Annotated in this window: 49 protein-coding genes and 1 pseudogene; 26 read left to right on the forward strand and 24 right to left on the reverse strand. The window is 74.7% G+C overall.

The features are described 5' to 3' along the window. Positions 1–345 precede the first annotated feature (345 nt). Positions 346–1,020: a DedA family protein gene (locus IF01_RS0128825; protein WP_037781538.1), complete on the forward strand. Its 675-nt coding sequence runs from the start codon at positions 346–348 to the stop codon at positions 1,018–1,020. 174 nt (positions 1,021–1,194) lie between these two features. Further along, complete coding sequence (locus tag IF01_RS0128830; protein WP_030396501.1) at positions 1,195–2,094, forward strand: Gfo/Idh/MocA family protein; 900 nt, start codon at positions 1,195–1,197, stop codon at positions 2,092–2,094. Between the two features lie 52 nt (positions 2,095–2,146). On the opposite strand, the gene IF01_RS0128835 is transcribed toward IF01_RS0128830, so the two are convergent. Further along, a complete protein-coding gene (locus IF01_RS0128835) occupies positions 2,147–2,683 on the reverse strand; it encodes a DUF2199 domain-containing protein (protein ID WP_051756454.1) in 537 nt (178 codons plus the stop codon). A 61-nt stretch (positions 2,684–2,744) separates the two neighbouring features. Here IF01_RS0128835 and IF01_RS0128840 point away from each other — a divergent pair, with 61 nt between their 5' ends. After that, positions 2,745–3,164 (forward strand): helix-turn-helix transcriptional regulator, encoded by a 420-nt coding sequence (locus IF01_RS0128840; protein WP_030396503.1) that lies wholly within the window; start codon positions 2,745–2,747, stop codon positions 3,162–3,164. A 10-nt stretch (positions 3,165–3,174) separates the two neighbouring features. Next, complete coding sequence (locus tag IF01_RS0128845; protein WP_030396504.1) at positions 3,175–3,591, forward strand: VOC family protein; 417 nt, start codon at positions 3,175–3,177, stop codon at positions 3,589–3,591. Between the two features lie 105 nt (positions 3,592–3,696). Here the strand turns inward: IF01_RS0128845 and IF01_RS0128850 are convergent, their stop codons facing one another. Further along, positions 3,697–4,794: a hypothetical protein gene (locus IF01_RS0128850; RefSeq protein WP_030396505.1), complete on the reverse strand. Its 1,098-nt coding sequence runs from the start codon at positions 4,792–4,794 to the stop codon at positions 3,697–3,699. A 298-nt stretch (positions 4,795–5,092) separates the two neighbouring features. Between IF01_RS0128850 and IF01_RS0128855 the strand changes: the two genes are divergently transcribed. The 3 genes from IF01_RS0128855 to IF01_RS0128865 all read left to right on the forward strand — a co-directional run bounded on the left by IF01_RS0128855 (position 5,093) and on the right by IF01_RS0128865 (position 8,816). Next, positions 5,093–6,073 (forward strand): phosphotransferase family protein, encoded by a 981-nt coding sequence (locus IF01_RS0128855; protein WP_078880394.1) that lies wholly within the window; start codon positions 5,093–5,095, stop codon positions 6,071–6,073. Positions 6,074–6,076: 3 nt separating this feature from the next. Beyond that, positions 6,077–7,288 carry an acyl-CoA dehydrogenase family protein gene (locus IF01_RS0128860; protein ID WP_030396507.1) on the forward strand — a complete coding sequence of 404 codons (1,212 nt, stop codon included), beginning with the start codon at positions 6,077–6,079 and terminating at the stop codon, positions 7,286–7,288. 214 nt (positions 7,289–7,502) lie between these two features. Further along, the gene (locus IF01_RS0128865; protein WP_208624369.1) at positions 7,503–8,816 is read left to right on the forward strand and encodes an alpha/beta hydrolase family protein; all 1,314 of its coding nucleotides are present in this window, start codon (positions 7,503–7,505) and stop codon (positions 8,814–8,816) included. A gap of 38 nt (positions 8,817–8,854) precedes the next feature. Here the strand turns inward: IF01_RS0128865 and IF01_RS0128870 are convergent, their stop codons facing one another. Continuing rightward, entirely contained in the window at positions 8,855–9,280 is a 426-nt protein-coding gene (locus IF01_RS0128870; protein ID WP_030396509.1) for a winged helix-turn-helix transcriptional regulator, read from the reverse strand. 87 nt (positions 9,281–9,367) lie between these two features. Here IF01_RS0128870 and IF01_RS0128875 point away from each other — a divergent pair, with 87 nt between their 5' ends. After that, positions 9,368–10,234, forward strand: coding sequence for an NAD(P)H-binding protein (locus IF01_RS0128875; RefSeq protein ID WP_030396510.1), 867 nt, complete (start codon positions 9,368–9,370; stop codon positions 10,232–10,234). Between the two features lie 119 nt (positions 10,235–10,353). Here the strand turns inward: IF01_RS0128875 and IF01_RS0128880 are convergent, their stop codons facing one another. The 4 genes from IF01_RS0128880 to IF01_RS0128895 all read right to left on the reverse strand — a co-directional run bounded on the left by IF01_RS0128880 (position 10,354) and on the right by IF01_RS0128895 (position 13,628). Continuing rightward, positions 10,354–10,815: a hypothetical protein gene (locus tag IF01_RS0128880; protein ID WP_030396511.1), complete on the reverse strand. Its 462-nt coding sequence runs from the start codon at positions 10,813–10,815 to the stop codon at positions 10,354–10,356. A 190-nt stretch (positions 10,816–11,005) separates the two neighbouring features. Next, positions 11,006–12,016 carry an NADPH:quinone oxidoreductase family protein gene (locus IF01_RS0128885; RefSeq protein WP_030396512.1) on the reverse strand — a complete coding sequence of 337 codons (1,011 nt, stop codon included), beginning with the start codon at positions 12,014–12,016 and terminating at the stop codon, positions 11,006–11,008. After that, entirely contained in the window at positions 12,013–12,756 is a 744-nt protein-coding gene (locus IF01_RS0128890) for an SDR family oxidoreductase (RefSeq protein WP_051742526.1), read from the reverse strand. Before IF01_RS0128890 ends, IF01_RS0128885 begins: the two co-directional genes overlap by 4 nt. 113 nt (positions 12,757–12,869) lie before the next feature. Beyond that, positions 12,870–13,628, reverse strand: coding sequence for an SDR family oxidoreductase (locus IF01_RS0128895; RefSeq protein WP_037781493.1), 759 nt, complete (start codon positions 13,626–13,628; stop codon positions 12,870–12,872). Positions 13,629–13,879: 251 nt separating this feature from the next. Here IF01_RS0128895 and IF01_RS0128900 point away from each other — a divergent pair, with 251 nt between their 5' ends. Then, positions 13,880–14,509: a TetR/AcrR family transcriptional regulator gene (locus IF01_RS0128900; protein ID WP_030396515.1), complete on the forward strand. Its 630-nt coding sequence runs from the start codon at positions 13,880–13,882 to the stop codon at positions 14,507–14,509. 30 nt (positions 14,510–14,539) lie between these two features. On the opposite strand, the gene IF01_RS0128905 is transcribed toward IF01_RS0128900, so the two are convergent. Both IF01_RS0128905 and IF01_RS0128910 read right to left on the reverse strand, forming a co-directional pair. Next, positions 14,540–15,409: a class I SAM-dependent methyltransferase gene (locus IF01_RS0128905; protein ID WP_051756434.1), complete on the reverse strand. Its 870-nt coding sequence runs from the start codon at positions 15,407–15,409 to the stop codon at positions 14,540–14,542. Between the two features lie 151 nt (positions 15,410–15,560). Further along, a complete protein-coding gene (locus IF01_RS0128910; RefSeq protein ID WP_051756437.1) occupies positions 15,561–15,938 on the reverse strand; it encodes an ArsR/SmtB family transcription factor in 378 nt (125 codons plus the stop codon). Between the two features lie 155 nt (positions 15,939–16,093). Here IF01_RS0128910 and IF01_RS0128915 point away from each other — a divergent pair, with 155 nt between their 5' ends. Beyond that, positions 16,094–17,302, forward strand: a complete 1,209-nt coding sequence (locus IF01_RS0128915) for an MFS transporter (RefSeq protein ID WP_037781495.1) — start codon at positions 16,094–16,096, stop codon at positions 17,300–17,302. On the opposite strand, the gene IF01_RS46005 is transcribed toward IF01_RS0128915, so the two are convergent. Then, positions 17,273–18,037: a ScbR family autoregulator-binding transcription factor gene (locus tag IF01_RS46005; RefSeq protein ID WP_244215661.1), complete on the reverse strand. Its 765-nt coding sequence runs from the start codon at positions 18,035–18,037 to the stop codon at positions 17,273–17,275. The genes IF01_RS0128915 and IF01_RS46005 overlap by 30 nt on opposite strands. A 318-nt stretch (positions 18,038–18,355) precedes the next feature. Here IF01_RS46005 and IF01_RS44390 point away from each other — a divergent pair, with 318 nt between their 5' ends. After that, positions 18,356–18,955, forward strand: coding sequence for a TetR family transcriptional regulator (locus IF01_RS44390; protein ID WP_051742490.1), 600 nt, complete (start codon positions 18,356–18,358; stop codon positions 18,953–18,955). Between the two features lie 59 nt (positions 18,956–19,014). Here IF01_RS44390 and IF01_RS0128930 read toward each other — a convergent pair whose 3' ends face one another. The 6 genes from IF01_RS0128930 to IF01_RS0128955 all read right to left on the reverse strand — a co-directional run bounded on the left by IF01_RS0128930 (position 19,015) and on the right by IF01_RS0128955 (position 25,384). Further along, positions 19,015–19,896: a lysozyme gene (locus IF01_RS0128930; protein ID WP_051756439.1), complete on the reverse strand. Its 882-nt coding sequence runs from the start codon at positions 19,894–19,896 to the stop codon at positions 19,015–19,017. A 441-nt stretch (positions 19,897–20,337) separates the two neighbouring features. Beyond that, positions 20,338–20,688: a hypothetical protein gene (locus IF01_RS0128935; RefSeq protein WP_030396522.1), complete on the reverse strand. Its 351-nt coding sequence runs from the start codon at positions 20,686–20,688 to the stop codon at positions 20,338–20,340. 275 nt (positions 20,689–20,963) lie between these two features. Continuing rightward, on the reverse strand, positions 20,964–22,052 hold the full coding sequence (locus IF01_RS0128940) for a glycerate kinase (RefSeq protein ID WP_030396523.1): 1,089 nt from the start codon (positions 22,050–22,052) through the stop codon (positions 20,964–20,966). Further along, positions 22,049–22,888: a sugar phosphate isomerase/epimerase family protein gene (locus IF01_RS0128945; protein ID WP_208624370.1), complete on the reverse strand. Its 840-nt coding sequence runs from the start codon at positions 22,886–22,888 to the stop codon at positions 22,049–22,051. Before IF01_RS0128945 ends, IF01_RS0128940 begins: the two co-directional genes overlap by 4 nt. Positions 22,889–23,009: 121 nt before the next feature. Then, the gene (locus IF01_RS0128950; protein ID WP_030396525.1) at positions 23,010–24,158 is read right to left on the reverse strand and encodes a dihydrodipicolinate synthase family protein; all 1,149 of its coding nucleotides are present in this window, start codon (positions 24,156–24,158) and stop codon (positions 23,010–23,012) included. Between the two features lie 74 nt (positions 24,159–24,232). Next, positions 24,233–25,384 (reverse strand): Gfo/Idh/MocA family protein, encoded by a 1,152-nt coding sequence (locus IF01_RS0128955; RefSeq protein WP_030396526.1) that lies wholly within the window; start codon positions 25,382–25,384, stop codon positions 24,233–24,235. Between the two features lie 82 nt (positions 25,385–25,466). Between IF01_RS0128955 and IF01_RS0128960 the strand changes: the two genes are divergently transcribed. The 3 genes and pseudogenes from IF01_RS0128960 to IF01_RS0128975 all read left to right on the forward strand — a co-directional run bounded on the left by IF01_RS0128960 (position 25,467) and on the right by IF01_RS0128975 (position 30,142). Beyond that, on the forward strand, positions 25,467–26,525 hold the full coding sequence (locus IF01_RS0128960) for a LacI family DNA-binding transcriptional regulator (RefSeq protein ID WP_051742487.1): 1,059 nt from the start codon (positions 25,467–25,469) through the stop codon (positions 26,523–26,525). A 371-nt stretch (positions 26,526–26,896) separates the two neighbouring features. After that, a pseudogene (locus tag IF01_RS42430) lies at positions 26,897–29,187 on the forward strand (immune inhibitor A domain-containing protein). Positions 29,188–29,356: 169 nt separating this feature from the next. Next, positions 29,357–30,142: a bestrophin-like domain gene (locus tag IF01_RS0128975; RefSeq protein ID WP_030396528.1), complete on the forward strand. Its 786-nt coding sequence runs from the start codon at positions 29,357–29,359 to the stop codon at positions 30,140–30,142. Positions 30,143–30,251: 109 nt separating this feature from the next. Here IF01_RS0128975 and aroA read toward each other — a convergent pair whose 3' ends face one another. Then, positions 30,252–31,496, reverse strand: a complete 1,245-nt coding sequence (aroA, locus tag IF01_RS0128980) for a 3-phosphoshikimate 1-carboxyvinyltransferase (protein ID WP_030396529.1) — start codon at positions 31,494–31,496, stop codon at positions 30,252–30,254. A gap of 288 nt (positions 31,497–31,784) precedes the next feature. On the opposite strand from aroA, the gene IF01_RS0128985 reads away from it, so the two are divergent. The 3 genes from IF01_RS0128985 to IF01_RS0128995 all read left to right on the forward strand — a co-directional run bounded on the left by IF01_RS0128985 (position 31,785) and on the right by IF01_RS0128995 (position 36,673). Then, on the forward strand, positions 31,785–32,360 hold the full coding sequence (locus IF01_RS0128985; RefSeq protein ID WP_030396530.1) for a GNAT family N-acetyltransferase: 576 nt from the start codon (positions 31,785–31,787) through the stop codon (positions 32,358–32,360). Positions 32,361–32,523: 163 nt separating this feature from the next. After that, the gene (locus IF01_RS0128990) at positions 32,524–34,359 is read left to right on the forward strand and encodes a glycosyltransferase family 2 protein (protein WP_208624371.1); all 1,836 of its coding nucleotides are present in this window, start codon (positions 32,524–32,526) and stop codon (positions 34,357–34,359) included. Positions 34,360–34,504: 145 nt separating this feature from the next. Next, on the forward strand, positions 34,505–36,673 hold the full coding sequence (locus tag IF01_RS0128995; RefSeq protein ID WP_208624372.1) for an acyltransferase family protein: 2,169 nt from the start codon (positions 34,505–34,507) through the stop codon (positions 36,671–36,673). A gap of 449 nt (positions 36,674–37,122) precedes the next feature. Here the strand turns inward: IF01_RS0128995 and IF01_RS44395 are convergent, their stop codons facing one another. Further along, a complete protein-coding gene (locus IF01_RS44395; protein ID WP_157855378.1) occupies positions 37,123–37,815 on the reverse strand; it encodes a hypothetical protein in 693 nt (230 codons plus the stop codon). A gap of 473 nt (positions 37,816–38,288) precedes the next feature. Between IF01_RS44395 and IF01_RS0129005 the strand changes: the two genes are divergently transcribed. Continuing rightward, positions 38,289–38,540, forward strand: a complete 252-nt coding sequence (locus IF01_RS0129005) for a hypothetical protein (RefSeq protein WP_051756458.1) — start codon at positions 38,289–38,291, stop codon at positions 38,538–38,540. 145 nt (positions 38,541–38,685) lie between these two features. Further along, positions 38,686–39,054: a hypothetical protein gene (locus tag IF01_RS0129010; protein WP_030396535.1), complete on the forward strand. Its 369-nt coding sequence runs from the start codon at positions 38,686–38,688 to the stop codon at positions 39,052–39,054. A gap of 59 nt (positions 39,055–39,113) precedes the next feature. Here the strand turns inward: IF01_RS0129010 and IF01_RS0129015 are convergent, their stop codons facing one another. Continuing rightward, positions 39,114–40,040 carry an alpha/beta fold hydrolase gene (locus IF01_RS0129015; protein WP_106981245.1) on the reverse strand — a complete coding sequence of 309 codons (927 nt, stop codon included), beginning with the start codon at positions 40,038–40,040 and terminating at the stop codon, positions 39,114–39,116. A 144-nt stretch (positions 40,041–40,184) separates the two neighbouring features. Here IF01_RS0129015 and IF01_RS0129020 point away from each other — a divergent pair, with 144 nt between their 5' ends. From IF01_RS0129020 to IF01_RS0129040, 5 genes are all read left to right on the forward strand, one after another. Then, the gene (locus IF01_RS0129020) at positions 40,185–40,649 is read left to right on the forward strand and encodes a MarR family transcriptional regulator (protein ID WP_030396537.1); all 465 of its coding nucleotides are present in this window, start codon (positions 40,185–40,187) and stop codon (positions 40,647–40,649) included. Between the two features lie 87 nt (positions 40,650–40,736). Further along, complete coding sequence (locus IF01_RS0129025) at positions 40,737–42,275, forward strand: glycerophosphodiester phosphodiesterase (RefSeq protein ID WP_078880398.1); 1,539 nt, start codon at positions 40,737–40,739, stop codon at positions 42,273–42,275. Between the two features lie 326 nt (positions 42,276–42,601). After that, the gene (locus IF01_RS0129030) at positions 42,602–43,030 is read left to right on the forward strand and encodes a hypothetical protein (protein WP_051756441.1); all 429 of its coding nucleotides are present in this window, start codon (positions 42,602–42,604) and stop codon (positions 43,028–43,030) included. A 698-nt stretch (positions 43,031–43,728) separates the two neighbouring features. Further along, on the forward strand, positions 43,729–44,031 hold the full coding sequence (locus IF01_RS0129035) for a Pepco domain-containing protein (RefSeq protein ID WP_149030562.1): 303 nt from the start codon (positions 43,729–43,731) through the stop codon (positions 44,029–44,031). A 9-nt stretch (positions 44,032–44,040) separates the two neighbouring features. Next, positions 44,041–48,543, forward strand: coding sequence for a caspase family protein (locus IF01_RS0129040; protein WP_030396541.1), 4,503 nt, complete (start codon positions 44,041–44,043; stop codon positions 48,541–48,543). Positions 48,544–48,641: 98 nt separating this feature from the next. On the opposite strand, the gene IF01_RS0129045 is transcribed toward IF01_RS0129040, so the two are convergent. The 4 genes from IF01_RS0129045 to IF01_RS0129060 all read right to left on the reverse strand — a co-directional run bounded on the left by IF01_RS0129045 (position 48,642) and on the right by IF01_RS0129060 (position 51,743). Further along, the gene (locus IF01_RS0129045; RefSeq protein ID WP_030396542.1) at positions 48,642–48,851 is read right to left on the reverse strand and encodes a hypothetical protein; all 210 of its coding nucleotides are present in this window, start codon (positions 48,849–48,851) and stop codon (positions 48,642–48,644) included. Beyond that, positions 48,848–49,312, reverse strand: a complete 465-nt coding sequence (locus tag IF01_RS0129050; protein WP_037781499.1) for a hypothetical protein — start codon at positions 49,310–49,312, stop codon at positions 48,848–48,850. The genes IF01_RS0129045 and IF01_RS0129050 overlap by 4 nt, the downstream gene beginning before the upstream one ends. 113 nt (positions 49,313–49,425) lie before the next feature. After that, on the reverse strand, positions 49,426–50,976 hold the full coding sequence (locus IF01_RS0129055; RefSeq protein ID WP_030396544.1) for a sensor histidine kinase: 1,551 nt from the start codon (positions 50,974–50,976) through the stop codon (positions 49,426–49,428). Beyond that, positions 50,973–51,743, reverse strand: a complete 771-nt coding sequence (locus IF01_RS0129060) for a response regulator transcription factor (RefSeq protein WP_051756443.1) — start codon at positions 51,741–51,743, stop codon at positions 50,973–50,975. The genes IF01_RS0129055 and IF01_RS0129060 overlap by 4 nt, the downstream gene beginning before the upstream one ends. A gap of 138 nt (positions 51,744–51,881) precedes the next feature. Here IF01_RS0129060 and IF01_RS0129065 point away from each other — a divergent pair, with 138 nt between their 5' ends. Then, positions 51,882–52,844 carry a D-2-hydroxyacid dehydrogenase family protein gene (locus IF01_RS0129065; RefSeq protein ID WP_030396546.1) on the forward strand — a complete coding sequence of 321 codons (963 nt, stop codon included), beginning with the start codon at positions 51,882–51,884 and terminating at the stop codon, positions 52,842–52,844. 126 nt (positions 52,845–52,970) lie between these two features. On the opposite strand, the gene IF01_RS0129070 is transcribed toward IF01_RS0129065, so the two are convergent. Next, the gene (locus IF01_RS0129070) at positions 52,971–54,563 is read right to left on the reverse strand and encodes a M4 family metallopeptidase (protein ID WP_030396547.1); all 1,593 of its coding nucleotides are present in this window, start codon (positions 54,561–54,563) and stop codon (positions 52,971–52,973) included. A gap of 226 nt (positions 54,564–54,789) precedes the next feature. Here IF01_RS0129070 and IF01_RS0129075 point away from each other — a divergent pair, with 226 nt between their 5' ends. Beyond that, complete coding sequence (locus IF01_RS0129075) at positions 54,790–56,199, forward strand: hypothetical protein (RefSeq protein WP_157855379.1); 1,410 nt, start codon at positions 54,790–54,792, stop codon at positions 56,197–56,199. The last annotated feature ends 40 nt before the right edge of the window (positions 56,200–56,239 follow it).

Consider the following 56,239-nt stretch of genomic DNA (forward strand, 5'->3'; position numbering starts at 1 on the left):
ACCAATCCGATTCGGTGGCGTGCGCGAGCACGTCAAGCATGGTCGGCGCGCGCCCGACCGCACGACCGCCGGTCGCTCCGGCGCACGCCCCCGCGCACCGCCCGGCGGAGACCGGGTCCCGCCGACGCCCCGGGGTGCGGAACCGCCGGGCCGTCCCGCACGTCGTACGCAGGGGTGATCGGCCGAGGGGACGGGCCGCCCGGCACGTTAGGCTGCCCTCTCGGGGAGCGGCCTGGTGCCGCCATTCGGACGACTGTCGAGACCGGCGCGCGAGCCGCGGGGACCTGAACGGGACCCGGGCGGGCCTGCCGCGGGTCTCGTCCTGCCACGGAGGTACTGGCCTTGCTGCACATCGACGCCTGGATCGAAGGCGTACCACCGGGCGCGGTGTACGCCCTCGTTGCGCTGATCATCGGACTGGAGTCGCTGGGCATCCCGCTCCCCGGGGAGATCGCCCTGGTCTCCGCCTCCCTGCTGGCCTCGCGCGGCGTGGTCAGCCCGGTCTGGGTGGCGGTCTGCGCGATCGCCGGCGCGATCATCGGCGACTCGATCGGCTACTCGATCGGCCGCAAGGGCGGCAAGCCGCTGTTCGAGAAGCTCGGCCGCAAGTTCCCCAAGCACTTCGGACCCGGCCACCTGGCCAGCGCCGAGCGCTCCTTCCAGAAGTGGGGCATGTGGGCGGTCTTCTTCGGCCGCTTCATCGCCCTGCTGCGCATCTTCGCCGGCCCGCTGGCGGGCGCCCTGAAGATGCCGTACTGGAAGTTCCTGATCGCCAACGTCCTCGGCGGCGTGGTCTGGGCCGGCGGTACGACGTGGCTGGTCTACCAGGTCGGCAAGGTCGCCGAGCAGTGGCTGTCGAAGTTCTCCTGGATCGGCCTGCTCCTCGCCGTCGCCATCGGGGCGTTCTCGGCCTGGTTCATGAAGCGCCGCGCCGCGAAGGCCGCGCACGCCCTCGAGGCCGAGGACGCGGCGAAGGGCGTGGACGCGGCCCCGACGGTCACCGCGCCCGCCGCCGACTGACGGCCCCGGTTCCGTCCGGAACCGACCCGCGCGAGCCGCTGCCCGGAGCACCCGCTCCGGGCAGCGGCGTCCGCGGCGGCACCGGACCGCACGACCACTTCACAGCACGTTCGACACCCGAACGGCACCCGAACAGCACGCGAAGAGACACGCGAACAGAGAAGTAGGAGCACCATGCGGATCGGACTCCTGGGCACCGGCACCTGGGCGGAGCGGGTGCACGCGCCCGCCCTCGCGGAGCACCCCGGCGTCGAGTTCGCGGGCGTCTGGGGCCGTCGCCCCGAGGCGGCCGCCGCGCTCGGCGAGAAGTACGGCGTCCCCGGCCACGCCGACCTCGACCGGCTGCTCGCCGAGGTCGACGCCGTCTCGATCGCCCTGCCACCGACCGTGCAGGCGGACCTCGCGGTGCGTGCCGCCGAGGCCGGCTGCCACCTGCTGCTCGACAAGCCCGTCGCGCTCACCGTCCCCGACGCCCGCCGGGTGGCCGAGGCGGCCGAGGCGCACCGGGTGGCCTCCGTGGTGTTCTTCACCGTCCGCTTCGGCGGCGAGCAGCTGCCGTGGATCGAGGAGCAGGCCGCCGTCGGCGGCTGGTTCACCGGCCGCTCGGACTGGCTCGGTTCGGTCTTCGCCCCCGACTCCACCAGCCCGTACGCGGACTCGCAGTGGCGCAAGGACAAGGGCGCGCTCTGGGACGTCGGCCCGCACGCGCTCTCGGTGCTGCTGCCCGTGCTCGGCGACGCGACCGCCGTCACCGCCGTGCCCGGCCCGCTGGACACCGTGCACCTGGTGCTGCGCCACGTCGGCGGCGCCTCCAGCACCCTCGCGCTGAGCCTGACCGCGCCGTTCGCCGGCGGCGGCACCGCGATGGAGCTGCGCGGCGAGGCCGGCACCGTCCGGCTGCCGGAGCGCGGGGAGGGCCCGCACGCGGCGTTCCACCGCGCGTTGGATGCGCTCGCGACCGCCGCCCGCACCGGCGAGGCCCACCCCTGCTCGGCCGCGTTCGGCCTGCGCACCGTGGAGATCCTCGCCGCCGCGGAGCGTTCGCTCGCGGCGGGCACCACCGTCGAGGTCTGAGGCGGCGGCCGAGGCGCCGCCCGGCGCCTCGGCCGCTCAGCACCCCGACCGCTCAGCCGCCCAGCAGCTGGTCCGCGAACGCGCGCACCCGCTCCGCCGTGATGCCCTCGCGCTGCTCCACCGCCAGCGGGTGGTCGGTCGGCTCCAGCTCGATCAGCGGGCGCAGATCGACGGCGCGGGTGATCACATGCGTCTTGAGCAGCAGCGTGGACTGCGGGTAGACCGGCAGCTCGGTGACCAGCCAGCCGAAGTACGGGGGCTCCTGCTCCCGGGCCGGGTCCTCCCACAGGTCGTGGGCCCGGGCGAAGTTCGGTTCGCTCAGCGACACCCAGACGCCCCAGGAGAAGGTCTCGCCGGTGTCCCGCACCGGGATCTCGATCAGACCGTGGACGTAGAACTCCCGGCCCTTGATCACGCACTGGTCGGAGGTGAGCTCACTGTCCCTGCGCCGGGCGTAGCGCGGCTTCCAGCCCGTCGGGGCCGGTGAGCCGTAGGAGAGCGGCGGGCCGTCGTGCCGTTCGGCGCAGCAGGCGCAGGTGTGACCGTCGGCGGTGGCGTCATGGTGGGCGGGGGTGTGCGCGGGGGACATGGCGCAGAGCATAAACGACCTGGTCGGAGCGGTTGTCGTCGCCCTGTGCGAGGGTGGAGGGGTGACCCTGGAGGACCTCGTCCGGCTGCGCCGGGCCCGCGACGCGATGGACCGCGACTACGCGCTGCCGTTGGACGTGCCGGCGCTGGCGCGGGTGGCGCTGATGTCGCCGGGCCACTTCTCGCGCAGCTTCCGGGCCGCCTTCGGGGAGACCCCGTACAGCTATCTCATGACCCGGCGGATCGAGCGCGCCAAGGCGCTGCTGCGGCGCGGGGACCTCTCGGTGACGGAGGTGTGCTTCGCGGTGGGCTGCACCTCGCTGGGGTCGTTCAGTTCGCGCTTCACCGAGCTGGTCGGGGAGAGCCCCAGCGCCTACCGGGCCCGGGGCCACGAGGACGGCGCCGCGATCCCGGCCTGCTACGCGAAGCTGTACACCAGACCGGTCAGGAACGGAGAAGCGCATCGTCCGCCCCGCCCGTAGCGTGAGGCGCATGGACATCAAGCTTTCACAGTGCTTCATCGCCGTCGACGACCACGACAAGGCGCTCGCCTTCTACCGCGACGTCCTCGGCCTCGAGGTGCGCAACGACGTCGGGTTCGAGAACATGCGCTGGGTGACGGTCGGCGCGCCCTCGCAGCCCGAGGTGGACATCGTGCTCGAACCGCCGCTGGCGGACCCGAACGCCTCGGCCGCCGACCGGCAGGCCATGGCGGAGCTGCTGGCCAAGGGGCTGCTGCGGGCGGTCATCTTCGCCACCGAGGACTGCGACGCGACCTTCGAGCGGATCCGTGCGGCGGGCGGCGAGGTGCTCCAGGAGCCGATCGACCAGCCGTACGGCGTGCGGGACTGCGCGTTCCGCGACCCGGCCGGGAACATGCTGCGGTTCACCCAGCGCAAGTCGAAGTAGGGTGCGGCCCCGTTCGCCCGGCGGGCGAACGGGGCCGTGGCGTCGCTGCGCGGCGGCGGTGGTGCCTCGTTCGGCGTGCGCCTCTTACGGCGGCGCGCCCGTGGGTCAGCCCGCGTGGCCGCCCGGCGGTCGGCGGTCGGCGGGGCGGGCCGGGGGGATGACCGGGGCCCGGAAGTCGCGCGGGCCGCTCCACAGCGCCGGGACGGCGTCGCTGCGGCGGGCCAGCTCGTAGGCCAGCGGCTCGTAGTTCACCCGCCACCCCTGGAAGTGCGGCCAGGCCTCGTGGGCCGGCCGTTCGTGCGGGAACCCGGCGGCGGCGATCAGGGCGACGGCCGCGTCGAACTCGGTGTAGCTGAGGCGGATCGCGGCGTCCGGGGCCGGGTCGGGGTCGAAGTCGACCCGCATCGAGCGCCCGATGTCGCGCAGCGCGGTGAACCCGGCCCGGAGCACCAACCGGGCCTCGGGCGGGGCGGTGCGCGGGCAGATCGCCAGGTGGACGGCGGCGGCGTCCATGACGGCGATCAGTCCGACCACCCAGCTGCGGTTGGGCTGCGGGGAGCGGAAGGAGATCAGCACCGGGTAGTTGGAGTGGCTCTCGCCGAGGTCGGCGGCGAGGCGCTCCCAGTCCCGGTAGAGCTGGGGGAGGGCGGTCTCGGTGTCCACCAGGGACTGCCGGGCGAGCAGTTCCGGGCCCCAGGCGGGCTCGCCGGCCCGGGACTGGAGCAGGGTCACCTCCAGTTCGCGGCGGTTGTAGGCGGCGTAGAGGGTGGGCAGGTAGGCGATCTGCAGGGCGATCACCAGGGGGCCGCTGGAGGCGGCGATGAAGTCGATCACGGAGAGGTGGAGCCGGTCGCCGCTGGCGAAGCCGAGGGTGAAGAGGCTGGAGCCGGCCTCGCGGAAGGAGATCGACCAGTTCAGCCCCGAGGTGCCGTGCAGTATCAGCGTGTAGGAGATCAGCATCCCGCCGAGCCAGACGGCGAGCATGCCGGTCAGCATCAGCGGCGCCAGCCAGGTCTGGGCCCGGTCCTGCGCGCGGTAGGTGCCGAACGGCGCGGCGGTCAGCCGCAGCACGGTGCGCAGGGCCCGCCAGAGGCCGTGCACCAGGGAGCTGTACAGGCCGCGCGGGACGACGAGCGTGCGCAGGATGCTGCCGATGGTGAGCAGCAGGAGCAGCACGCCGGCGACGGTGTGGATCAACCTCATGGCGCTCATTGTGACGTCCCGTCGGGATTGACACGGCACCGCCGTCGGCTGAATGCTGAGCAAGCGCTTAGTCAGGGCTTGGTCGGCGCTCGGCCGACGCTTGGTCAGTGCTTGGTCGTCGACGACGCGGTCGGCGGACGAAGGGAGAGTGCCCGTGCCGGAGAGCAGGTCGGACAGCACACCGGAGAGCACACCGGACGGTCGGTCGGACAGCACACCGGAGCCCGGTTCGGGGCCCGGTTCGGAGCCCCGTTCGGAGCCCCCGCAGGGGCTGGACCTGGAGCGATTGCGCGCCCACATGGAGCGCGCCCTGCCCGGGACGGTGGCCGGTCCGCTGCGGGCGCGGCTGATCGAGGGCGGCCGCTCCAACCTCAGCTACCGGCTCACCGACGGCGTCAACGACTGGGTGCTGCGGCGGCCGCCGCTCGGGCACGTGCTCGCCACCGCGCACGACATGGGCCGCGAGTACCGGGTGATGACGGCGCTGCGCGGCACCGGGGTGCCGGTGCCGGAGACGGTCCACCTGGATCCGGGCACGGAGGTGCTCGGCGCGCCCTGGTACCTGATGGCCTTCGTGCCCGGCGTCGTGCACCGGGACGCCGAGGTCTTCGGCGCGCTCGGGGAGGCTCGCGTGCGGGCGGTCGGCGAGGCCCTGGTGGACACCCTCGCGACCCTGCACCGGATCGACCCGGCGGCGGTCGGGCTGGCCGGCTTCGGCCGCCCCGACGGCTACCTGGAGCGGCAACTGCGCCGCTGGTCCACGCAGTTGGAGGCATCGCGGAGCCGCGACCTGCCCGGCGTCGAGCGGCTGCACGAGCTGCTCACCGCCCGGCGGCCGGCCTCCCCGGCCCCGGCGCTGGTGCACGGGGACTACCGGCTCGACAACGTGCTGCTCCAGGAGCGCGCCGGGCGGGACGTCATCGGCGCAGTCCTGGACTGGGAGATGTCCACCCTCGGCGATCCGCTGACCGACGTCGGACTGCTGGTGATGTACACCGAACTGGCCGGTGTCGGCGGCGGGCTCGTCCCGGCCGCCGCCACCGCGCCCGGCTTTCCGCGCAGCGCCGAGCTCGTCGACCGCTACGCCCGGTCCACCGGACGCGACGCCGCCGAGCTGGACTGGTACGTGGCGTTCGCCGCCTACAAGCTCGCCGTCGTCGCCGAGGGCATCCACTACCGGTTCCGCCAGGGCCGCACCCTCGGCGCCGGTTTCGAACGGGCGGGCACGGCGGCGCCCGTCCTGATCGAGCACGGCCTCACCACGCTGAAGGGACACTGACCGATGGACTTCTCCTACGACCGCCGCACCCTCGAACTCCGCGAACGGCTGGAGGAGTTCATGGACCGGCACGTGTACCCGGCCGAACCGGTGCTGGCCGCCCAGCTCGCCGACCCGGCCCGGCCGCGCTGGGAGATCCCGCCGGTGGTCGCCGACCTGCGGGTGGAGGCGCGCAAGCAGGGCCTGTGGAACCTCTTCCTGCCCGGCGAGCACGGCGCCGGACTCACCAACCTCCAGTACGCGCCGCTCGCCGAGATCACCGGCCGCAGCCCGCACCTCGCCCCGCCGGCCCTCAACTGCGCCGCCCCCGACACCGGGAACATGGAGCTGCTGGCCGGGTTCGGCACCGCCGAGCAGCGTGAACGCTGGCTGGAACCGCTGCTGGACGCCCGGATCCGGTCCGCCTTCGCGATGACCGAACCCGAGGTCGCCTCCTCCGACGCCGCCAACATCGCCACCCGGATCGTGCGCGACGGCGACGAGTACGTGGTCGACGGCCGCAAGTGGTACATCAGCGGCGCGATGAACCCGGACTGCCGCCTCCTGATCGTGATGGGCAAGACCGACCCCGCCGCCGAGCCGCACCGGCAGCAGAGCATGGTCCTGGTGCCGCGCGACACCCCCGGTGTCACCGTGCGGCGCGGGATGACCGTCTTCGGCTACGACGACGCCGACCACGGCGGCCACGCCGAGGTCACCTTCGAGGGTGTCCGGGTCCCGGCCGGGAACCTGCTCGGCGAGGAGGGCGCCGGCTTCGCCATCGCCCAGGCCCGCCTCGGCCCCGGCCGGATCCACCACTGCATGCGCGCCATCGGCATCGCCGAGCGGGCGCTCGAACTGACCTGCCGGCGCGTCCTGGACCGCACCGCCTTCGGCGGACCGCTCGCCGACCAGGGCGTCGTCCAGGACTGGATCGCCGAATCCCGGGTGCGGATCGAGCAGTTGAGGCTGCTGGTGCTGAAGACCGCCTGGCTGATGGACACCGTCGGCAACCGCGGCGCGCACACCGAGATCCAGGCCATCAAGATCGCCACGCCGCGCACCGTCGAATGGATCCTGGACAAGGCCGTCCAGGCCCACGGTGCGGCCGGCGTCAGCCAGGACACCCCGCTCGCGGCCCTCTGGGCGTTCAACCGCACGATCAGGATCGCCGACGGCCCGGACGAGGTGCACAAGCGCTCGCTCGCCCGGCGCGAGCTGCGCCGCTACCGCTGACGCCCCGCCGCTGCCGCTGATGCCCCGCCGCTGCCGCTGATGCCCCGCCACCGTCCCTCCGGTACGCCCGCCCGGGTCACCACCAGGTAGTACCCGGGTATGACCCGGCGGGTTGGCTCCGCGGTATGACGTCCACGCACCGACCCGGCCCGTACTGTCGCCGTACGGGCCGGCCGACGGACGGCGGGCCGCACGGTACGGGGAGTTGGGGAGCATGCGCGAGCGGGTGCAGGGGCGGGTCGCACGGGTCCACGGACGGGGTCTGCGGACGGGCGTCGCCGTCGCGCTGGCGGCCACGGCCGTCCTGGGCGGCGTCGGAGCGGCGGCCGTCCCCGCCGGGGCCGCCCCGGCCGTCGCCGAACGCCTGGCCAGGGCCGGACTGCCGCAGCCCACCGGCCCGTACGCGATCGGCACCACCGCGCTGCGCCTGGTCGACCACGGCCGCCAGGACCCCTGGCAGCCGGGGCGGGACCGCGAGCTGATGATCAGCATCTGGTACCCGGCCACCCGGCCCGTCCAGGCCGACGGGCGGGCCCGCTACATGGAGCCGCGCGCCGCCGGGCACTTCGGCGGCCCGGACGGCGCCGGCGTCTTCAACTACCGGACGGACCCGGGCCGCACCGACTGGTCCGGGGTCCGCACCCACGCCGGACAGGACGCCCCGGCGCTGCCCGCCGCCCGGCCGCGCCCGGTGGTGCTCTACTCGGCCGGGCTCGGCGACCCCCGCACCTGGGGCACCGCACTGGTCGAGGACCTCGTCTCGCGCGGGTACGTCGTGGTCACCGTCGACCACCCCTCCGACGCCTCCGAGGTGGCCTTCCCGGACGGCCGGCTGACCACCTCCGTCCTCCCCGCGCTGGCCGGCCAACCCGGCCTGGACATCGGCGCGTTGCTCCGCAAGGTGATGGCGACCAGGGTCGCCGACACCCGCTTCGTACTGGACGAGCTGACCGCGCTGCGTACCGACCGCCGGTTGCCGCCCGCGCTCGCGGGCTCGCTGGACCTCGACCGGATCGGCATGGTCGGCCACTCCGCCGGCGGCTTCACGGCCGCCCAGACCATGCACGACGATCCCCGGATCAAGGCGGGCGTCAACCTGGACGGCCAACTGCACTTCCCCGGCCCGGACGGCACCGGGGTGCACCTGAGCAGCGTCGCCGAGGACGGCCTGGACCGCCCGTTCCTGCTGATGGGCACCGAGAGCGAGGACTCCGGCGGCTACCCGGGCCAGCCCGGCTGGGCCGCGTTCTGGCAGCACACCCGGGGCTGGAAGGCCGATGTCACCCTGCTCGGCTCCCGGCACGGCTCGTACACCGACGCGCAGTCGCTGCTGCCGCAGCTCGCCCGCCAGGGGGCCGTGCCGGAGGACGTCGTCCGCGCCGACATCGGCGACGTCCGGCCGGAGCGGGCGGTGCTCGCCACCCGGGCCTACGTCGGCTCGTTCCTCGACCGCTGGCTGCGCGGTCACGACGACCGGCTGCTGGACGGGCCCTCGGCGCTCTTCCCGGAGATGCGGTTCGAGCGCTGACGCAGCGTCGGGTGTTCGATGCAGTGCGGACGCCGGGGTCAGCGGATCTCCGACCCCGGATTGGCGTCGTCCCAGCTCTGCCGCGAGTCGACGATCGCGTCGTGGTGGTCGTAGGACCAGTCCGCCATCGCGCGCACCAGATGGGTCAGGCTGTGTCCGAGCGGCGTCAGCTCGTAGTCCACCTGGGGCGGGATCGTCGGGTGGACGGTGCGCGAGACCAGGCCGTCGCGCTCCAGCCGGCGGACGGTCAGGGTCAGCATGCGCTGCGAGATCCCCGGCACGCCGCGCTGGAGCTCACGGAACCGCCGTACCCCCTTGGCGAGTTCGACCACCACCAGGACGGTCCAGCGGTCGCCGAGGCGGTTCAGCAGATCGCGGATGCCGCAGTCCTCGCCGTCCTCGCACCAGAGCACCGGACGCGCTCCGGCGGCCGGGGTGGTTACCTCGGTGTGCCCCACTGACATCGAAGTGCCTCCTTACGTCGAACGCCCAGGTTATCGAGGATGGAGCCCGGGCCGCCGAGCAGGGCGGACGGATTCTCAGGAGGAACGATGCTTCTCGTCACGGGTGTCAACGGCGGACTCGGCTCGCTGGTGCTGGAGCGCCTCGCCGCACGGCCCGGCGGGGCGGAGGGCGTGGTCGCGGGCAGCCGGACCCCGGAGCGCGCCCCGGTGGCCGGAGTGCCGGTGCGGAAGGTGGACTTCGACCGCCCGGAGACGCTGGCCGAGGCCTTCACCGGAGTGCGGACCCTGCTGCTCGTCTCGGCCGGCTACGGCGAGGACGACGTGGTGATCGCCCGCCACCGGGCGGCGATCGAGGCGGCGGAGCGCGCCGGGGTGGAGCACGTCGTCTACACCAGCCTCTCCGGCGACGGCGACCACCTCGCCTACGCGCTCGCCCACCGCTGGACCGAGCGGCGGCTGCGCGAGTCGACCACCCTGCGCTGGACGATCCTGCGCAACGGCCTCTACGCGGAGCTGCTGGCCTTCCTGGCCCGGCCCGACGCGGACGGCGTGATCACCGCCCCGCTCGCCGACGGACGGCTGGCGGCGGTCGCCCGGGAGGACCTCGCCGAGATCGCGGCGAAGGTCGCGTCGGCACCGGCCGAGCACGCGGGCCGGGTCTACGAGCTGGTCGGCGAGGAGGCGGTGGGCGCCGCCGACGTCGCCGCGGCGCTCACCCGGAGCACCGGCAGGCCGGTCGAGTACCGCCCCGGCACCCTCGCCCAGGCGCGGGCGGCGATCGCGGCCTCGGGCGCTGAGTCCTTCCAGGTGCCGATGGTCGCGGGCACCCTCTCCTCGATCGCCCACGGTTTCCTGGCCGGCCCCGGCAAGCCCGGCGACCTCGCCGCCCTGCTCGGCCGGGCCCCGCGCCCGGCCCTGGAGGTGATCGCAGCCGGCACCGACGCCGCGTGGTGACGACGCCGGCCGTCGGGGCAGCACACCGGATGCCCGGTGGTGGTCCCGTCGGCGTCCCGCTGCCCGGGCGGGCGGCGGGACGCCGGCACAGCACGTGTCTAGGCTCCCCCCTGCGGCGGTCAGGCGCGGCTGATGTCGAACTCCAGCGGCCTGTCCGCGTCGGAGACCCGGAGCTGGCCGGTGATCCTGGTGACGCGGGTCCCGGTCGCGCAGGCGATGTCGGTGCTGTTGCCGGTGCCGCCGAACATCGCGAAGTAGATGATCCCGCGGCCGAGGCTGTTCACGCCCAGTGTGAAGTTGGCGATCGCGTAGGTGTCATTGGTGCCGGTGACGAGTTCCGTCTTCACCAGTGCGCTCTTGTGGGCCTGGGGCGTGATGCTGAACGGCCGGCTCGTAGCGCCGTCCGTGGCGGTACCGGTGAAGGCGGTGTCGGCCTTCTCGAGGCCCGTGTAGTCGCTGACGGCGCCGCCGCAGGTGTCGACGGTCGCAGCCACGGACGGGGTCGCGGTGGAGACCAGGGTGGCCGTACAGGCAGCGGCACAGACCAGGGCGGTGACCGAGGCCTTGGTGAAACGGTTCATCGAAACTCCTTGGGGTGGCGGAGGATCCGATTGCCCTCCGCACACGAATCATTACGCTGCGCCCAGGAGTGCTGCTCGTCGATGGCGCCCGATCATACGAATCGGGTCATCACATGGGGTCGTTCCGATCGCCGCAGGCCCCGACGCGGCATGGTGACGGCTCGGGACCGTCAGCCGCGGCCCCGCCCGTTCAGGGCAGCACCACCAGTCGCCCGGTGGTGGTCCCGTCGGCGACCCGCTGGACGGCGTCGGGCACTGCCTCGAACGGGAGTCGGCCGGTCACCAGCGGCCGCACCGCGCCCTTGGCGGCGAGTGCGCACAGCTCCCGGTGGACGGCGCGCACGGCCTCCGGGTCGCGGGTCTGGTAGAGGCCCCAGTGCAGACCGAGGATCGTGTAGTTCTTCACCAGCGCGTGGTTGAGCGCGGGCGCGGGGATCTCGCCGCCGGCGAAGCCGACCACCACGATCCGGCCCTCGAAGGCGACGCAGCGGGTGGAGCCGGTGAAGGCCGCGCCGCCGACCGGGTCGAAGACCACGTCGGCGCCCCGGCCGCCGGTGGCGGTCCGGACGGCGGTGACGAAGTCCTCGGCGGTGCGGTCGACCACCAGATCGGCGCCCAGTGCGCGGGCGGCGGCCGCCTTGGCGGCGCCGCCGACCACGGCGATCACCCGGGCGCCGGCCGCCCGGCCGAGCTGGACGGCGGCGCTGCCGACCCCGCCGGCCGCCGCGTGCACCAGCAGGGTCTCGCCGGGGCGCAGCGCGGCACGGCGGTGCAGGGCGAACCAGGCGGTCTGGTGGCCGATGTGCAGGGCGGCCGCCTCCGCGTCGTCCAGGCAGTCGGGGGCGCGGAAGGTCGCGGCCGCATCCAGCAGCGCGTAGTCGGCGAACGCGCCGTGCGGGAGGACGGGGGTGCCGATCACCCGGTCACCGGGCCGCCACCGCCCGTCCGGGAGGTCCTTCGGCTCCGCCGGGGCGGGCCCGTGGTCGACCACCTCGCCGCACAGCTCCACCCCGGGGGTGAACGGCAGCGGCGGCCGCACCTGGTACTGGCCCCGGACCAGCAGCGCGTCCGGGAAGTTGACGGCCGCCGCCCGGACCCGGACCAGCAGCTGTCCCGGGCCGGGCACCGGCCGCGGCGCGTCCCCGACCAGCCGCAGCACCGTGCGCGGCTCGCCCGGCTCCGGCACCTGCCACGCCCTCACAGCGCCCCCTCCTGCTCCAGCTGCCGCTGGAGGCGGTTCATCCCGGCCAGCCAGCGGTCCGGTTCCCCGGCGCGGGCGGTGTAGTAGTCGGCGACCTCGGCGTGCGGCAGGACCAGGAAGCGGTCCGCCGCCAGGGCGTCCAGCAGGGCCGTCGCGACCTCGGCCGGCTCCAGCGCGGTGGGTGCGAGCAGCGCCTCGCCGACCGCGCCGGTGCTCGCCAGCATCGCGGTGCGCACGCCCTGCGGGCAGAGCGCGTGCACCCGCAGCCCGCGGTGCCGGTAGGTGGCGGCGAGCCACTCGGCGAAGGCGAGCGCGCCGTGCTTGGTGACCGCGTAGGGGGCCGAGCCGAGCATGGTGAGCAGCCCGGCCGCCGAGACGGTGGCGACGAACCGGCCGCTGCCGCGCTCCAGCCAGTGGGGGAGCAGCAGTTCGGCGGCGCGGACGTGGGCGAGGACGTTGACCTCCCAGGCGGCGCTCCAGGCCTCGGGCGCGGCGTCCGCGCCGCCGACCGGGGCGACGCCCGCGTTGGCGCACCAGATGTCGAGTTCGGCGCTGTGCCGGGCGAGCGCTCCCCTGGCGGAGTGGACCAGGGCGGCCAGCCCCTCGGCGGAGGCGGCGTCGCCGGGGACGGCGGAGCCGCCGCAGTCGGCGGCGACCGCGCGGGCGGCGGCGCCGTCCAGGTCGTTCACCACCACCTGGGCGCCGGCGGCCGCGAAGGCGCGGGCCACGGCGGCGCCGATGCCCCGGCCGGCGCCGGTGACGACGACGCCCTGGCCGGCGAACGGCGGGGCGGTCGGGGCGTCCTCGGCGGGGGTGTCGGAGGAGGTTTCTGCGGGGCCGCCGGTCGGGGTGCTCACAGCCCGCCGCCGAGGGTCACGCCACCGTCCACCACCACGGTCTGGCCGGTGATCCAGGCCGCGTCGGGGGAGAGCAGGAAGGCGACCGCGCCCGCGACGTCCTCGGGCATCCCGAGCCGGCCGAGCGGGTAGGCGGCGGCGACCTGCTCCTCGCGGCCCTCGTACAGGGCCTCGGCGAACCTGGTCCTGACGACGGCGGGGGCGACCGCGTTGACCCGGATGCCCTGGGGGCCCAGCTCGGCGGCCAGTTCGGTGGTGAGCCGGATCAGCGCGGCCTTGGACACCCCGTACATGCCGATGCCGAGCGAGGAGCGGAGCCCGGCCACCGAGGCGACGTTGACCACCGAGCCGCCGTGCTCGCCCATCCAGGCGGCGTGCGCCCGGCGGGTCCAGGCGAGCGGGGCGAGCACGTTGACGGCGAGGATCTTGGCGGCGGCGGCCTCGTCGACGGTGAGCACCGGGCCGTACACCGGGTTGATGCCGGTGTTGTTGACCAGGTGGTCGAGCCGCCCGAAGGCCTCCAGGGTGCGGGCGACGGCCTCCTCCTGGTGCGCGTGGTCGTCGGCGCGGCCGGCGACGGCGATGGCGACCTCGGGTCCGCCGAGGTCCTGGACCGCCTCGGCGAGCGGCTCCGGGTTGCGAGCGGTCAGGCAGACCCTGGCCCCGCGGGCGACCAGCTCGCGTGCGATGCCGAGGCCGATGCCCCGGCTCGATCCGGTGACGACGGCCACCCGGCCCTTGAAGGAGTGCACCACGGGGATCCTCTCGGCGTGGACGGCGGCCGGCCGACCTGCCGACCGGGTCTCGACGGCTCGACGGCTCGGCGGCCGGTGGAGCGGCTGCTGACTAAGCGCTTGCTCAGCATGCTGTCGGTGCGACACCCTGTCAACAGCCCCTGGGGTCGCGTCCGGGCGGGTGTCGGGGTGCGTCTCCCGCCCTCCGCCGGCCCGGCCCCGGGCGAATGCCCGTACGACCGCCCGGACGACCGATCTGCGAGGATGGCGCCATGACCAGCACGCCCATCGCCGAGCTGTGGCCCACCCTGCCCGGCGGCGCCGACACCCGCCCGGAGGCGGCGTACCGGCTGCTCCGGGCCGCCGTCGAGTCCTTCGCCGAGCGCGGCTTCCACGCCACCACCACCCGGGACATCGCCACCGGCGCCGGGATGAGCCCGGCCGCGCTCTACATCCACTACCCCTCCAAGGCGGCCCTGCTGGCCGAGATCAGCCGGGCCGGTCACGCCGCGGCGCTCGCCCTGGTGCGGGCGGCGGCGGCCGGCGAGGGCGACCCGGTGGCCCGGATGCGGCGCCTGGTCGAGGACTTCACCGCCTGGCACGCCCGGGCGCGGACGGTCGGCCGGGTGGTCAACTACGAGCTGCACGCGCTCCCGGAGGACGACTACGCGGCGGTCGCGGCACTGCGGCTGGACATCGAGCGCGAGGTCACCGCGCTGATCGAGGCGGGGCGCGCGGACGGGCTGTTCGAGGTCGCCGAGGTGCGCACCGCCGCCCGCGCGGTCACCTCGCTCGGGATCGACGTGTCCCGCTGGTACACCGACCGCAGCAGCGAGACGCCCGAGGAACTCGGCCGCCGCTACGGCGATCTGGTGCTCCGGATGCTGGGCGCCGGGCGCTGACGGCCGGGTCCGCGTCCAACTCGGCGCCGGTCAGCCGTCCTTGACGGCGGTGTGCACCATCCACGCGACGTGGTGGCGCAGTTCGTACATCTCCACCGTGGAGCGCAGTCCCAGCCAGTGCTCGGTCGCGCCGAGGCGCCGCAGCACGGCGTAGGGCAGCCGGAAGTACCCGTACAGCGCCTCGGTGGTGGGCAGGTAGTAGGGCGTCGCGTCGAGCTCCTCCTCCAGCCGGAAGCCCGCCCCGGTGACCAGCCCGCCGAGGGTGCGGGTGGTGTAGCGGCGGGCGCCGGGCAGCACCATCGCGTCCAGGTACGGGTCCAGCAGCGCCTGCTGGGTGCCGGGCATCTCCGCGCGCGGGACGGCGGCGGGCCCGAGCAGGACCAGCCGCCCGCCCGGCCGCAGCAGCCGGTGGAACTCCGCGAGGGCGCGCGCCGGGTCGTGGGCGTGGCAGAGCGTCTCCATCGAGTAGGCGCCGTCGAAGCTGCCGGCGGGCAGGTCCAGGTCGTGGAAGTCGCCCCAGGAGAAGGCGGTGCGGTCCTCCAGCGCGGCCCGGGCGCTCAGCCGGCGGGCCTCGCGGACGTGGAAGTCCATCAGGTCGACGCCGGTCACCCGCAGGCCGAAGCGGGCCGCCAACTGGCGGGCGACGACGCCCGAACCGCAGCCGGCGTCCAGCACCCGGGAGCCGGGCGGCAGGGCGAGCTTGCGCCCGAGCACCCCCTCCAGCTGCCGCTGCGCCCGCCAGCAGCGCCACTTGGACTGGCCGGGCTCGGTCCAGCCCCAGTGCCGGGCCCGTCGGCAGACGAGGGTGTAGAAGAGCCGGTGACCGGGCGTGCCGTAGACCCGGCGCAGGCCGTCCAGGTCGAGTCCGCCGCCGGCCTCTTCGCCGACCTCACCGATCATCGCACCCGCCCGGCCTTCCGCTGGTCCGCGCCCTCGCCGTCCCGGCCACGCTACCCAGCGGGTCGTGCGCGCGCCGGTCCGGTGCGGCCGGACGGGCGGCGGGACGGGGGCGGGATGGCGTGGCGGGACGGGCGGTGGGACGGTGCGGGGCTCAGCCGGTGGCGGTGGCGGTGGCGGCCGTGGCGGCCGTGGTGGCCGTGGTGGTGGCGGCCCCGGTCGCGGTGAGCAGGGCGTCGAGCAGGCCGGGGAAGCGCGCGTCGAGGTCCGCTCGGCGCAGCGAGACGTAGCGGTTGCGACCGGCGACCCGGGTGCTGGTGACGCCGGCCGCGCGCAGCACCCGCATGTGGTGCGAGACGGTCGACTTGTGCAGGTGCTCCAGGCCGAGGTGGCGCGGGTCGCAGGAGTGCTCGGCGCCGTCGGCGTAGCTGGTCAGCAGGCGCATCCGGACCGGGTCGCCGAGCGCGTGCAGCACGGTGACCAGGTCGATCTCGGTGGCGGCGGGCTGCGGCAGCCGCTCTTCGTCGGTCATGGCCGGCGGCCTCCTCGGGGCTCGGGCGGCGCGGGTGCGACGCGAACGGGACGGTTTGACAATCATCCACCAATCCGTACTGTTTGGCGAGCATCAAACTGTTGCCTGTTCGTCCAACAATCAGGCCCGATGACGTCCGCTCCTGGGGGAACCACGTGCCCGTCCGCCTGCTCCTGCTCGCCCTCGGCACCTTCGCCGTCGGTACCGACACCATGGTCATGGCCGGCATCCTCGGCCCGATCGCCGAGGACCTCGGCGTCACGGTCGCCGCCGCCGGCCAGCTGGTGACCGTCTTCGCCCTCGGTTACGCGCTGCTCGCCCCACCCCTCGCCGCGCTCACCGCGCGCTGGCCGCGCCGACGGCTGCTGCTCACCGCGCTCGCCGTGTTCGCCGCCGCCAACGCGCTCAGCGCGCTCGCCCCCTCCTACGGGATCCTGCTCGCCACCCGGGTCCTGGCCGCCGCGGGCGCCGCGCTCTACACCCCGACCGCCAACGCGGTGGCCACCACCCTGGTCGCCCCCGAGCGGCGCGGCCGGGCCCTGGCCACGGTGCTCGGCGGCATGACGGTCGCCACCGCGCTCGGCGTCCCGCTCGGCACCTGGATCGGGCGCACCGACTGGCGCCTCACGATGTGGCTGGTCACCGCCCTCGGCGCGGCCGCCCTGGCCGGGCTCGCCCTGCTGCTGCGCGACCTGCCGGCACCCGCCGTCGCACCCGGCCTGCGGGACCGCCTGGCACCGCTGCGCGACCGGCGCGTGCTCGGCGCCGCCTCCACCACGCTGCTCTTCTTCCTCGCGTTCCAGACCGTCTACATCTACCTGGCCACCGCGATCGCCCCGGCCACCGGCGGACGGGCGGACCGGCTGAGCCTGGTGCTGCTGGTCTCCGGCCTCGCCTCGGTCGCGGGCAGCTGGCTGGGCGGGCGCCTGGTCGACCGGGCCGGCGTCCGCAGGGTGCTGCTGGTCGGCAGCACGGTGGCGGCGCTCGCGTTCGCCGCGCTGCCCTGGGCGGGGCGCTCGATGCCGGGAGCGCTCGCCTACGCCGTGGTCACCCCGCTGGCGGGCTGGGCGGTCTCGGTGGCGCTGCCGCACCGGCTCGCCTCGCTCGACCCGGGCAACGCCCAGCTGCTGATCTCGCTCAACAGCAGCGCCCTGTACCTGGGCACGGCCGCGGGAGGGGCGGTCGGCAGCGCGGCCGTCGCGTTGTTCGGCGGGCGCTGGTTCCCGCTCGCGGCGGCCGTGCTCGCCCTGGTCGCGGCGGGCACCACCTGGGCCGGTGTCGACGCCTCGCGGGTCGTGCGGTCGGCCGCGGCGCCTGCCCGCCGTCCGCTCGCGTCACTCCGCGCGGATCGCCCGGAACAGTAACTCCGAGGTCTCCGCCCAGCGTTCGACGATGTCCGCCCGTTCGCTCAGGACGTCCGAGATGTGCTGGGCGCCGAAGAAGGCGGCCACCAGCGACCGGGCGGCGGCCCGGGGCCGGACCCCCGCCCGCAGTTCGCCCAGCGCCTCGGCGCGGGCCAGCAGCTCGGCCAGCAGCTCGGTCCAGTCCACGTACGGTGTCGGCAACTCGGCATCGATCTGCGGGCGTTCGACCTGCAGCCGGGTGCCCGCCTGGACCACGACGTCCTCCCGGAAGGCGAGCGCCGCGCCCGCCAGCAGGCGTTCCGCGGTCTCCAGCGGCCCGTGCCCCTCGGCCGTGACCCCGGCCAGCAGCAACGGCCATCGGGCGTAGTGGTGTTCGACCACGGCGACGGCCAGCGCCTCCTTGGTCGGGTAGTGGAAGTAGACCGCGCCCTTGGTCATCCCCACCCGGTCGGCGACCTCCTGCACCGAGGTGTGGCGGAAGCCCCGGGCCGTGAACAGTTCGGCGGCCGCGGTGAGGACCAGCAGCCTGGTGCGGGCGGCGCGGTCCTGCTTGGGGTCGGGACCGCGCCGGGTGGCGATCGGCCGGACCCGGAACGGGCCGGGCGGTTCGGCCCCGGTCTCTGCTCTGCTCGCTCTTCTGCTCTCTGCTCCGGTCGCTGCTCGGCTCTCTGCTCTGGTCCCGGATCTGCTCCCGGATCTGCTCCCGGATCTGCTCCCGGAATCGGGCTCGGGCACGGTCGGCTCCTCGGCGGTGGGGGCGGAGTTCGGTGTGGTGGTTCCGGTGCGGTCGGTCAACTCGTTCTCGACCACGGCGATTTGGACAGGGCGGCGGGAACCCGCCTCGACGCCAATCCTTCCGGAAGGTAGGTTCCTGAGCTGTGACGCCCGTGCGGGCACCGCAATGTAGCGGTACCGCCCGGGAGTTCGCGACCTCGGGGGAGGAAGCACCGATGAATGTTCCCGGTCGGACCTGAACGGAACCGGGCGGTGACCGTGCCGCCCCGAGAACATTCCTGCGCCACGGAATGTTCTCCGGACCCCGAGGAGGACCGCATGATGAAGCAGCAGCGGGCCCGGCGCACGCGGGAGAAGGTGCTCGACGCCGCGGCCGAGGAGTTCTCCACCCAGGGCTACAGCCGGGCCACCCTCAACGCGGTGGCGCAGCGCACCGGCATGACCAAGGGCGCGCTGTACGGGCATTTCGACTCCAAGCGCGCGCTGGCGGGCGCCCTGATCTCGCAGTCCCGGCAGGTCTGGGAGGAGATGCGGCTGACCCGCGACGTCCCCGGCGCCGGGGCCGCCGACGTCCTGGAGGCACTCGTCCTGGACCTCGCGCAGCGGCTGAAGGAGGACGTCCGCCTGCGCGCGGCGCTCCGCCTGGCCACCGACGTCCCGGACGTCCCGGACCCGGCCGGTCCGGCGCCCGACATCTTCTCGGACGTGCAACGCGGCCTGGTCACCCTGATCCGCCGCGCCCAGGGCGAGGGCAGCATGGCACCCCGCCCGCCCGAACTGGTGGCCCAACTCCTGCTCGCCGTCCTCCACGGCGCCCCGCACGTCGCCTTCGGCCCACCGGACGGGACCCCCGAGGACCCGACCGCCTACACGGCCGCCTGGCGCATCCTCCTCGACTCCCTCACCGCCGCCCCCTGACCTCCGCCCGGCCACCCGGACGGGTCCGGGTGGCCGGGCGGGCAACGGCGGGGCGGGGCTCAGCCGTTGGCGAGGGCCTGGACGCGGTCGAAGGCGCCGTTGAAGAGGTTCTGGTCGCCGGGGAAGGTGCCGGAGTCGGCGTGCTGCCAGATGGTCTGGTAGCTCCAGCCGGCCGGGAGGGTGCCGACGGCGGAGGCGTAACGGGCGACCCAGAGGGGGTTGGTGGCGCCGAAGGAGGCGTTGTTGCCGGTGCAGCTGGTCCACCAGTTGGTGGTGGTGTAGATGGTGGGGTAGCGGCCGGTGCGGGTGTGGACGGTGTTGCTGAAGGCGCGGATCCAGCTCACCATGGCGCTCTGGCTGAGGCCGTAGCAGGTGGCACCGTACGGGTTGTACTCGATGTCGAGGGCCGGCGGGAGGGTCTTGCCGTCGCGGGACCAGCCGCCGCCGTGGTCGACGAACCAGTTGGCCTGGGCGGTGCCGGAGGAGCGGTCCGGCAGGGCGAAGTGGTAGGCGCCGCGGATCAGGCCGGCGTTGTAGGAGCCGTTGTACTGCTGGGCGAAGTACGGGTTGGTGTAGGTGGTGCCCTCGGTGGCCTTGACGTAGGCGAAGCGGGCGCCGTTGGCGCGTACCGAGGACCAGTTGACGTTGCCCTGGTAGCTGGCGACGTCGAGCCCGGGCGTCTGGGTGACGGCGAGGGCGGCGACCGGGGCGGTGCCGTCGCGGCCCTCGTGGGCGGCCACGGTGGAGCCGGCGAAGTCGAGGTCGGGGTGGATCGGGGGCAGTTGGCCGCCGGCCGCGTGCGCGGGGGCGGCGATGCCGACGGCCAGGGCGACGGCGGTGGCGACGGCGGCGAACGCGCCGAGCCGGCGCTGCCGGGGCTTGCGGAGGTCGGTGGTGCCGGAGGGGCTGGCAGAGCTGGCGGAGCGGGAAGTGCTGGGCATGACACTCCTCTGGTCCGGTGCTGACGTCCCGTGGGGTGGGGCGCGGACTGCCGGGACGGCCGGTGACGGAGTCCGGCCGCAGCAGGCTAGCCATGTACGTGCCAGCCCGCCAGGTATCGGTGGCCACATTCTGACCGGGGGTCACAGGGGAATGGTTCCGACCACCCGGACGCCTCGTACCCGCAGGACCGGCGCCCACCAGGGGAGTCGGCCCCGGAGCCGGACGGTGGGCCGCGCGGGAACTCGGGCCGACGCACTCCCGCGCCGCCCGGGCTTCGCGCGACGGTCGGCCATTGGTCGCCCACTCTTCGTGCGACCCGCAAGTCCCCTGCGGCTCACCGGACATGCCGAACGCCCGGCCGGGAAGCCCCGGCCGGGCGTCGGTCCCGCGCGGTGCCCGGCCCCCGGGACGTGTCACCGGGGCCCAGGGGCGCTGCTGGATCAGCCGATCAGGTGCGAGACACCGCCGTCACCGGAGGACTGGGTGTTGTGGCCGACGTTGCAGATCTGCTTCGGGGTCTTGTTGAGGACCGGGACCTCGATCGGGACAGCCACGCCGATGACGGCGCCGACCGCGATGTTGTGGACCTCCGGGAGGCAGATGTTCGGGTTGTCGAGGGTGTGGAAGTTGGCGCTGTGGTCGCCGTGGGTGCCGGTCTGGTTGGTACCGCCGTTGCCCTGGGACGAGACGGCAGCACCGTCCGAGTCGGCGATGGCGAAGGCCGACCCGGCGGACATCGCAATGGCAGCGGCGGCCAGGCCGGCGGCGGCGGCAAAGGTGTTCTTGAACATTTCCGCATTCCTCTCAAGATGAATTCGAAGCACTGGTCGACCCGGTGGCGGTCGAACGCGCGCCGGCTGAAGGTGGTGCACACGCCCTGAACCGGTTGCAATCACTGCTGTCCGGATCAAAGAACGACGGTCCGGAAAGTTACGACCTGCAGCGGAACCGGCCGCCACCGACACCCGCACGGCTGAGCCGCCCTCGGCAGGCTGACGTCGACGTCCTCACCGGCGCCTCCTCGGTCGGATGCGTCAGCGGGTCAGCGGGTCAGCGCGTCAGCGCGTCAGTGCGCCGGCGCTCCGGCCGAGCGGGCCAGCCGTGTTCCGGCGAGCTTGAGCCAGTGGGTGGCCCGCCGTTGGGCGTCGTCGCTGTCGCCGGACAGGGACAGCAGGGTGAGCGCCCGTTCGTCGGTGGAGTCGCCCGCGACGACGCGGAGCGGTACGGCGGCGCGGTGTGCCCGGTCGATGACCTCGCCGACGGCCTTGCCGAGCAGGCTGGTGGCGTCGAAGCGGCCCTCGCCGGTGATCACGAGGTCGGCCCCGGCGAGGGCGGTGTCCAGGCCGAGGAGGTCGGCGACGGCGGCCGCGCCCGGGGTGATCCGGGCGTTCCAGGCGGTGGCGAGGCCGTAGGCGGTGCCGCCGGCCGCTCCGGCGCCGGGCTCTTCGGGGTCGCCTCCGAGCAACTCGGCGTAGCGGCGCAGGCCGTGTTCCAGCAGGGCGATCTCGGAGGGGCCGGCGCCCTTCTGCGGGCCGTAGACGGCGGCCGCGCCGTCGGGGCCGTACAGCGGGTTGGTGACGTCGGTGAGCAGTCGGACGCCGCCGGGCGGGGCGGGGCGCAGCCGGCGGGTGTCGATCTGCCCGGCGGTGGCGAGGGCGCCGCCGCCGTCGGGGAGCAGGGCTCCCGAGTGGCCGAGGACGCGCAGGCCGAGGGCGGAGAGCAGCCCGGCGCCGCCGTCGGTGGAGGCGGAGCCGCCGAGGGCGACGGTCAGCGCGGTGGCGCCCGCGTCCAGGGCGGCGGCGATCGCCTCGCCGGTGCCGCGGCTGGTGGCCGCGAGCGGTGCGAGGCGGCCTTCGAGCAGGGGGAGTCCGCTGGCGTCGGCGAGTTCGACCAGGGCGGTGCCGTCGGGGAGCAGCAGGTGGCGGCCAGGGACGGGACGGCCGTCGGGGCCGGTGCAGCCGGGGACTTCGTGGACGGTCGCGCCGGGGTGGGCGGTGGCCACGGCGTCGAGGGTGCCCTCGCCGCCGTCGGCCATCGGCAGCAGGACGAGCTCGTCGTGGGGGCGGACGGAGTGCCAGCCGTCGGCGAGGGCCCGGGCGGCCTCGGCTGCGGTGGCGGTGCCCTTGAAGGAGTCGGGGGCGAGGACGATCCTCATGCTGCCGGGGCCACGTGGGTGAGGTGGCGTTCGGCGAGGGTGCGCAGGGTCTGCTCGCCGGGGGTGTCCCAGATCAGCTGGTTGAAGATCTCGACCTCGATCCAGCCGGTCCAGCCGGCGGCGGTGACGTGGTCGGTGAGGGTGCGGAAGTCGATGTGGCCGTCGCCGACGTGGCCGCGTCCGAGCAGGGCGTCGGCCGGGAGCGGCAGGGTCCAGTCGCAGACCTGGTAGGAGGCGATGCGGCCCTCCCGGCCGGCGCGGGCGATCTGTTCGGGGAGCTGCGGGTCCCACCAGACGTGGTAGCTGTCGACGACCACGCCGACCTGGGCGGCGGGGTGGGGGGCGGCGAGGTCGAGGGCCTGGCCGAGGGTGGAGACGACGGCGCGGTCGGCGCAGAACATCGGGTGCAGCGGCTCCAGGGCCAGTCGGACGCGGAAGTCCTCGGCGTGCGGGGCGAGTTCGGCGATCATGTCGGCGACGGCGCGGCGGGCGCCGGGCAGGTCGCGGCTCCCGTCGGGCAGGCCGCCGACGACCATCACCAGGGTGTCGGTGCCGAGTTCGGCGGCCTCCTCGATGGCGCGGAGGTTGTCGGCGAGCGCGGCCCGCCGCTCCTCCGGCCCGGCGGCGGTGAGGAAGCCGCCCCGGCAGAGGCTGCTGACGGCCAGCCCGGCGTCCCGGCAGAGCTTGGCGGAGCGGGCGAGGCCGGTCTCGGCGACCTTGTCCCGCCACAGGCCGATGGCGGGGATCCCGGCGTCCACGCAGCCCTGGACGGCTTCGGGCAGGCTCCAGCGCTTGGTGGTGATCTGGTTGAGCGACAGACGGGAGAGTCCGGTCACGGTGCCGGGCTCCTTTCGGGGAGGTGAGGGGAGACCGGTGGCCGCCCCGGGGGGAGGGACGGCCACCGAGCGGACGGCCACCGAGGGACGCGGGGCCCTGGGCCGGGGACGCGGCCCCGGCTCAGCCGAGCGGCGCCGCCACGGCGAGGTAGCGCCGCATCCGGTCGGCCGCGAGCTCGGGGTCGGGCAGGATCCCGGCGGCGTCGGCGAGGCGGAACAGCTCGACCAGGTGGGGGACGGAGCGGCCGCTCTGCGCGCCGCCGACCATGGTGAAGTGGTCCTGGTGCCCGGCCAGCCAGGCGAGCAGGACGATCCCGGTCTTGTAGTGGAAGGTCGGGGCGGCGAACAGGTGCCGGGCCAGCGGCAGGGTCGGCGCGAACAGCGCCTCGTAGCGGTCGAGGTCCCCGGCGTCCAGGGCGTGCAGCGCGGCGGCGGCGACCGGGGCGATCGGGTCGAAGACGCCCAGCAGCGCGTCGCTGTGGCCGTGTTCGTCGCCGCGGATCAGCTCCGGGTAGTGGAAGTCGTCGCCGGTGTAGAGGCGGACCCCGGCGGGCAGCGCGCGGCGCAGCGCGACCTCGCGGTCGGCGTCGAGCAGCGACACCTTGATGCCGTCGATGCGGTCGGCGTGCTCCTCGATGAGTTCCAGGACGGTGGCGGTGGCGGCGTCGAGGTCGGTGGAGCCCCAGTAGCCGGCCAGGGCCGGGTCGAACATCTCGCCCAGCCAGTGCAGGATCACCGGCTGCTCGGCCCGGCCGATGATCCGGCCGTAGACGCTCAGGTAGTCCTCGGGACCGCGGGCGGCGGCGGCCAGGGCGCGGCTGGCCATCAGGATCGGCCGGGCGCCGGCGGCCTCCACGACGTCGAGCTGCTCCTCGTAGGCGGCGGTGACGGTGGGGAGGGTGTGGGTGCCGGGGGCGAGCTGGTCGGTGCCGGCGCCGCAGGCGAGGAGTCCGCCGGCGGCGCGGGCCTCGGCGCCGGAGCGGGTGATCAGTTCGCGGGTGGCGGGCCAGTCGAGGCCCATGCCGCGCTGGGCGGTGTCCATGGCGTCGGCGACGCCGAGACCGAGGGACCACAGGTGGCGGCGGAAGGCGAGGGTGGTGTCCCAGTCGACGGCCGCGGGTGCGCCGGGGGCGTTGTCGCCGAGCGGGTCGGCGACGACATGGGCGGCGGCGTACACGACGCGGCCGGTCGGCGGCTCGGTGGCGGACGGGAGGCGGGGCGGCTCGGACATCCGGTGGCGGCCGTGGCCGGGCAGGTCGATCTCGGTCATGGTGTCAGCAATCGGGTCGGGGTGCGGGCGGGAGCGGGAGGAACCAGGGCGGGGGCGGGAGCAGGAGGCGGGGGTCAGAGCGCGAGGTCGGGCACGTCCAGGCGGCGGCCCTCGCGGGCGGAGCGCAGGCCGAGTTCGGCGAGCTGGACGCCCTTGGCGCCCTCCAGGAGGTCCCACCGGTACTCGGAGCCGGTCACCACGTGCCGCAGGAACAGCTCCCACTGCACCTTGAAGCCGTTGTCGAACTCGGCGTTGTCCGGCACCCGCTGCCACTGCTCGCGGAAGGACTCGGTGGCGGCCAGGTCGGGGTTCCAGACCGGCTTGGGGGTGGCGGCCCGGTGCTGGAAGCGGCACTCGCGCAGCCCGGCGACGGCGCTGCCCTCGGTGCCGTCGACCTGGAACTCGACCAGTTCGTCGCGGTCGACGCGGACCGCCCAGGAGGAGTTGATCTGGGCGGTGATGCCGCCCTCCAGCTCGAAGATGCCGTACGCGGCGTCGTCGGCGGTGGCCCGGTAGGAGCGGCCCTGCTCGTCGACCCGGGCGGGGATGTGGGTGGTGGTGTGGGCGTAGACGGAGCGGACCGGGGCGACGATGCCGTCCAGCACGTAGCGCCAGTGCGGGAACATGTCGAGGACCATGCCGCCGCCGTCCTCGGCGCGGTAGTTCCAGGACGGCCGCTGGGCCTCCTGCCAGTCGCCCTCGAAGACCCAGTAGCCGAACTCGCCGCGCACGGACAGGATCCGGCCGAAGAAGCCGCTGTCGACCAGGCGCTTGAGCTTGAGCAGGCCGGGGAGGAACAGCTTGTCCTGGACGGCGCCGTTGCGGACCCCGGCGTCGCGGGCCAGGCGGGCCAGCTCCAGCGCGGCGTCCAGGGACTCGGCGGTGGGCTTCTCGGTGTAGATGTGCTTGCCGGCGGCGACGGCCCGGCGGATGGACTGCTCGCGGACCTGGGTGAGCTGGGCGTCGAAGTAGATCTCGGCCAGCGGGTGGGCGAGGGCCTCGTCCAGGTCGGTGGTCCAGTGGGTCAGGCCGTGCCGGTCGGCGATCTCCTTGAGCTTGTGGGCGCTGCGGCCGACCAGGATCGGTTCCGGCCACAGCACCTCGCCGTCGCCGAGCGGCAGTCCGCCCTGCTCGCGGATGGCGAGGATGGAGCGGACGAGGTGCTGGCGGTAGCCCATTCGACCGGTGACACCGTTCATGACGATGCCGATCACCCTGCGGGACATGGCGGACCTTCTTTCCGGGGTAGCTGCGCGGGAGGTGCGCGCGGATTCCTGGTAAGCGCTTTCCGCCGGGTACGTTACGAGCATGCCGAACCCGAGGTCAACCACCCGTGCCACCCGTTCCACCGGCGCCGTGACGCTGCAACGCGTCGCGGAGCATGCCGGGGTGTCGATCGCCACGGCCTCGCGGGTGCTCCACGGGGGCACCCGCACCGTGGGGGAGGAGCTGCGCCGCAAGGTGGAGGACGCGGCCCGGGACCTCGGTTACGTCTCCAACGCGCCCGCGCAGGCGCTGGCCCGCTCCTCGACCTCCGTGGTCGGCCTGGTCGTGCACGACATCGCCGACCCGTACTTCGCGGCGATCGCCGCCGGCGCGATGCGGGCCGCCAAGCGGCACCGGCTGATGGTCATGATCGCCGCCACCTTCGGTGACCCGGAGCTGGAGATCGAGTACGTGCGGAGTCTGCGCGCCCAGCGGGCGCGGGCGGTGCTGCTGGCCGGCAGCGGCGTCGCCGACCCGGACCTCACCGCGCGCCTGGCCGCCGAACTGGACGCCTTCCGGGCCGACGGCGGCCGGGTGTCCTGCATCGGCGAACGGGGCGTCGAGCCGTACGTCCCGCTGGACCACACCGGCGGGGCCGAGCGCGCGGCCACCGAACTCTGGCAGCTCGGACACCGCCGGATCGGCGTGGTCGCCGGGCCGGAGGGCCTGGTGACGGTGCAGCGGCGGCTCGCCGGGATCAGGGCGGCGTGGTCCCGGCTGGGCGGTGAACTCCCGGACCGCAGGGTCGTGTTCGCGGACTTCACCCGCTCGGGCGGCCGGGAGGCGGCGCTCGGGCTGTTCGCCGCCGAGCCGGGGGTCACGGCGGTGCTGGCCCTGAACGACGTGATGGCGGCCGGGGTCCTGGCCGCCGTGCAGGACGACCTGGGGCGGCGCGTCCCGGAGGAGGTCTCGGTGGTCGGCTTCGACGACGTCCCGTTCGCGGTGGACCTGCGGCCGTCGCTGACCACCGTCCGCCTGCCGCTGGAGGAGGCGGGGGAGCGGGCCGTCCAGCTGATCGCGGACGGCGCCTCGCCGGCCCGGCAGGCGCCGCTGGGTGTGGCCCTGGTGGTGCGCGGCAGCACGGGGCCGGTGGCGGGCTGACGGGGGCGGACCGGCGGGAAGTGGCCGGCCGGGCTGGATAGCGCTTACCAAGGTGGGGGCCGCTGGTGCAGCTCCCACGGGCCCCCGGCCGCTGACACCGCCGGGGGCCCGTCCCACGCTGTGCTCCGGTGCCGCCGCTACGACACCCGCGAGCGGCGCCGGGCGCTGGCCTGCGTCCTGGGCCCGGCACCCGCCCCGGCCACGACCCCCTGAACCCACCGGAGCCGAAGCTTCGGCGGTCACCGCCCCCCGGCGGTCACCGCCCCCCGGCGGGCACAGCCGCCCGCCACCGGACGAAGGACGACCACCGCTCGTGAAGATCCCGCACCCTCGCCGCGGCCACCGCCGCCGCGATCGCCGCCTCCATAGGCATGATGCTGCTGCCGCCCAGCGCCTCGGCCGCCGACGACCTCGGCGCCACGCTCGACCCCGCCGAGGCCCAGGTGGCCCGCGCGGTCGAGCACAATCTGCCCGGACCCCTGACCGAAAAGGCCGACGCCGCCCGGAAGACCGCCACCGAACAGCTCGTCAACGGGACCGCCACCGTCGAGCAGCGCGGCACCAGCACCGCCGTCAGGCTCGGCGACGGCCAGTACGTCGAACTCGCCCGGCAGCGGACCGACCGGATCTTCACCGTCCTGGTCGAGTTCGGCGACCAGGTCGACACCACCACCACGCACGACGGAGAGCCCAAGTACGGCGGCACCCCGGGGCCGTTGCACAACAGCATCGACCGTCCCGACCGGGCGGTCGACAACCCACCGCCTGGCAGCCCGACTACGACCGGGCCCACTACCAGGGCCTCTACTTCGGCACCACCGGGGACTCCCTGAAGACCTACTACGAGAAGCAGTCCTCCGGGCGCTACTCCGTCGACGGCACCGTCACCGACTGGGTGGAGGTGCCGTGGAACGAGGCCCGCTACGGCTCCAACTGGTGTGGCGACAACGTCTGTTCCAACGCCCAGGACCTCATCCGCGACGCCGTCGACGCCTGGGTCGCCGACCAGAAGGCCCACGGCCGCACGGACGAGCAGATCCGCGCCGCGATCGCCGAGTACGACCAGTGGGACCGCTACGACTTCGACGGCGACGGCGAGTTCAACGAGCCGGACGGCTACCTGGACCACTTCCAGATCGTCCACGCCGGTGTCGACCAGTCCGCCGGGGGAGGCGCCCAGGGGCCCGACGCGCTCTGGGCGCACCGCAGTTACGTCTACGGCTCGGGCTCCGGGAAGACCGGACCGGCCGGGAACAAGCTCGGCGGAACCCCCGTCGGCAGCACCGGCATCTGGGCCGGCGACTACACCATGCAGGCCGAGAACGGCGGCCTCGGCGTGTTCGCCCACGAGTACGGCCACGACCTCGGCCTGCCCGACCTCTACGACACCACCGGCCACGGCATCGACAACTCGGTCGGCTACTGGTCGCTGATGAACTCCGGCTCCTGGCTGGGCGAGGGCCGCGACGAGATCGGCGACCGCCCCGCCGACCTGGACGCCTGGAGCAAGCTCCAACTGGGCTGGCTGAGCTACGACCGGGCCACCACCGGGGAGGTGTCCGTGCACCGCACCGGCCCGGTGGAGTACAACACCGCGCTGCCGCAGGCCCTGGTGGTCGAGCTGCCGAAGAAGAGCGTCACCACCGTCATCAACACACCGGCCGCGGGCACCCAGGAGTGGTGGAGCGGCAGCGCCGACAACCAGAACGCCACCCTGGTGCGCGACCTCGACCTGACCGGCCGGACCACGGCCGCGCTGACCGCCAAGGGCTGGTACGAGCTGGAGCGCGACTTCGACTAGGCCTACGCCGAGGTCTCCACCGACGGCGGCAGCGAGTGGACCGCGCTGGCCGGCACCTTCGACGGCGCCCCGATCCCGCGCAACCCCAGCGGCTCCCCCTCCCTCACCGGCACCTCCGGCGGCGCCTGGGGCACCCTCGCCTACCCCCTGGACGCCTACGCGGGCCGCCAGGTCAAGGTCCGCTTCCGGGTCGCCACCGACGGCAGCACCCACCTCAAGGGCCTCACCCTGGACGAGCTGTCCGCCACCGCCGACGGCACCGTGCTGTTCGCCGACGGCGCCGAGAACGGGGACAGCGGCTGGCACGCCAGGGGCTTCACCCGCACCACCGGCACCTTCACCCAGCAGCACGGCCAGTACTACCTGGTCGAGAACCGCCAGTACGTCTCCTACGACAGCACCCTGCGCACCGGCCCGTACGTCTTCGGCTCGGTCCGACGGCCGCGCCGGGTCGAGCACTTCCCCTACCAGAACGGCCTGCTGATCTGGTTCTGGGACGCCTCGCAGAGCGACAACAACGTCTGGGACCACCCCGGCTCCGGCCTGGTGCTGCCCGTCGACGCCCACCCCGCGCCGCTGCGCTGGAAGGACGGCCGGCTGATGAACACCCGGGTCCAGAGCTACGACTCCACCTTCGGCTCCGAGGCGACCGACAGCCTCACCCTGCCCCGCGCCGACGTCCCGGTGACCGTGCCGAGCCTGCCGGGCGTGGCGGAGTTCAACGACCGCACCGGTGTCTACTGGGACGCCGCGAACCCGTACAACAGCGTCAAGGTCCCGGCCACCGGCACCAGCATCCAGCTGCTGTGGAACAGCGCCGACAGGCTGGAGTCGCTGATCATGGTGCGCCCGGCGTACTGACCGCCGGGTGTCACGTGGTCGCCCGGCTGCCGGGGCCCGGTACTCGGGCCCCGGCAGCCGGGTCGCCACGCCCCTCCGGGGTGGCGGATATGCGGAGCGGGTGCCGGGCCACCGCTCATGATGTCTGCGGAGGCCCGTCGGGGGCCCGGTCCGCGAGGAGTGGAGGCGGGTGGATCTGTGGCTGCTGAACCACGTCCCGACCGTGCCGCTGGCCGCGCTGGTGGTCGGCGGGTTCGTGCTGGCGGCGCTGGCGGGCAGCGTGCTGGCCCTGCGCCGGTTCCCGGGCCTGGCCGACGGCGAGTACAACGAGATGGCCGGGGTGCTGCTGGGCATGTTCGGCGCGATCTACGGCATCATCCTGGCCTTCGTCGTGGTCAACCTGTGGACCGAACTGCACGACGCCGGGCACATCGTGGCCGCCGAGGCGAGCGCCGTCTCGCAGATCGTGCGTGACGCCGAGGCCTTCCCGCCCGCCACCCGGGAGGCGGTGCACGCGGCGGTGCGCGACTACGTGCACGCCGTGGTGGAGGACCAGTGGCCGCTGATGCGGGCGGGCCACGGGGACTCGGCGGTGACGACCCGGGCGGTGGACGGGATGTACCGGGTGTTCGTCGACTACGAGCCCGGGACGGCGTCCGAACAGGCCTTCTACGGCAAGGCCCTGGACAGCCTCAACGAGGTGGCCGGCCTCCGGCGCAGCCGGATCGCCGACAGCCGGGGGAGCCTCCCCGCGCTCCTCCAGGCCCTGATCTTCGGCGGCGCCGTCGTGATGACCGCGCTGGCCCTGATGTACGGGGTGCGCGACCGCCGGTTCCGGCTGCTGTTCGTCGGCACGGTGGCCACCCTGATCGGCTTCAGCCTGCTGCTGGTCATCGTGCTGGACCGGCCGTTCTCGGGGGATCTGAGCGTCTCCCCGCAACCGTTCCGGGAGAGCGCCCTCGCCCGGTTCTGGTAGCGGCGCCGGAGGCGGGCACAGCTGCCCCGCCCCCGGCACCGCCCGGGCGTTCCGTCGCGGGTCGGTCGGTCGGTCAGTCGGTCGGCCGGCCAGTCGGTCGGTCAGTCGGTCAGCCGGTGGTCGCCCACTCCTCGCGGAGCCGCCCGAACACCTCGTGGAACTCGGGGAAGGTCTTCCGCACGCAGGCGGGGTCGTCGAAGGTGATGCCGGGCGTGCGCAGACCGGTGACGGAGAAGGACATCACCATCCGGTGGTCGCCGTGGGAGGCGAGGGCGGTGCCGCGCGGGGTGCCCGGGCGGATCTCGATCCAGTCGTGGCCGGTGGCGACGTCGATGCCGAGCCGACGGAGGTTCTCCGCGCAGGCGTCGAGGCGGTCGCACTCCTTGACCCTGGTGTTGGCGACGTTCTCGATCCGCACCGGCGCGTCCGCGAACGGGGCGACGGCGGCGAGCGTCGGCATGGTGTCGGAGATGTCGCGCATGTCGACGGTCAGGCCGGAGAGCCGGCCGCCGGCGGGGCCCTCGACGGTGGTCCGGTCGCTGCCCATCTCGACCCGCGCGCCCATCCGGGCCAGCACGTCGACGAACCGCAGGTCGCCCTGGAGCGCGTCCTTGCCGAGCCCGGGGACGGTCAGCCGGCGGCCGGTGAGCGCGGCGGCGGCGAAGAAGTAGCTCGCCGTCGAGGCGTCCGGCTCGACCGGGTAGGCGGCGGCCCGGTAGCCGCCGGGCGCGACCTCGTAGACCCGGCCGGTGCGGGTCACGGTGGCGCCGAAGGACCGCATCATGGCGACGGTGATCTCCACGTACGGCTCGGAGACCAGGTCGGTGACGGTGATCCGCAGGCCCTGCTCGGTGAGCGGGCCGAGCAGCAGCAGCGCGGTGAGGTACTGCGAGGAGAGGCCCGCGTCGAGGGTGATCTCGCCGCCGCGGACGCCGTCGGCGGTGATCCGCAGCGGGTGGTGGCCCTCGGCCTCCTCGTGCCGGAGGTCGACCCCGAGGGCGCGCAGCGCCTCGGTCAGCGGGCCGAGCGGGCGGCGGCGCATCTGGGCGGAGGCGTCGAAGCGGAACTCGCCGCGGCCGGCGGCGGCGAGCACGGGCAGGAAGCGCGCGGTGGTGGCGCCGTCGCGGCAGTAGACGTCGGCGTCGTGGGCGGGGCCCTGCGGGCGGCCCTCGACGGTCCACCGGTCCGGTGCGGCGGTGAGGGCGTAACCGAGCGCCCGCAGCCCCTCGGAGAAGCCCTCGGTGTCGTCGGAGCGCAGCGGCCGGAGCAGGGTGGTGGTGCCCTCGGCGGCGGCGGCCAGGAACAGTGCGCGTGCGGTGACCGACTTGGAGCCGGGGATCTCGACGGTCGTCATGGGGCCTCCGGGGTGGGTGGTCCGGGCGTGCCGGGCAGGGTTCGTGGTCCTCCTGTTCATCCTGCCGGAGGCGGTGCCGCCCGGGGGAGGGTGTCCGGGTTCTGGACGGGTTCCCGACGGGTTCCGGCCGGGGGCTGGTCGTTGTTGGCCGGGGTGCGCGGCCGGGCCGGTCCGTACGCGCAGGGAGGGGGCGGGGGCGGCTGTGGCACGATGCGAGGGATCGGCCGAACGGCCGCCGCCTCCCCGCCCGGGCCAGCACGGTCCGGGCCCGCCAGAGATGAGGACCCCGTGCCCGAGAGCAGCACCGGCGCGGCCCCCGAGGCCGCCGGTACCGACCGGCTCGCCTTCCGCGCCGCGACCTCCGCCGATGTGCCCGCCCTGCTGGACCTGGTCGAGTCCGCCTACCGCGGCGACGCCAGCCGGGCCGGCTGGACCACCGAGGCCGACCTGCTGGACGGGCAGCGCACCGACACCGAGGGTGTGACCACGGCCGTCAACCACTCGGACGGCGTGGTGCTGCTCGCGGAGCTGGACGGCGAGCTGCTCGCCTGCTGCCAGCTGGAACGGCGGGGCGCGCGCGCCTACTTCGGCATGTTCTCGGTGCGCCCCGGCCGCCAGGGCGGCGGCCTCGGGCGGGCCGTGCTCGCGCGGGCCGAGCGGTACGCCGCCGAGGAGTGGGGGGTGACCGAGATGGAGATGACGGTGATCGAGCAGCGCTCGGAGCTGATCGCCTGGTACGAGCGCCGGGGCTTCCGGCGCACCGGCGACTACTCGCCGTTCCCGTACGGCGACGAGCGCTTCGGCATCCCGCTCCGCCCCGACCTGCGGTTCGAGAAGCTGACCAAGGAGATTACCGTCCAGTAGTGGTGACACGGCGTCAGGTGGTGTACGAATCTGACGTTATGTCAACTCCCTGACCTGGGGCGATGCCCGACGGTGCGGCCCGATGATCGATTGGTCCAGACCAACGTGAGAGGCTGACCGGCGAAAGGCCACGTTCCGTCCCAGCTCAGGGGGGCCATTCCGCATGCCCGTCCACCATGGCAACGCCGTGTCCGCGCCCGACCGGGAACCGCAGCACTCACTGCGCCGAATACCCGACGGCGGGCCCGACAACCGTCGTCGCAGCAGGCTCGCCGACCGTCCCGGGGCGTCCCCCGGTACACGTCCCGACCCGCGCGCCGAGGACGACCTGTCGCGTCTGCCCAGTCCGCCCGACGACGAGGAGCTCTACTGGTACTTCGGCCCGCAGCGCCGCTGGGTGCTGCTCTGCGCCACCCTCTCCTACGCCGGAGCCACCGCGACGCTCGGCCTGTTCGCGCTCAGCCGCCCACTGCTCTGGCCGTTCCTCGTGCTCACCGTGCTCAACGCCGCGACCTGGCTGCTCTCCGTCGTCGACGGACAGCGCTCCCGCCGCTTCACCCGCGACTCGCACGACCTGCTGGTCCGGGCCTGGCGCCCCGTCCGGCACCCGGGCGTCGACCTCCTGCTGCCCACCGCCGGTGAGCCGCTCGCCGTCCTGGACAACGCCTACCGGCACACCGCCGCCGTCCGGTGGCCCGGCGAGCTGACCGTCCTGGTCCTCGACGACGCCGCCCGGCCCGAGGTGCGCGAACTCGCCGAGTCCTACGGCTTCGAGTACCGCAGCCGCCCCGACCGGGGCCGCTTCAAGAAGGCCGGAAACCTCAACCACGGCCTGGTCGAGGGCACCGGCGACATCATCGCCGTCCTCGACGCGGACTTCTGCCCGCGCCCGGACTTCCTGCAGCACCTGGTGCCGTACCTCGACGATCCGGACATCGGCATCGTGCAGAGCCCGCAGTGCTTCGACACCGACGCCGGGATGTCCTGGCTCGAACGCGCGGCCGGCGCCACCCAGGAGATCTTCTACCGCTGGATCCAGCCTTCCCGGGACGCCCAGGACGGCACCGTCTGCTGCGGCACCAACGCGCTCTACCGGCGCGCCGCACTCGAACGCGTCGGCGGCTTCGCCGAGATCGACCACAGCGAGGACCTCTACACCGGCCTCTCGCTCGCCCGCGCCGGGTGGACCACCCGGTACGTGCCCGCGCTGCTCGCCAAGGGCATGTCGCCCACCGGCCTGCCCGCCTTCATCAGCCAGCAGTACCGCTGGTGCCTCGGCTCGCTGGCCCTGGTCGGGGACCCCGACTTCCGGCGCGGCCCGCTTCCCCGCTCGGCCCGGCTCTGCTTCTGGAACGGCATCCTCGGCTACCTCACCAGCGCGGTGAACGTCTTCGCGGTGCCGCTGCCGGCCCTGATCATGCTGTTCTTCCGCCCCGACGAGATCGCCCCCTGGCAGGTACTGCCGTTCCTGCCGCCGATCTGGGTCGCGCTCGTCCTGCTCCCCGCGATGTCCCGCACCCACTGGCGCTTCGAGGTCACCCGGGTCCAACTCCTGGGCGGGCTCTGCCATGTGGTGGCCATCGCGCACGCGCTGCGCCGACGCAGCGCCGACTGGGTGCCCACCGGCGCCGTCTCCGGCGGCACCGCGCTGGCCCGCACCGTCGCCCGGATCGGCGTCGGCTGGCTCGGCCTCGTGGTCGTCGCGGGCGTGGTCGGACTCGTCCGCGCCGTCAACTCCTACGGCTGGCAGCCCTTCTGGGCGCTCGCCGGACTGCTCGCGCTCACCACCTACACGGTCGTTCCGCTGATCGGCGCACTCTGGCCGCTGGTCCGCGGTGGCAACGGCGCCACCGTCGCGGACCTCGCCCGGCCGTCCGACCGCCAGGGCAACCGTCGGTCCGACCTGCGCTTCGGGCCCGCCGAGGCCGTCGCCGTCACCGCGGTGCTGCTGCTCTGCGGCCTGCTGGCGTCCGGCTGGGCCGACCCGCTGGTGTTCTGACGCCTCGTCAGTTCCTTTTCCTCCCCTAGTAGTTCATTTCCTCCCTTCCTTGCGCGTCGCCCCACCGGCGCGGACTGCCGGCCGGCCGCCCCATCGGCCCGCCGGCCCCCGACCACCGCTGCCAGCCCCTGCAAGGAGCTTCGCCGTGCCCACGGCCGTACCACCAGGCGCCGAGCCGTCGCGCGCCCTCGTCCCGACCGACGTCCTCTCCTCCTCGTCCAGCGCCGAGCCTGTCGCTGCCGCGTCTGTCGCGGCTCGTGCCGACGCGGCCGGACCCGCCACCGCCGATCCGCGGCCGCGGGCCGCCTTCCGCCCCGACATCGAGGGCCTGCGCGGCGTCGCCGTGCTCTCCGTGCTCGCCTTCCACGCGGCCGTCCCCGGCCTCACCGGCGGCTACGTCGGTGTCGACGTCTTCTTCGTCGTCTCCGGCTTCCTGATCACCGGGCTCCTCCTCGCCCGTCCCCTCGGCCTGTGGGACTTCGCCGCCCGCCGCGCCCGCCGCATCCTGCCCGCCGCCGCCGTGGTCCTGGTCGCCACCGCGCTGGCCGGCGGCGCCCTGCTCGACCCGCTGCGCGGCACCGACCTCGCCCGGGACCTCATCGCCGCCGCCGGACAGTTCTCCAACTGGCGCTTCGTCGGCCAGCAGACCGACTACCTGGCCGCCGAGCACGACCCCAGCCCGCTCCAGCACTTCTGGTCGCTCGGGGTGGAGAACCAGTTCTACCTGCTCTGGGGCGTCCTGCTGCTCGGTCTCGCCCGGCTGTTCGCCGGACACCGCCGCCGCACCGTCACCGCCGCCACCCTGACCACCCTCGCCGTCGGCGGCGTCTCGCTGCTGCTCTGCATCCGCTGGACGGCCGGCTCCGCGCCGCTCGGCTACTTCTCCACCGCCAGCCGCCTCTGGGAGTTCGCCGTCGGCGGCTGCGTCGCCCTCGCCGCACCGGCCCTGACCACCCGGCTCGCCCGCGGCGGCCCCGGCGTCCGCCTCGGCGGCGGACTGCTGCGCGTCCTCGGCTGGGTCGGCGCCGCCGCGCTGCTCACCGCCGTCCTCCGGTACGACCGCGACACGCCCTTCCCCGGTACGGCCGCCCTGCTGCCCGTACTCGGCACCGCCGCCCTCCTGCTGGCCGGCCCCGCGCACCGCGCGCTGACCGCCGGTGACGTCGGCCGACTGCTCGCCACCCGTCCGCTGCGCGCCGCCGGGCGGCTCTCCTACGCCTGGTACCTGTGGCACTGGCCGGTGCTGACCATCGCCCAGGCCCGCTGGGGCGCCCTGCCCTGGACCACGCTGGTCGCCCTCACGGCGGCCGCCGCACTCCCGGCCTGGCTCACCCTGCGACTGGTCGAAACGCCGCTGCGGTTCGGCGGCGGCCCGGCCCCGCGCCGGGGCCTCGCCGTCGGCGCCAGCGCCCTGGTCATCCCGCTGATCGCCGGCCTCACCCTGGGCGGCGGCACCGTTCGCGCACTCGGCGACCCCGACCGCGCGACCGTCGCCCCGGCCGGGGCGGTGGACGGCCCCGGCCTGCTCGCCCCCGGCACCCGGGTGCTCTCGCTCACCCCCTCGCTCGCCCGCGCCCGGCAGGACTTCCCGCCCGGCAAGGGCTGCGAGATCCCGCTCGGCGCCGAGACCAGCCCGCGCTGCCTGTTCGGCACCGAGTCCAGCCCCGACCGGATCGTGCTCATCGGCGACTCGCACGCCGGTCAGTGGATCTCGGCCGCCCTGGCGATGGCCGAGCAGCGGCAGTGGGCGCTGGAGGTCCTGGTCAAGCCGGGTTGCCCGCTGGCCACCCTGACGGTGCGCAACAACGTGCTCGGCCGCACCTTCGAGGAGTGCGACCGCTGGCGCGAGAACACCTTCACCCGGCTCACCTCCGGCCCCAAGCCCCGGCTGGTGCTGATGGCGGGCCTCAACCGGTACGGCGGCCAGGACGAGCGCACCGAGGGCTGGACCCGCACCCTGGACCGCCTCACCGCCCTCGGCGCCCCGCTCGCCTACCTGGGCGACACCCCGATGCCCGGCAAGGACATCCCGACCTGCCTGGCCGGCTCCGACGGCCGCTCGGACGCCTGCTTCTTCCCGCGCGGGACGGCCTTCGAGCGCGACCCGCTGCTCGACGGCGGCCTCGCCGAGCGCTACCGGGTCCGGGCCCTGGACCTGGGCCCGCTGCTCTGCCCCGGTACCGGCCCGGACTGCCCGGCCGTCCTGGAGGGCGTGATCCTCTACCGCGACACCGGCCACATCACCGACACCGTGGCCCGGGTCCTCGCGCCGCGCCTGGACCACGCCCTGCTCGGTCCCGGCACCGTTTCCTGACGCCCGCTCCAGCACCCCGGCCGCCCGCCCACCGCCCCCGGTGGGCGGGCGGCCGTTGTCGTGCGACCCGTGCGACCCGGACGACCCGGACGACCCGTACGGCCCGTACGACCGACGTCGAGGTCGGGCGTCCGGGCGTGCGGGCCGGCCACCGGAGCAGGAAGTCGATGCCACCGACTTCCCACTCCCTTTCGCCTGCGGCCCTCACCAGCAGGACGGCGGCGTCCCGGTGGCCCCGTGCCAGCGGCAAGGGCCGCCGGGGAAGACGTGCCGGACGACGAGTCGGCCGGAAGAGGGGCGGAGCGGTAGGTCGGCCGATCCGGCTTCCTGCTCCGAAAGGGCCACCGCACGCCGGATCCGGCCCGGGTGCTGTCCCGGCTGCCGGGCGGCCGCGCAGGTCGGTCCGTGGCGGGCGGACGACTGCTGCGGACGGGTGGACCGGTCCGGGCTCAGCCGTAGATGCCCCGGCAGAGGCGGGCCTGCTCGGAGCCGGCGGGCCAGCGGCCGAAGTGCTCGGCCTGGTCGCAGATCGTGCCGCCGCCCGCCCCGGCCCCCGTCCCAGCGCCCGGCAGCGACGCGGCGGGATTCGCCGCGGTGGTGGGGGAGTGCGAGGGGGCGGGGGCGGCGGGATTCGCGGCGGGTGCCGGGGTGGGCGCCGGCGTGGCCGGACCACCGGGGGCGTGCGTCGCCCAGGTGGGCGCAGGGCGTGGCGAACGGCTCGGCTTCGGTCGGGGGCTTCCCGCGGGGTCGGCGCCGGGCGCGGCCCCGGCCGGGGGCCCGCCCGCGACCACCGGGCCCGCCTCCGGCCCGCCGGGCGCCGCCCCGGGGGGCGGCGGACCCTCGTTGCTCGTCGGCGACGGCAGCGGGGAGGGTGCCGGGACCGGCAGCAGGCCGGTGGTCGGCGAGACGGCCGGGGACGGCGCGAGTGGCGGCGAGGTCGAGGGGCCGGGGAAGGCCACCACCCCGGACGACTCCTCGCCCGACCCGGGTCCGCACATCACCAGCACCGCCGCCATCCCGGCGACGATCCCGACGGCGCTCACCGCCCACGTCCGGCGGCGTCGACGCCGCTCCGCCGCGGCGGCCTCCGCCATCTCCTCCCAGGGTGGGGTGGGGACGGGCACCGGGGGCGGGACCGGCACCGGCGGAGGCTGCCAGGCCGGGGTCGGCCACTGCCACTGCGCGGCGCCCGCGCCTGCCGCCGCGCCCCCTCCCGCGCCCGGGCCTGCCGCGCCGGCTGTCGGAGCCGCCGTCGGAGCCGTCACCGGGGCCGCTCCTGCCGCCGCGACCGGACCGGTCCTCGGTCCGCCGCCCGCCGGGGTACCGCCGTCTGCCGCCTGCCCGCTCATGTCCTCGTCCTCCTGCCGTCGTCCACCGCCGCCCGTCCGCGCGTGGCCTGCCGGGTGGGCCGGGGTATGCCGGGTGGGCCGGATGGGGCCGCTCCGCGCGGCGGCCGTCGCAGGCCCCCGCTCGCGGTGCTCAACGAGCCTGCCGACGGCGGGACATGACCCGGACGAGGGTTCCGGTGCGCGCCCCGCCGGATCCGGACCGCCGCCGTACGCTGCCTGCCGCAGCCCGGGTGCGCCGCCGGGAGGTCCGCCACATGCTGGGAGGCATGGAAACCAAGAGCACGTCCACCGCGGCGAACACGGCGTCGAAATCCCTGGTCGAGGTCGCCGAGTTCCGCACCGACAGCCGCTACCGGCTGGTCCGCTTCGAGGGCCACGGCTGGGAGCCGCTCGCCCCGGAGGAGTTCGAACCGCGGATCCACCAGCTCTTCCCCGACCTCGACCCGCACGATCCGGACCGCGTCCACTGGGTCGACCGGCCCTGGGAATGGCCGGCCTGGCACCCGGGCGAAGCCTGACCGCAGGTGTGAAGGGCGGCGGGAGTGATGTTGACGCCGCCCCTTGACGTGCCGTTCCGGTCCGGGCCGTTCCGGCCTCGCGCGCAGGCAGCCCGGGCGGACAATTCGGTGGCCCGGTCCGGAGTGTGAGTGCGACGATCGCCCGATGGGTGCACTGGACGCGGTGGCGGCGAGGGTGGCCGGTGGGGCCGGCGTGGAGTTCCGGCCGAGCGGCTCGTCGATGGTCCCGCTGATCCGCAGCCGACAGTCGGTGCGCGTGCTCCCGGCCGATCCGTCGAAGCTGGAGGTCGGTGACATCGTGCTGGCCAGAGTTGCCGGCACGGTCTACCTGCATCTGGTGTCGGCCCTGGACCACGCCAGGAGGCGGGTGCAGATCAGCAACAACCGGGGCCGGGTCAACGGCTGGACCGGACACGACCGGGTCTTCGGCATCTGCGTGGCGATCGACGGGGTCCCCCGGCCCGGCGCGGCGGGGAAGTCCCGGCCCGCCGACCCGGACGGCGCCGCCCGCTGAGCGTCCGTCGAGCGTCCGTCGAGCGCCTGCTGAGCGGTCGCGGTCGCGGCCGCGGCCGCTCAGCGGCCGAGCAGGGCCTTCAGCGTCCGCGCGGTCGCACGGGGGAAGGCGGTGTTCCCGTTGTGCCCGCCGGGGAAGGCGACCGGTTCGGTGCCGAGCAGTGCGGCCAGCGCCAGCGCGCAGCGGTAGGTGTGCACGTCCGGGCGGGTGGTGCGGCCGGTGGCGGGGAGGACGCGGGTGCCGGAGCGCCGCGCGGCGGCGGCCAGCTCGGCCGGGCCGAGTCCGTCGGTGGTGACGGCGGTGAACTCGGTGCGGACGAAGAAGTCGAAGTTGGCCACCCGGCGGGGCGTCATCGGCTGCGGGGTGAGGCCCTCCTCGGTGGTGTCGTGCCGGGGGTCGATGCCCAGGTGCCGGGCGATCGCGGGGAAGGCCGCGGCCGTGCCTCCGGTGGCGTGCGCCGCCTGGATGGCGAGGAGTTCCGCGACATGCTCCTCGCGGTCCGCCGGGGGCAGCAGGTTCGGCAGCACGGGCTCGTGCGCGATCAGGGTGCCGAGCACGCCCGGGTGACGGACCAGCACCTGGAGGCCGATCGCGGCGCCCATGCTGAACCCGGCCATCAGGGCGGGCTCGGGAGCGGCCCCGCCGGTTCCGTCCGTGCCCGTGATCCGGGCGGCCTCGGCGAGCAGCAGCGCGACGTCGTCGGCGTGGTCGGCCATGGTGACCGGCCGGGCGGGGTCGTCGAGGGTGCTGCGGGAGAGGCCGCGGCGGTCGTAGGTGACGACGGTGAAGGTGTCGGTGAGGTGCGGGACGAGGTCGACGGTGCGGTCGGCGTCGCCCTCGCCGCTCTGCGAGAGCAGCAGGACGGGGCCGCTGCCCGCGAGCCGGTAGTGGAGGGTCGCGCCGGGGGCGGCGAGTGTGCCTTCGGTGGCGGTGCCCTCGGTAGTGGTGCTCTCGGTGGCGGTGCTTTCGGAAGCGGTGGCGGTCATGGCGGTGGGTGTCCCTTCGGTGGGTGGTGCCGCTGTCCGGCGGGCCCGACCGACACTAGAGCATCGAGAAAGATGTATCAATAGAGATGTATCTAATTCGATGCATCATCTTCAATGCATCGAAGCCGATGTAGCCTGGCGGCCATGAACGGAGTCGAGCTGTTCCTCCTGGGCCGCACGCTGATGAAGGTCGGCGAGCAGGCCATGCCCGAACCGGCCACCGGCTCGCGCGGCTCCGTCCGCTCGGTCCTGGTCACCCTGGGCGAGATCGTCGCCAGCCCGGGCACGACCGTCGGCGAGATCGCCACCCGCACCGGACTGCCGCAGAGTCAGGTCTCCACCGCCGTCGCGCGGCTGGTGGAAGCGGGCTCGGTCCTGACCGAGCCGGACCCCGCCGACCGCCGCCGACGGCTCGTCCGGCCCGCCGCCCAACCCTCGGCCCGGGTGGCCGAGGTCCGGGCCACCACCGTCGACGACGCTCTCGCGGCCGCCCTCGCCGGACCCGGCGGCGCCGCCCCGGACCCGGCCGTCCTGCACGCCGTCACCGAGGCCCTGGCCACCCTCGCCCGGCACCTCGCCCCCGGCCGCCCGGTCCCGTCGGCGGGGTGATCCCGCGCCGGCTTCGCCCGGTCGTGGGAACGGCCGTTCGTACGGCATGGCTTCCGCTCCGGGTCGTGATCGCCTAGCCTGCCGCGCATGATCAGCAGTCACTCCGCCGGTCCGGACGGGCCGCGAGACGGACGTACCGCCCGCGCCGCTCGTATCACCCGCGCTGCCCGCGTTGCCCGTTCCGGCCCGCTCGCCGCGCTGCTCGCCGCCGCGCTCGGCCTCGGCACCGTCGCGCTGACGGCTCCGCACGCCGCCTCCGCCGCCCCCGGAGCCGTCCCGGCCGCTCCTGGCGTCGCCCCGGCCGCCGCCGCGCCCGGCGACGTGGTGGTCGACGAGCACTTCGACGGCCCCGGCCTGCCCGCCGGCTGGACGGCTGTCGAGGGGCCGTGGCGGATCGAGAACGGCCGCCTGGTCGGCAACTCCGCCGACTGGAACCAGCAGACCCGGATCACCTTCGGCCGCCACCTCACCGACTTCCGGCTGGAGGTGACGGCCCGCTTCGACAGCGTCGTCGACGCCGCCCGCTGGACCGCCCTCGGCCTGGACGTCCCGGCCAACGGCACCACCCCGTGGTCGATCGCCACCGTGCGCTCCGGCACCACCGCCGCCAACGGCCTGGAGTTCGCCCGGCGCACCCCGGCCGACGCCTGGAACGTCACCGACACCGCCGTCGGACCCGCCGCGGCGGGCACCGGCCGGGACGTCCGGCTCGCCGTCGAGGTGCACGGCGGCGCGGCCCGCTGGATCTTCGACGGCCGCGAGGTCATGCGCACCACCCAGGTCGCCCGGAGCGCGGACGGCGGTCAGGCCCTGCTGGTCAACGGCGCCCAGGTCTCCTTCGACGACCTCAAGGTCACCGCGCTCGCCCCCGGCGCCTTCCTCCGGCAGCCCGGCGCGCCGCTCACCGTCATCGCCCACCGCGGCGCCTCCTCCGCAGCCCCCGAGAACACCCTGCTGTCCGACGAGGTCGCCCGGCGCGCGGGCGCGGACTGGATCGAGAACGACGTCCAGCCCAGCAAGGACGGCGTCCCCCACGTCCTGCACGACGACACCGTGGACCGCACCACCAACGGCAGCGGCCGCGTCCGCGACCTGACGGCCGCCCAGCTCGGCGCACTGGACGCCGGCGCCTGGTTCGCCCCGACCACGGCCGGCGCCCGCGTGCCGACCCTGGCCGCCCAGCTCGACGACCTCCGCACCCGCGGCGGCAGCCTGCTGCTGGAGATCAAGGGCCCGCACACCCGCGACGAGGTGGCCCGGATCGTCAAGGACATCCGCGACCGCGGCATGGCCGGCCGGGTCTTCGTCCAGAGCTTCGAGACCGACGCCCTGCGCTACACCCGCGAACTGGCCCCCGAACTGCCCCTCGGCCTGCTGCGCGCCTCCCTCGACGCCGACCCGGTCGCCGTCGCCCGGGACCTCGGCCTGTCCGCCTACAACCCCGCCGACACCGCCCTCGCCACCCGCCCCGAGGTGGTGGCCGCCCTGCACGCGGCAGGCGTCGCGGTCAACGCCTGGACGGTCGACGCACCCGCCCGCTGGAAGGCCCTGGACGCGGCGGGCGTGGACGGCATCATCACCAACCGCCCCGCCGAACTCTCCGGCTGGCTCGCCGCCCGCCAGTAGCCGCCGGACGCTCGGCCGGGAACCCCCGGCCGAGCGCCCGGCCGTGGGGCCGGCCCGACTCCCGGATCCCGTCGACCCGGTCGTGGATCCGGTCCGCGTCAGGCGTTTCGGAAATCCTCGGCGATTCCCGGAAATCGAGAGAATGCCGGGTCGGGCGGTTCCGGTTCCACTTCCGGTATTCGCCGAAAATTTCGTGGCGGAATCGGACCGTCCTCGATCCGGTTCCGGACATCGCACAAGAAGTATCGGCGATTGCGGGAGGCCGACTGTTGTCATGGTCCGGCACGTCGGTTTCCAGGAGTACGCGTCGTACGAAGGAGTCCAGGATGTTCGGTAGGAACTACGCGCGCACGGCGGCCCTCGCCGTGGCGGCCGGTTCGGTTCTGTTCGCGGTCCCCGCGACCGCCGATGCGGCGGTCACGGCCTACACCCCGCAGACCGCCTGCGGGTCGAGCTACGTCACGAAGGATTCCTTCAACCTGCCGGGCGGCACCTCGACGGTCTACCTGACCTACAGCAGCGCGACCGGCAAGAACTGCGTCGCCACCATCAAGAACTCCAAGGTCGGCACCCCGACGCCGACCGGCGCCTACCTGACCTTCGGCGACGGCAGCGGGAGGCAGGAGGAGTTCCGGGACTTCAGCTACTACGCCACGGCCTACCTCTACGCACCCGGGCAGTGCATCTACTACGGCGGCCGGGACTACAACTCCGGCGACTGGTGGAGCAAGGGCCCGGGCTGGTGCGGCAAGTGACGTCCGCACCGTAGCCCGCCCGCCGGGCCGACCGGCGGCGTTCCGGCGAGGCCGGTCCAGGCCCCCGCCGGAACAATCCGGCGGGGGCCTTCGTCGGGCGGGCCGTTCCGGGGACGAGGCCGGAATGCCCGGTCGTCCGGTCCGTCCCGAATCCCGCCGGAGCACAATTCCCCGTACGCAAGCCACCGGGAAAGACGCCGCCCTCCGCCGCCTCCGCGTTCGGCGCCTCCCTCGGCCGCTCCGGTGAAACGCGGTCTGCCGATAACCCGGACGGAATCCACTTCACCGCCCCCACCGCAGCAACGACCGTCGTTGCGGCGCTGGGGGCGGTGGTCGTCGTGGCGTGATTGATTGCCCGACAATCGAGCCGGGGCCTGGGTGATGTTGTGATCGATCTTCCGGTTCCGCATCACCACCAACCGCCCGGCCGGATTCCCCGGCTGTGCGGTCAGCCCAACTCCCAGGCGGAGCCCCCCGCCGTCGGCCGCGGTCGGCCGACGGCGGCGTTCCCGGGTCGGTCACAGGCGTCACGGCAGTCTTCGTCTGACTCACCATCAACAGCCGTGATCAATCGGCGGATCGACTTCAATCACCGGCCTCCGGGGGCTATCCTCGCCCTGCGGTGGATCACACACCGGAGTCGGCCTGGGGCGTGGATCGCGCGGGGTGGGGGAGAAGTGGCGGACGAGGTGGAGTCCTTGGATTCCCTGGTGTTCTGGGTGACCGAGGACGAGGAGGAGGACGGCGACACGATGGGCGTCTTCCGGCGCGACCGGGAGGCCGTGCTGCGCCGGGTGCCGCTCGGGGCGCTGCGCTCGAACCTCGCGGAGACGGTGGACGCGCTCCAGACGCTGTTCGAGCAGATCGCCGACCGCGGCGGCCCGTTGCCGCTCAAGGAGGTCCAGTTGAGCTTCCAGGTCTCCGCCTCGGGCGGCGTCCAACTGGTCGGCAGCTCCCAGGTCCAGGGCACCCGTGGGATCACCTTCGTCTTCGGCAACTAGCGGGACCGGATGGGCGGGTTCGCCGCACTTCTGATCGGCGCCAGCGACTACGCGCGGGTGGGGTTCACCCCACTGCCCTTCGTCCCCCGGGACCTCGAACGCCTGGACGCGGCCCTGCGGGCACGCGGCTTCCGGGTCGAGCGGCCCGGGGCGGGCGAACGGATCAGCTGGAACTTCGTGAACGGCGAGGTCTCGCGCTTCCTGGAGAAGGCCCGGCGGGGCGAGACACTGCTGATCTGCCTGAGCGGACACGGCCTGCACGCCCAGGGCGTGGACTATCTGATACCGGAGGACCTGCACCGCTACCGGAAGCCGCTCTGGTCCGGCTGCGTCGCCATCGACTGGCGCAGCGAGGTCGAGAACACCCGCGCCGCACAGGTGCTGTTCCTCATCGACGCCTGCCGGGAGGGTGTCGGGGGCGACACCATGGCCGGCGCGGTCGGTTGGGCGAGCGGGCGGGCGATGACCGTCAAGTCCCTGCGGATCGCGCACCTGTACGCCTGCTCGCCCGGTGGGTACGCGCACTTCGTCGCTGCGCGGAGCGGATCGTTCAGTCTGTTCTCGCGCGCGGTCCTGGACGAGTTGCTCGCGCACGACGGTCCGCTGACCCTGGAGCAGCTGAGCGAGGCCGTCCAGTGCCGGATCGAGGCGCTCCACGCCGAGCACGGCAAACCTGGCTCCGCCCAGGAGGTCCGCGTTCTTACCGATACCGACCAGGGGGAGTTCGTCGTCGCGGGCCCGCTGCTGGAGCTCGCCCCCGTGCCGGTCGAGGACGAATCGCCGACGCCGCAGCAGCCGTCGGTCGCCCCCGACGTCAACGAACTCCTGGGCCGTGCCGTCCACCAGTACCAGACCTCCGGGCGTACCGAGCTGCTGGAGGAGTACGCCGCGCTCGGTCCGACGGACGAACTGCTCGCCCACACCAGCTGGTTGGACGCCACAGCGGTCTCCGCGATGTGGGACGCGGTGGCCCGGCGGCGCCCCGTCGCCTCGCTGTCGGAGCTGATCGGGGCGCTTTGCGAAGCCGGGCGCGGGGGCGTCGGGCACCGGCTCCTGGAGGTGGCGGCCGTCCGTGCGGCGCCCGAACCGCCGGTGCTGCTCACCGGGCTGGCCGCACTCGCCGCACCGGACGGTGACGCCGGACTGTCGGAGGAGACGGTCGACGCCCTGCGGTCGACCCTGCTCCGCGCGCTGGCGGCGCTGCCGGCGGACGCCTGGGCGGCGTGCGTCGTGGAACTGCACCGGGCCGGACTCGCCGCCGAGGCGGCCCGGGTGTCCGACGGGTCGCGGCCGGTGGAGGACCTGCCACCGCTGCTGGCCGCACTGGAGGCGGAGGAACTGCCGGCGGAGGTCCGCCGGTTGGTGCGGGCGACCGTGGCCAGGCTCGGTTCCCGGTCGGTGGACGGCTTCCTCGTGGTGCTGTCCCTGGCCGGGGCGGTCGAGGCCAGGGCGGCGGCGCTCGCGGCGGTGGCGGAGTGGCCGGCGGAGGCGGTCGCCGGGTGGCTGCGGTCCACCAGGGGGCGGGGTGGCCTGGAGCGGGACGCGACGGCCGTCCTCCGGACCCTGGTGGCCCAGCACCGCGACGTACGGGGCGTGCTGCGGCTGCTTCGCGAGGCCGGTATGTCGCGGTACCTCGACGTGTTCCACGAGGAGTGCGCCCGGCAGGAGCCCCGGGACCTGCACCGGTTGCTGCGCGGACTGTCGGGCGGCGATGTCCACGAGGGCGCCCGCCCCGACGACGACGCCGTTGCCGTCGTACGACTCGCGGCCGGCCTCATGGTGCCGAAGGAGGTGGGGGAGCTGACCGTCCTGCTCTGCGGCCACGGACCGGACAATCTGCTCGCACCCTTCCTGGAGGTGCTGTGCGGGGCGTCGCCGGAGCGGGTGGCGCACATCCTGGTCCGGGTCCGGGAACTCCCGGGCGTGGGGCGGTCGGACCGCGACCCGGTCGCGGCCGCCGTGTCGGTGCTTGGCCGGCGGTACCCGGCGGAGCAGGTGGGGCCGCTGTTCGCGGAGCTGGAGCAGCGCCGCCTGTCTGCCGTCGCGCCCCTGCTCCAGGACACCCTGATCCGCAACCGGTCGGCGGTGGAGCTGCTGACCGTGCTGGCGCGGATGCCGTCGGCGGCGCGCGACGCGCTCCTGCGCCGGATCCTCGCGCTGCGCCGGGAGCCGGGCCGGCTCGCCGATCTGCTCGACGCCAGCGACGAGGAGCGTTTCGGCGAGCTGGGGAGAGAGGTGGCGCGGGTGGTCGTCAGCGAGTGCCGGGCAGCGGAGCTGAACGCTCTGCGGGCCGAGTTCCGGTCCGGGAACCGGGGGGTGGGAGCCGGGGAGCGGCTGCTGCTCGACGAGCTCTCGTCCGTTCGGGGCGCGCCGGCAGCGGCGCCGGCCCCGGACCTGGTGCCGGTTCCGCTCCTGGAGTCGACGCCTGCGTCCGAGCCCCGGGAGCCGGTCGGTCCGGCCGGAGCGGAGGCCCCGGCCGTCCTCGCGCCGCTCGCCACCGTCAACGGTTCGACGCCGTCGGAGCCCGGTCCGGCGGTCTCGGCCGGCCGGCCGCCCGTGGACCCGGCCGCGGACCGGGGCACCCTGCTCGGCGTGGCCTGGCGGGGCTCGCCCGGCGAGGTGGCCGAACTGATCGTCGCCGTCGACGCCCGGGGGCCCGGCGGGGCGGCGGTCGATGTCGATGACCTGCTCCGTGCCTTCCTCGATGCCGGACTGGTGGAGCGGAGCGGAGTGCTGGTCGAGGCCCTGCGGTCCGAACATCGCGGATCCCGCCCCGGTGACCGACTGGTCGAGGCGCTGAGGGCGCACGCCGCCAGGCTGTTCGCGGCGGCCAGGGCGATCGGTTCCGAACCGGGCACGCACTATCTGCTGGACGCGTTCCTGGGCGGGCCGCAGCTCCGGTCCGAGGAGTTCCGTGCCCTGATCGGGGAACTGGGCCGGACCGGCGGCGGGCGGGAGGCCGGTCTCCTGCTGGACCGCCTGGGCCGTTCCCAGCCACCCCCGGCCGTCGTCGGCCTGCTGGAAGCGCTCCGGGACGAGGATGCGTTCGAGGTGCTGTGCCGGGCGGCGGCCGAGCGGCCCGTCCGGGAGGTGGCCGAGGTGCTGCGCAACTTCCCGCTGGAGCGGTTCAGGAGGGGGTTGGCGGTCGAGCGGTTCGTGGAGCACGTCGCGCGGACGACGGCGCCGGACCGGGGTGCGGAGCTGCTGGTGGAGCTGCTGGCCGGACGGCAGGGTGTCCTCGCCGGGGCGGTGCTGCGGGCCGCGCACTGGACCGGGTCCGAGGAGGAGCTCGGCCGGCTGTTCGCGGCGCTGGACGCGCGGGGCGAGGAGGTGCGTGACCTCGCGCTGGACGCGCTGGCCCCGGAACTGTCGCCCGAGCAGACCGATGGCATCCTCGCCCACCTGCACCGGCACGGCGCCGAGCAGGCCGGGCTGCCGGTGCTCCGGGTGTACGCGCGGACGGTCGACATCCCAACGCTCTTCACCAAGTTGAACGAGCGCGGCTGGTTCCGGTACGCGGCTGCCCTGGTCGACGAGGCCCCGGCGAACGCGTCGGTGGTGTCCTGGTACCGGCTGCTGGCCCGGGCGGTCCCTGGCCTGGACCGCCCGGGCCTGTTGTGGGCGGTCGGCGCGGACGGCCCGGTCGGGGAACTCGCCGGACTCGCTGCCCGGCGAGGGGAGGGCAGGGCGGCCCTGGCGGCCGCGGTCCTCTACCGGGAACCCTGGGAGGTCGTCGGCCTGCTGGCCGGGACGCCGGGCCTGTCGTCAGCGCCACCGCCGGTGCGGCCCGGCCGGGGGCCGCAGCTCGCCCCGGCGACCGGGACCCGGGGGGCGGATCAGCGGACCGAGCTGTGGCGGATCCTCGCGGCCGTTCGTCCCACAGCGGAACTCGTGCTGATCCTCCGGGGCCTGCTGGAGGGCGGGCGGCTCCCGGACGCGGAGGGGATCGTCGACCACGTCCTCGCCGACGAGCCCCCGCAGCGGGTCGCGGAGTTGCTGGAGGCCCCGGTGCCGGTCGACGGATCGAGGGACCGGAGCCTCGTCGACGGGTCGAACGAGATGGTGGAGCTGCTGGTCCGGCGGGTGCTCGCGGGCGATGCGGTGGCCAGGGTGATCGGGCGCCTGCTGCCGATCGGTCGGCCCCGGAGCGTCGAGGTACTGGTCGCCGCGCTCTCCTCCCGCGACAGGACCGGAGAGGAGATCGCTCGGGCGGTGGCGAGTCTGGTCGAGGCGGAAATGCCGCCGGAGATCAGCCTCCGGATGGCGGTGGACCTCTGCCGCCACCGGCGCTCGGAGCAGATCGCCGACTTCCTCCAGTACCTGGACCTGACGGGCCACGAAGCGGTGCTCCGGGAGGCGATCGAAACGGTCGTCTCGGTCCGCCCGGGTGTCGTGGGCGAGGTCCGGTGGTGGCTGGACCAGCGGGGTGCCCGGAGCCTGTCGGCCCAGCTGTCGAGGCGGGCGGAGCGGCCCGGCCGACGGCCGTGGATGCCGGACGTCCAGGGGCCCTGAGGCGGGCGGCGTTCGGCGGAGTTCGGCGCCGGAGGCGTGCCGGGCCGGCCCCCACGACCGGCCCGACACCCCCGCCGCCGCTCCCCGCGCCGAACGGATCAGCCGTTCTCGGACGCCGTGTCGGCGTCGGCCGCAGCGGCGGCGCTCTCGGCGGCGTCCAGCTTCTGCTGGAGGTCCGCGGGCGGTGCGCTGTCGGCCGCGCCGGGGGAGGCCGGTCCGTGGGTGACCACGGGGCCGCAGCCGGTGAGCAGCGCCGCTCCGGCCAGGAGGACGGCGGCGAGCGCCGCCGCGGCGGGGCGGCGGGTCACTTGCCGGTGCCCTGGCCGGCGCCCTGGCTGTGGGCGGCGCACCAGGTCGCCACGGACTTGAGGTCGTCCTGCCGCGACTTCAGGGTGCCGACCAGCGCCTTGCGGGTGGTCAGCCGGCCGTTGAGATAGGTCTCCACCTCGGTGTGACCGGCGGTCTTGGCGTTCGCGACCCGCTGCTCCAGCCGGGCGACGGAGCCCGCCACGGTGGCGTCCCCGTTGAGCCGGTTCAGCGCCTTGGTGAGATGCCCCTCGGTGCTGGGCAGGCGCTTGCAGATGCTCTTGGCCCCGTCACCGGTCGGCGTCGGCAGGGCGGTCGGCGCGGTGGCGGCGGCCGGGCCGGAGCTCGGGGCGGCCGGAGCCGCCTGGGCGGCGGGCGCGGCGGCGAGCAGCGCGCCGGTCAGGGCGAGGGCTCCGAGCGCGGCGGTCCGGCGACCGGAGGGAAGGCGGTTGACTGCGGGCATGTGACGTCCTCTCCTCGACCCGGACGGCCCGGGTGCGGTGCGGTCGAGTCAGGACGGTAGGACGCCTTCTTGTGGAATCCCTGTGGAACGGTCGGTCCGGTGCCCGGAGAGGTTCAGCGCCCCGGACCGGTGAGCCAGTCCCGGCGGGCCGGGAGTTCGAGCGTCGGCGCGTCCGGACGGGGGAGCGGGAGGGTCACCTCGGCCCGACAGCCGGTGCCGTCGGGCGGCGCGGTGAGGGCGACGGTGCCCCCGTGCAGCGCGGCCTGCTGGGCGACCAGGGTGAGTCCGAGGCCCGAACCGGGGCTGTCCCGGCGGCGGTGGAAGCGCTGGAACACCGCCGCCCGGTCCTCCGGCGGGACCCCGGGGCCGCTGTCGTCCACGGTGAGCCTGGCCTGTGAGCCCTCGGCGGCGAGCCGGACGGTGACGCGGGCCGGGGCGCCGTCGGAGCGGCCGTGCACGGCGGCGTTGCCGAGGAGGTTGGCGAGCATGATCCGCAGTCCGGACTCCCAGCCGAACACCCGCAGTTCGGCGGGGGCGTGCACGGCGAACACGGTGCCGGGGTGGCGGCGGCGGGCCTCCTCGGCCGCCGCGTCGACGAGTTCGGCGAGGTCGACCGGCTGGAACGCGTCCAACTGGACCAGGTCGCCCCGGGCCAGGGTGCTGAGCGCGGTGAGCAGGTCGAGCAGCCGCGCGTGGTCCTGCCGCAGCTCCGCCACGACCTCGTCCCGGTCGGCGGCGGGCAGGTCCGGATGGGCGGCCAGGACGTCGAGATTGGTGCGCAGGCTCATCAGCGGGGTGCGCAGCTCGTGCGAGGCGTCGGCGGAGAACGCCCGGGCGGTGTCCAGCGCCTGGGCCGTCCGGCGGGCCTGCTCGTCGTAGCGGGTGAGGAGCAGCGCGAGGGCGGAGGACAGCTCGTCGACCTCGGTGGTTCCGGTCCGCTCGGGCAGGAACCCGTGACCGCCGGGCGAGCCGGGCGAGCCGGGCGAGCCGGGAAGGCCGGGGGATGCAGGAGCGCCGGGTGCCGCGGCCGGGTCCAGCCCGGCGGCGCGGCGGCTGAGCCGGCGCAGCGGGGCGGTGGCCCGTTCGGCGAGCGCGAAGCCGAGCAGCGCGGCGACCGGGGCCGACACCAGGGCGACGAGCAGGACGCGCCGCCGCACCGCTGCCGCCTGCCGGTCCGCCGGACCGGTGGGGGCGATCACCTGCAGCAGGCCGGAGCCGGCCGCGCCGCCACCGCCCTTGCCGTTCCCATTGCCGTTCCCGTTCCCGCCGACCGCCCTGGTGAGGACCCGCCAGGAGCTGCCGCGGTCCCGGACCGTGACCGGCCCGCCGCCCGGCTCGCTCGGAAGGGCACCCGGCCCGTCCGGCTGCGGGCCGACGGACAGCAGGACGCCGCCGTCCGTGCCGGTCACCCGCACCCCCAGGTCCAGGGCGTCGTCCACCACCTTGCGCTGCTGGTTCTGCTCCACCTTGGGCCGGCCCTTGCTGTCGGCGGCCACCAGTGCCCGGACGCTCGGCAGCAGTGCGGCCGTGCGCTCGGCGAGCCGGGCGTCCTGCTGGTGCCGCAGGTCCCGGCCGACCAGCGGGAGCAGCAGCAGGCCCGCGAGCACCACCAGCAGCGGCACCAGGGCCGCCGCCCAGAGCGCGATCCGGGTGGAGAGCCTCATCGCGGGGCCTGCCGCGAGCCGTCGGGTGTGCGCAGTACGAAGCCGACGCCCCGGACGGTGTGGATCAGCCGTGGCCGCCCGCCGGCCTCGGTCTTGCGGCGCAGGTAGCTGACGAAGGTGTCGACGGCGTCGCTGCGCACCTCGGCGTCGTAGCCCCAGACGCGTTCCAGCAGCAGTTCGCGCGAGAGCACCAGGCCGGCGTTCCGGGCCAGGTGCGCGAGCAGTTCGAACTCCCTGCGGGTGAGGGTGAGTTCCTCGCCGTCCAGGTGGGCCCGGCGGGTGCCGGGGTCGAGGCTGAGCGGTCCGGCCAGGACCCGGTCGTCCGGCTGCGGCGGTCGGCGGCGGAGCAGGGCCCGCAGCCGCAGGACGAGTTCCTCCAGGGCGAACGGCTTGACCAGGTAGTCGTCGGCGCCCGCCTGGAGCCCGGCGACCCGGTCGGCGGCCTCGTCGAGGGCGGACAGCATCAGCACCGGGAGGTCGTCGCCCCGGGCGCGCAGCCGGCGGCAGACCTCGACTCCGTCGAGGCCGGGCATCGACACATCGAGCACCAGCACGTCCGGCAGCTCGGTGGTCATCCGGGACAGCGCCGCCCCGCCGTCCTCGGCGAGGGCCACCGAGAAGCCGCTCAGCCGCAGCCCGCGCTCCAGCCCGCGGCGGATCGCCGCGTCGTCGTCGACCACCAGGACCCGCCCGCCGGTCCCCGCCCCGTCCCGGCTTCCCGTCGTGTCCCGGCTGCCCGCCGTGTCCCCGGTCCCGCTCGTCCGCATCGGCGCCTCCTCCGTCCGGCCGCCGACCCTCTCACACCGGGGTGCCGAACGGCTTCCGGGGGTGTCCCGGCCGGGTAACGGCGGGGACCGGGGGAGCCGGGCCCGGCGGTGGCGGACGGATCTGGAAGAGTGCGGGGCATGAGACTCCGCTGCGCCGTACTCGACGACTTCCAGGGCGTCGCCACCACGATCGCCGACTGGTCCCCGGTGACCGACCGGGTCGAGGTCGTGGCGTTCCGCGAGCATCCGGCCTCGGTGGCGGAACTCGTCGCGGCGGTCGCCGATTTCGACATCGTGGTGACGCTGCGGGAGCGGATCGCCTTTCCGGCGGAGGTGTTCGAGCAACTGCCCCGGCTGCGGCTGCTGGTCGCCTCGGGGATGCGGAACTCGGTGATCGACCACGCGGCGGCCCGCGCCCACGGGGTCACCGTGTGCGGGACGGCCAGTTCGTCGACGCCGCCGGTGGAGCTGACCTGGGCGCTGCTGCTCGGGCTGGCCCGGGGGCTGGTCGAGGAGTGCACGGCGCTGCGGAGCGGCGGGCCGTGGCAGAGCACGGTGGGCGCGGATCTGGCGGGGCGCCGGCTGGGCCTGCTGGGCTTGGGGAAGATCGGTGCCCGGGTCGCCAGGGTGGGGCTCGCCTTCGACATGGACGTGGTGGCGTGGAGCAGCAACCTCACCGGGGAGCGGGCGGCCGAGGTGGGTGTGCGCCGGGCGGGGTCGAAGGAGGAACTGCTGCGGGAGAGCGACTTCGTCTCCGTGCACCTCGCGCTCGGCGCGCGCACCCGGGGGCTGCTGGGCGCACCCGAACTGGCGCTGATGCGGCCGGACGCGTACCTGGTCAACACCTCCCGGGCGGCGATCGTCGACCAGGAGGCGCTGCTCGCGGCGCTGGCGGCGGGGCGGATCGCGGGGGCGGCGGTGGACGTGTTCGACCAGGAGCCGCTGCCGGCGGACCACCCGATGCGGACGGCGCCCCGGCTGCTGGCCACCCCGCACCTGGGGTACGTGTCGCGGGACAACTACCGGCGCTACTACGGCGAGGCGGTGGAGGACATCGCGGCCTTCCTGGCCGGGGCGCCGGTCCGCGTCCTGGGCGACTGACGGCCGGGACGCGGGAGCGGCAGGCGGCCCGGACCGCAGGAGCGGCACATGGTCCGGACCGCACGAGCGGCAGGCGGCCCGCCACCCCCGCGACGGGGGTGACGGGCCGCGGTGCGGGCGCCGCGGTCAGGAGACCGAGACGGCGCTCCAGGCGGCCGCGACGGCCTTGTACTCGGTGCTGGTGGCGCCGTAGAGGTCCTTGGCAGCGCTCAGCGACGCGGCCCGCGCGCCCTTGTAGTTGGTGGTGGAGGTCATGTAGACCGTCAGCGCGCGGTACCAGATCTTGGCGATCTTCTGGTTGCCGATGCCGGCGACCGTCGAACCGTTGCAGGTCGGGCTGTTGTAGCTGACGCCGTTGATGGTCTTCGCGCCGCTGCCCTCGCTGGCGAGGTAGAACCAGTGGTTGCCGACGCCCGAGGAGTTGTGCACGTCGAGCTGGCCGACCTTGCTGGTCCAGCAGTCGGCGGACCGGCCGTCCAGCGAGGGCTTGTCGAAGCGGCGCAGCCACGGCGGGGTGGACTGGTCGCTGAACAGGTAGTCGCCCTTGTCCACCGCGTTGTTGGCGTAGAACTCGACCATGGTGCCGAAGATGTCCGAGGTGGACTCGTTGAGGCCGCCGGACTCGCCGCTGTAGCGGAGGTTGGCGGTGGCGCTGGTGACGCCGTGGGTCATCTCGTGGCCCATGGTGTCGAGGTCGACCTGCTCCGGGTCGGTGACGCCGTCGCCGTCGCCGGTCATCATGCAGAAGCAGCTGTCGGACCACTGGGCGTTGTCCCAGTTGGTGCCGACGTGCACGAAGACGGTGGCGCCCTTGCCGTCGTTCTTGATGCCGCTGCGGTTGAAGGTGTTCTTGTAGTAGTCGTACGTCCAGGCGGTGTTGGCGTGGGCGTCGACGGCCGCGGTGGCGCGGTCGGTGGAGAACTTCTTCCCGTCGCCCCAGACGTTGTCGGTGTCGGTGAAGAGGGTGCCGGAGTTCGCGTTGAGCGAGCCGGCGGCGACGTTGTGGGCGTCCTTGGTGATGTGGCCGCGCGTCGGGTCCTTCAGCGAGAAGCCGCCGGTCTGCGCGGTGGTGTCGATGGTGATGTCACCGGTGTACTCGGAGTGGCCGGTGCCGGTGGCCTGGTGCTCGGCGTCGTAGGCCTCGATCTGCTCACCGGTGTTGGCGTCGGTGACGACGATCCGGCCGGCCGGCTGGCCGTGGTCGCCGGTGCCCTCGACGGTGGTGCGCCAGGCGAGGCGCGGGGTGCCGTCGGCGGCCCAGACGACGAGCTCGGGGCTGCTGGTGGCGTTGCCGACGCCGGGGGCGGCGTCCAGCGCGCGGCTGGCGGTGAGCTGGGCGGGGACCTTGGGGACGATGGTGCGCACGGCGGCGTCGTGCGCGGCCGCGCGGGAGGAGTCCTTGAGCCGTCCGCGGGAGTCCTGGTGGACCACCAGGTCGCCGCCGACCACGGGCAGGCCGAGGTAGGTGCGGTCGAAGCGGACGTGCTGGGTGCCGTCGGCGTCCAGCACGACGTCCTTCACCACGAGGTCCTGGCCGTCGGCGAAGCCGAAGACCGACGCGTTGTGGGCGACGTTGGCCCGGGCCTGGGCGATCGCCGCGTCGCGGCCGGTGGGGGCGGCGGACGCGGTCCCGGCGGTGACGGTGGCGGCGACGAGGGCGGCGGTGGCCGCTATGGCTCCGGCCGCGAGGAAGCGGCGAGAAGAGGAGGTGGGGCTCACTCTGACTCCAGTCGGGGGATGCTGCGCGATGCAGGGATGAGAGCTGCGACCGAGATTGACGGTGCGCAGTCATCCACGGCTAGAGCGAACGTCAGAACTTTGCCAATTCGTGTCCTGTACTGATCAAATGTGATCGTTTTCGACTTGTCTGTTCACGCTTGCGCCGAGCCCGTCGCCCGCGGGCGCCCGTCCGCACCCGTCGGCACCCGTGCCGTACGCTCGCGGGATGGACGGATGGGTGGGGGCCTGGACCGGCGGACGTCGTGCGGTGCACGTCGGCAACGTGGCCGACTTCAACGAGCAGTTCCTCCTCGAACCGTCCTCCCGCGGGCGGTTGACCGCCGGGCGCTTCACCGCCGGGAGGTTCGGGGCCGGCCGGTCCGCCGCCGAACCGTCCGCCGCCGAGCGACGCGCCGACCGCCTCCGCCGGGCGCACCACTACGCCGGACTGGCCGTCGGCTACAGCCCCGACCCCGCCGCGCTGGTCCTGCCCGCCGAGGTCGACCGGGTCTGGATCGACTGGCTCGCCCGCGAACTGGACTGGGGCCCGGTCGAGCTGTTCGACGGCATCGCCCCCGGCGGCACGGTCGCCGAGGCCCTCGCCGCCCGCCCCGCGCTCGTCGAACGGCTCGCCACCGGCCCCGAGCCCGTGCTGTTCTGGGGCCGCACCCCCGACCGGGGCGAGGGCCCCGAGCTCGCGGCCGTCCGCCGCTACGAGGCCAAGGACGCCGCGCACGGCCTCTTCACCGCGCTCGCCCAGGACCACCCCGGAGTGCGGGTGCCCCGGCAGGAGCCCGCCGACACCCCCCGGGCGGCCGCCCGGCGACTGGCCGCCCGCGCCGCCCGGGGCCGCGCCACGGTGCTCAAGTCCCCGCACGGAGTGGGCGGTTACGGCACCGTGGTGGTCACCCCCGAGGAGGTCTCGGCGGCCGGCGGGGCCCGGCGGCTGCTCCGCCGGCTGGTGCGCGAGGACGTGCTGCCGCCCGGCGGCCCGCTGCTGCTGGAGGAGTACGTGGACGGCGGTCCGGCCGGCTCCGGCCGGCTGCGCGACCTCACCTTCGACGCGGTGATCGGCGCCGACGGCCGGGTCCACCCGGTCGGCGTCGGCGAGATGGCGGTCGACGGGACCCGCTACCAGGGGGTGACGGTCGGTCCGGGCGTGGTGCCGCCCGGCGCCGCCGCGACCGCCGAACGCTTCGGCCTCGCGGTGGGGGAGCGGCTGGCCGAGGCCGGCCACCGGGGCTGGTACGACGTCGACTTCGTCACCGACCGCGAACGCCGGCTCGCCCCGACCGAGGCCAATCTGCGGCTCACCGGACCGGCGGTCGCCTTCGTCCTGCACCACCGGCTGGACCAGGTGCGCGGCCCCGGCCACCTGGTCCGCACCCTGGACGCGATGCCGCTCGGCGCCCGGCTCTCCCAGGAGGCGCTGCACGGCCACCTGGCCCGGCTGCGTCCGGCCTGCGCTCAGCTCGGCGCGACGCTGCTGCCGCTGATCGTGACGGCTGGCCACGAGCCGGAGCCGGCCGTCGGTCTGGCGCTCGCCGCCCGGAGCGTCGAGGCGCTGGACGCCGCGCAGGCCCTGCTCGGGGCGGCCCACCACGCGCTGGGCCGGATGTTCGAGGCCCTGCGCTGAGCATCCTCCCTCCGCGGTCCGCGCTCCCTCGGGACCGGCC

The organism is Kitasatospora purpeofusca, from assembly GCF_000718025.1.
In the GTDB taxonomy this organism is placed as follows: domain Bacteria; phylum Actinomycetota; class Actinomycetes; order Streptomycetales; family Streptomycetaceae; genus Kitasatospora; species Kitasatospora purpeofusca.

Excerpts from the sequence above, each read along its gene's own strand:
- IF01_RS0129075 (WP_157855379.1), top strand. The coding sequence starts at position 54,790 with ATGGACGGATGGGTGGGGGCCTGGACCGGCGGACGTCGTGCGGTGCAC.
- IF01_RS0128850 (WP_030396505.1), bottom strand. The coding sequence starts at position 4,794 with ATGAGGTTGATCCACACCGTCGCCGGCGTGCTGCTCCTGCTGCTCACC.
- IF01_RS0128930 (WP_051756439.1), bottom strand. The coding sequence starts at position 19,896 with ATGCCCAGCACTTCCCGCTCCGCCAGCTCTGCCAGCCCCTCCGGCACC.
- IF01_RS0128865 (WP_208624369.1), top strand. The coding sequence starts at position 7,503 with ATGCGCGAGCGGGTGCAGGGGCGGGTCGCACGGGTCCACGGACGGGGT.
- IF01_RS0128830 (WP_030396501.1), top strand. The coding sequence starts at position 1,195 with ATGCGGATCGGACTCCTGGGCACCGGCACCTGGGCGGAGCGGGTGCAC.
- IF01_RS0129030 (WP_051756441.1), top strand. The coding sequence starts at position 42,602 with ATGTTCGGTAGGAACTACGCGCGCACGGCGGCCCTCGCCGTGGCGGCC.
- IF01_RS0129040 (WP_030396541.1), top strand. The coding sequence starts at position 44,041 with ATGGGCGGGTTCGCCGCACTTCTGATCGGCGCCAGCGACTACGCGCGG.
- IF01_RS0129025 (WP_078880398.1), top strand. The coding sequence starts at position 40,737 with ATGATCAGCAGTCACTCCGCCGGTCCGGACGGGCCGCGAGACGGACGT.
- IF01_RS0128855 (WP_078880394.1), top strand. The coding sequence starts at position 5,093 with ATGGAGCGCGCCCTGCCCGGGACGGTGGCCGGTCCGCTGCGGGCGCGG.
- IF01_RS0128960 (WP_051742487.1), top strand. The coding sequence starts at position 25,467 with ATGCCGAACCCGAGGTCAACCACCCGTGCCACCCGTTCCACCGGCGCC.
- IF01_RS0128835 (WP_051756454.1), bottom strand. The coding sequence starts at position 2,683 with ATGTCCCCCGCGCACACCCCCGCCCACCATGACGCCACCGCCGACGGT.
- IF01_RS0128905 (WP_051756434.1), bottom strand. The coding sequence starts at position 15,409 with ATGATCGGTGAGGTCGGCGAAGAGGCCGGCGGCGGACTCGACCTGGAC.
- aroA (WP_030396529.1), bottom strand. The coding sequence starts at position 31,496 with ATGACGACCGTCGAGATCCCCGGCTCCAAGTCGGTCACCGCACGCGCA.
- IF01_RS0128935 (WP_030396522.1), bottom strand. The coding sequence starts at position 20,688 with ATGTTCAAGAACACCTTTGCCGCCGCCGCCGGCCTGGCCGCCGCTGCC.
- IF01_RS0129060 (WP_051756443.1), bottom strand. The coding sequence starts at position 51,743 with ATGCGGACGAGCGGGACCGGGGACACGGCGGGCAGCCGGGACACGACG.
- IF01_RS0128900 (WP_030396515.1), top strand. The coding sequence starts at position 13,880 with ATGACCAGCACGCCCATCGCCGAGCTGTGGCCCACCCTGCCCGGCGGC.
- IF01_RS0128860 (WP_030396507.1), top strand. The coding sequence starts at position 6,077 with ATGGACTTCTCCTACGACCGCCGCACCCTCGAACTCCGCGAACGGCTG.
- IF01_RS0128875 (WP_030396510.1), top strand. The coding sequence starts at position 9,368 with ATGCTTCTCGTCACGGGTGTCAACGGCGGACTCGGCTCGCTGGTGCTG.
- IF01_RS0128990 (WP_208624371.1), top strand. The coding sequence starts at position 32,524 with ATGCCCGTCCACCATGGCAACGCCGTGTCCGCGCCCGACCGGGAACCG.
- IF01_RS0129055 (WP_030396544.1), bottom strand. The coding sequence starts at position 50,976 with ATGAGGCTCTCCACCCGGATCGCGCTCTGGGCGGCGGCCCTGGTGCCG.
- IF01_RS0129065 (WP_030396546.1), top strand. The coding sequence starts at position 51,882 with ATGAGACTCCGCTGCGCCGTACTCGACGACTTCCAGGGCGTCGCCACC.
- IF01_RS0128955 (WP_030396526.1), bottom strand. The coding sequence starts at position 25,384 with ATGTCCCGCAGGGTGATCGGCATCGTCATGAACGGTGTCACCGGTCGA.
- IF01_RS0128845 (WP_030396504.1), top strand. The coding sequence starts at position 3,175 with ATGGACATCAAGCTTTCACAGTGCTTCATCGCCGTCGACGACCACGAC.
- IF01_RS0129020 (WP_030396537.1), top strand. The coding sequence starts at position 40,185 with ATGAACGGAGTCGAGCTGTTCCTCCTGGGCCGCACGCTGATGAAGGTC.
- IF01_RS0128950 (WP_030396525.1), bottom strand. The coding sequence starts at position 24,158 with ATGACCGAGATCGACCTGCCCGGCCACGGCCGCCACCGGATGTCCGAG.
- IF01_RS0129015 (WP_106981245.1), bottom strand. The coding sequence starts at position 40,040 with ATGACCGCCACCGCTTCCGAAAGCACCGCCACCGAGAGCACCACTACC.
- IF01_RS0128910 (WP_051756437.1), bottom strand. The coding sequence starts at position 15,938 with ATGACCGACGAAGAGCGGCTGCCGCAGCCCGCCGCCACCGAGATCGAC.
- IF01_RS0128870 (WP_030396509.1), bottom strand. The coding sequence starts at position 9,280 with ATGTCAGTGGGGCACACCGAGGTAACCACCCCGGCCGCCGGAGCGCGT.
- IF01_RS0129005 (WP_051756458.1), top strand. The coding sequence starts at position 38,289 with ATGGAAACCAAGAGCACGTCCACCGCGGCGAACACGGCGTCGAAATCC.
- IF01_RS0128940 (WP_030396523.1), bottom strand. The coding sequence starts at position 22,052 with ATGAGGATCGTCCTCGCCCCCGACTCCTTCAAGGGCACCGCCACCGCA.
- IF01_RS0128880 (WP_030396511.1), bottom strand. The coding sequence starts at position 10,815 with ATGAACCGTTTCACCAAGGCCTCGGTCACCGCCCTGGTCTGTGCCGCT.
- IF01_RS44390 (WP_051742490.1), top strand. The coding sequence starts at position 18,356 with ATGATGAAGCAGCAGCGGGCCCGGCGCACGCGGGAGAAGGTGCTCGAC.
- IF01_RS0129050 (WP_037781499.1), bottom strand. The coding sequence starts at position 49,312 with ATGCCCGCAGTCAACCGCCTTCCCTCCGGTCGCCGGACCGCCGCGCTC.
- IF01_RS0129010 (WP_030396535.1), top strand. The coding sequence starts at position 38,686 with ATGGGTGCACTGGACGCGGTGGCGGCGAGGGTGGCCGGTGGGGCCGGC.